Origin of the sequence: Streptomyces sp. NPDC005820 (assembly GCF_040630255.1) — a bacterium.
Lineage (GTDB): Bacteria > Actinomycetota > Actinomycetes > Streptomycetales > Streptomycetaceae > Streptomyces.
Window position 1 is genome coordinate 33,277 of record NZ_JBEXXE010000014.1, and the last position, 57,671, is coordinate 90,947.

General features: G+C 72.1%; 45 protein-coding genes and 1 pseudogene (1 of these 46 running past the window's edge). 12 read left to right on the forward strand and 34 right to left on the reverse strand.

What is annotated here, in order from left to right:
* On the forward strand, positions 1 to 1,959 hold a 1,959-nt coding region (locus ABZ464_RS18690; protein ID WP_359278072.1), incomplete at its 5' end, for an AAA family ATPase.
* A 73-nt stretch (positions 1,960 to 2,032) separates the two neighbouring features.
* On the opposite strand, the gene ABZ464_RS18695 is transcribed toward ABZ464_RS18690, so the two are convergent.
* The 9 genes from ABZ464_RS18695 to rimP all read right to left on the reverse strand — a co-directional run bounded on the left by ABZ464_RS18695 (position 2,033) and on the right by rimP (position 14,061).
* Positions 2,033 to 2,977, reverse strand: coding sequence for a bifunctional riboflavin kinase/FAD synthetase (locus ABZ464_RS18695; RefSeq protein WP_359278075.1), 945 nt, complete (start codon positions 2,975 to 2,977; stop codon positions 2,033 to 2,035).
* Between the two features lie 131 nt (positions 2,978 to 3,108).
* A complete protein-coding gene (locus ABZ464_RS18700) occupies positions 3,109 to 6,663 on the reverse strand; it encodes a serine protease (RefSeq protein WP_359278078.1) in 3,555 nt (1,184 codons plus the stop codon).
* A gap of 261 nt (positions 6,664 to 6,924) precedes the next feature.
* The gene (truB, locus tag ABZ464_RS18705; protein WP_359278081.1) at positions 6,925 to 7,830 is read right to left on the reverse strand and encodes a tRNA pseudouridine(55) synthase TruB; all 906 of its coding nucleotides are present in this window, start codon (positions 7,828 to 7,830) and stop codon (positions 6,925 to 6,927) included.
* Positions 7,827 to 8,276, reverse strand: coding sequence for a 30S ribosome-binding factor RbfA (rbfA, locus tag ABZ464_RS18710; RefSeq protein ID WP_359278084.1), 450 nt, complete (start codon positions 8,274 to 8,276; stop codon positions 7,827 to 7,829). Before rbfA ends, truB begins: the two co-directional genes overlap by 4 nt.
* A gap of 52 nt (positions 8,277 to 8,328) precedes the next feature.
* Positions 8,329 to 8,625: a DUF503 domain-containing protein gene (locus ABZ464_RS18715; protein ID WP_059203129.1), complete on the reverse strand. Its 297-nt coding sequence runs from the start codon at positions 8,623 to 8,625 to the stop codon at positions 8,329 to 8,331.
* Positions 8,626 to 8,893: 268 nt separating this feature from the next.
* The gene (gene infB, locus ABZ464_RS18720) at positions 8,894 to 11,977 is read right to left on the reverse strand and encodes a translation initiation factor IF-2 (RefSeq protein ID WP_359278087.1); all 3,084 of its coding nucleotides are present in this window, start codon (positions 11,975 to 11,977) and stop codon (positions 8,894 to 8,896) included.
* A gap of 148 nt (positions 11,978 to 12,125) precedes the next feature.
* Positions 12,126 to 12,422 carry a YlxR family protein gene (locus ABZ464_RS18725; RefSeq protein ID WP_359278089.1) on the reverse strand — a complete coding sequence of 99 codons (297 nt, stop codon included), beginning with the start codon at positions 12,420 to 12,422 and terminating at the stop codon, positions 12,126 to 12,128.
* A 137-nt stretch (positions 12,423 to 12,559) separates the two neighbouring features.
* On the reverse strand, positions 12,560 to 13,546 hold the full coding sequence (gene nusA / locus ABZ464_RS18730) for a transcription termination factor NusA (RefSeq protein ID WP_359278092.1): 987 nt from the start codon (positions 13,544 to 13,546) through the stop codon (positions 12,560 to 12,562).
* A gap of 2 nt (positions 13,547 to 13,548) precedes the next feature.
* Positions 13,549 to 14,061, reverse strand: a complete 513-nt coding sequence (gene rimP, locus ABZ464_RS18735; RefSeq protein ID WP_359278095.1) for a ribosome maturation factor RimP — start codon at positions 14,059 to 14,061, stop codon at positions 13,549 to 13,551.
* Positions 14,062 to 14,264: 203 nt separating this feature from the next.
* Here rimP and ABZ464_RS18740 point away from each other — a divergent pair, with 203 nt between their 5' ends.
* Genes ABZ464_RS18740 through ABZ464_RS18750 form a run of 3 tightly spaced genes read left to right on the forward strand, consistent with a single transcriptional unit; the run spans position 14,265 to position 16,332 of the window.
* Positions 14,265 to 14,918: a hypothetical protein gene (locus ABZ464_RS18740; protein WP_359278099.1), complete on the forward strand. Its 654-nt coding sequence runs from the start codon at positions 14,265 to 14,267 to the stop codon at positions 14,916 to 14,918.
* Entirely contained in the window at positions 14,915 to 15,397 is a 483-nt protein-coding gene (locus ABZ464_RS18745; RefSeq protein WP_359278101.1) for a ferritin-like domain-containing protein, read from the forward strand. Before ABZ464_RS18740 ends, ABZ464_RS18745 begins: the two co-directional genes overlap by 4 nt.
* A gap of 29 nt (positions 15,398 to 15,426) precedes the next feature.
* Positions 15,427 to 16,332, forward strand: a complete 906-nt coding sequence (locus ABZ464_RS18750; RefSeq protein ID WP_359278104.1) for an aminoglycoside phosphotransferase family protein — start codon at positions 15,427 to 15,429, stop codon at positions 16,330 to 16,332.
* A gap of 235 nt (positions 16,333 to 16,567) precedes the next feature.
* On the opposite strand, the gene ABZ464_RS18755 is transcribed toward ABZ464_RS18750, so the two are convergent.
* From ABZ464_RS18755 to ABZ464_RS18765, 3 genes are read right to left on the reverse strand one after another with little or no spacing between them, the layout of a single operon-like run.
* Entirely contained in the window at positions 16,568 to 17,050 is a 483-nt protein-coding gene (locus tag ABZ464_RS18755) for a hypothetical protein (protein WP_359278105.1), read from the reverse strand.
* A complete protein-coding gene (locus ABZ464_RS18760) occupies positions 17,051 to 18,184 on the reverse strand; it encodes a BN159_2729 family protein (RefSeq protein WP_359278108.1) in 1,134 nt (377 codons plus the stop codon).
* Positions 18,181 to 18,771, reverse strand: a complete 591-nt coding sequence (locus ABZ464_RS18765) for a sigma-70 family RNA polymerase sigma factor (protein ID WP_359278111.1) — start codon at positions 18,769 to 18,771, stop codon at positions 18,181 to 18,183. Before ABZ464_RS18765 ends, ABZ464_RS18760 begins: the two co-directional genes overlap by 4 nt.
* 289 nt (positions 18,772 to 19,060) lie before the next feature.
* Between ABZ464_RS18765 and ABZ464_RS18770 the strand changes: the two genes are divergently transcribed.
* A complete protein-coding gene (locus ABZ464_RS18770; RefSeq protein ID WP_359278113.1) occupies positions 19,061 to 19,483 on the forward strand; it encodes a helix-turn-helix domain-containing protein in 423 nt (140 codons plus the stop codon).
* Positions 19,484 to 19,632: 149 nt separating this feature from the next.
* The gene (locus ABZ464_RS18775) at positions 19,633 to 19,863 is read left to right on the forward strand and encodes a hypothetical protein (protein WP_359278116.1); all 231 of its coding nucleotides are present in this window, start codon (positions 19,633 to 19,635) and stop codon (positions 19,861 to 19,863) included.
* Positions 19,864 to 19,870: 7 nt separating this feature from the next.
* Here ABZ464_RS18775 and ABZ464_RS18780 read toward each other — a convergent pair whose 3' ends face one another.
* Genes ABZ464_RS18780 through ABZ464_RS18795 form a run of 4 tightly spaced genes read right to left on the reverse strand, consistent with a single transcriptional unit; the run spans position 19,871 to position 22,947 of the window.
* Positions 19,871 to 20,131 carry a ferredoxin gene (locus tag ABZ464_RS18780; protein WP_359278119.1) on the reverse strand — a complete coding sequence of 87 codons (261 nt, stop codon included), beginning with the start codon at positions 20,129 to 20,131 and terminating at the stop codon, positions 19,871 to 19,873.
* A 1-nt stretch (position 20,132) separates the two neighbouring features.
* Positions 20,133 to 21,350: an NADH-ubiquinone oxidoreductase-F iron-sulfur binding region domain-containing protein gene (locus ABZ464_RS18785; RefSeq protein WP_359278122.1), complete on the reverse strand. Its 1,218-nt coding sequence runs from the start codon at positions 21,348 to 21,350 to the stop codon at positions 20,133 to 20,135.
* Entirely contained in the window at positions 21,347 to 21,928 is a 582-nt protein-coding gene (locus ABZ464_RS18790; protein WP_359278124.1) for a ferric reductase-like transmembrane domain-containing protein, read from the reverse strand. The genes ABZ464_RS18785 and ABZ464_RS18790 overlap by 4 nt, the downstream gene beginning before the upstream one ends.
* A complete protein-coding gene (locus ABZ464_RS18795; protein ID WP_359278127.1) occupies positions 21,925 to 22,947 on the reverse strand; it encodes an FAD:protein FMN transferase in 1,023 nt (340 codons plus the stop codon). The genes ABZ464_RS18790 and ABZ464_RS18795 overlap by 4 nt, the downstream gene beginning before the upstream one ends.
* Positions 22,948 to 22,992: 45 nt before the next feature.
* Here ABZ464_RS18795 and ABZ464_RS18800 point away from each other — a divergent pair, with 45 nt between their 5' ends.
* Complete coding sequence (locus ABZ464_RS18800) at positions 22,993 to 23,448, forward strand: hypothetical protein (protein ID WP_359278130.1); 456 nt, start codon at positions 22,993 to 22,995, stop codon at positions 23,446 to 23,448.
* 40 nt (positions 23,449 to 23,488) lie between these two features.
* Here the strand turns inward: ABZ464_RS18800 and ABZ464_RS18805 are convergent, their stop codons facing one another.
* The 8 genes from ABZ464_RS18805 to ABZ464_RS18840 all read right to left on the reverse strand — a co-directional run bounded on the left by ABZ464_RS18805 (position 23,489) and on the right by ABZ464_RS18840 (position 34,029).
* The gene (locus ABZ464_RS18805; RefSeq protein WP_359278133.1) at positions 23,489 to 25,192 is read right to left on the reverse strand and encodes a proline--tRNA ligase; all 1,704 of its coding nucleotides are present in this window, start codon (positions 25,190 to 25,192) and stop codon (positions 23,489 to 23,491) included.
* A gap of 73 nt (positions 25,193 to 25,265) precedes the next feature.
* Positions 25,266 to 25,799: a GNAT family N-acetyltransferase gene (locus tag ABZ464_RS18810; RefSeq protein ID WP_359278135.1), complete on the reverse strand. Its 534-nt coding sequence runs from the start codon at positions 25,797 to 25,799 to the stop codon at positions 25,266 to 25,268.
* 21 nt (positions 25,800 to 25,820) lie between these two features.
* Entirely contained in the window at positions 25,821 to 26,669 is an 849-nt protein-coding gene (locus ABZ464_RS18815; protein ID WP_359278138.1) for a GNAT family N-acetyltransferase, read from the reverse strand.
* 224 nt (positions 26,670 to 26,893) lie between these two features.
* Entirely contained in the window at positions 26,894 to 28,051 is a 1,158-nt protein-coding gene (gene ispG, locus ABZ464_RS18820) for a flavodoxin-dependent (E)-4-hydroxy-3-methylbut-2-enyl-diphosphate synthase (protein WP_359005541.1), read from the reverse strand.
* Positions 28,052 to 28,221: 170 nt separating this feature from the next.
* Positions 28,222 to 29,526 (reverse strand): site-2 protease family protein, encoded by a 1,305-nt coding sequence (locus ABZ464_RS18825; protein WP_359005538.1) that lies wholly within the window; start codon positions 29,524 to 29,526, stop codon positions 28,222 to 28,224.
* Positions 29,523 to 30,776 (reverse strand): 1-deoxy-D-xylulose-5-phosphate reductoisomerase, encoded by a 1,254-nt coding sequence (gene dxr / locus ABZ464_RS18830; RefSeq protein ID WP_359278141.1) that lies wholly within the window; start codon positions 30,774 to 30,776, stop codon positions 29,523 to 29,525. The genes ABZ464_RS18825 and dxr overlap by 4 nt, the downstream gene beginning before the upstream one ends.
* A 383-nt stretch (positions 30,777 to 31,159) precedes the next feature.
* The gene (locus tag ABZ464_RS18835) at positions 31,160 to 33,097 is read right to left on the reverse strand and encodes an acyl-CoA dehydrogenase family protein (RefSeq protein ID WP_359278144.1); all 1,938 of its coding nucleotides are present in this window, start codon (positions 33,095 to 33,097) and stop codon (positions 31,160 to 31,162) included.
* 122 nt (positions 33,098 to 33,219) lie between these two features.
* Positions 33,220 to 34,029 (reverse strand): endo-1,4-beta-glucanase, encoded by an 810-nt coding sequence (locus ABZ464_RS18840; protein ID WP_359278147.1) that lies wholly within the window; start codon positions 34,027 to 34,029, stop codon positions 33,220 to 33,222.
* A 223-nt stretch (positions 34,030 to 34,252) separates the two neighbouring features.
* Between ABZ464_RS18840 and ABZ464_RS18845 the strand changes: the two genes are divergently transcribed.
* The 3 genes from ABZ464_RS18845 (at position 34,253) to ABZ464_RS18855 (ending at position 38,677) form a co-directional block, all read left to right on the forward strand.
* A complete protein-coding gene (locus ABZ464_RS18845) occupies positions 34,253 to 35,260 on the forward strand; it encodes a LacI family DNA-binding transcriptional regulator (RefSeq protein ID WP_359278150.1) in 1,008 nt (335 codons plus the stop codon).
* An 87-nt stretch (positions 35,261 to 35,347) separates the two neighbouring features.
* Positions 35,348 to 37,405: a TIM-barrel domain-containing protein gene (locus ABZ464_RS18850; RefSeq protein WP_359278152.1), complete on the forward strand. Its 2,058-nt coding sequence runs from the start codon at positions 35,348 to 35,350 to the stop codon at positions 37,403 to 37,405.
* A gap of 90 nt (positions 37,406 to 37,495) precedes the next feature.
* Positions 37,496 to 38,677, forward strand: a complete 1,182-nt coding sequence (locus tag ABZ464_RS18855; protein ID WP_359278155.1) for a sulfotransferase — start codon at positions 37,496 to 37,498, stop codon at positions 38,675 to 38,677.
* A gap of 33 nt (positions 38,678 to 38,710) precedes the next feature.
* On the opposite strand, the gene ABZ464_RS18860 is transcribed toward ABZ464_RS18855, so the two are convergent.
* The 7 genes from ABZ464_RS18860 to ABZ464_RS18890 form a co-directional block, all read right to left on the reverse strand.
* Entirely contained in the window at positions 38,711 to 39,424 is a 714-nt protein-coding gene (locus tag ABZ464_RS18860) for a hypothetical protein (RefSeq protein ID WP_359278158.1), read from the reverse strand.
* A 36-nt stretch (positions 39,425 to 39,460) separates the two neighbouring features.
* A complete protein-coding gene (locus ABZ464_RS18865; protein ID WP_359278160.1) occupies positions 39,461 to 41,641 on the reverse strand; it encodes a glycoside hydrolase N-terminal domain-containing protein in 2,181 nt (726 codons plus the stop codon).
* A complete protein-coding gene (locus ABZ464_RS18870) occupies positions 41,638 to 43,671 on the reverse strand; it encodes a beta-galactosidase (RefSeq protein ID WP_359278163.1) in 2,034 nt (677 codons plus the stop codon). The genes ABZ464_RS18865 and ABZ464_RS18870 overlap by 4 nt, the downstream gene beginning before the upstream one ends.
* Complete coding sequence (locus ABZ464_RS18875) at positions 43,668 to 45,863, reverse strand: 1,4-beta-glucanase (RefSeq protein WP_359278166.1); 2,196 nt, start codon at positions 45,861 to 45,863, stop codon at positions 43,668 to 43,670. The genes ABZ464_RS18870 and ABZ464_RS18875 overlap by 4 nt, the downstream gene beginning before the upstream one ends.
* Positions 45,864 to 46,036: 173 nt before the next feature.
* The gene (locus ABZ464_RS18880) at positions 46,037 to 46,960 is read right to left on the reverse strand and encodes a carbohydrate ABC transporter permease (protein ID WP_359278169.1); all 924 of its coding nucleotides are present in this window, start codon (positions 46,958 to 46,960) and stop codon (positions 46,037 to 46,039) included.
* Positions 46,957 to 48,003 carry an ABC transporter permease subunit gene (locus ABZ464_RS18885; protein WP_359278172.1) on the reverse strand — a complete coding sequence of 349 codons (1,047 nt, stop codon included), beginning with the start codon at positions 48,001 to 48,003 and terminating at the stop codon, positions 46,957 to 46,959. Before ABZ464_RS18885 ends, ABZ464_RS18880 begins: the two co-directional genes overlap by 4 nt.
* Before the next feature lie 27 nt (positions 48,004 to 48,030).
* Positions 48,031 to 49,734, reverse strand: a complete 1,704-nt coding sequence (locus ABZ464_RS18890) for an extracellular solute-binding protein (RefSeq protein WP_359278175.1) — start codon at positions 49,732 to 49,734, stop codon at positions 48,031 to 48,033.
* A gap of 327 nt (positions 49,735 to 50,061) precedes the next feature.
* Here ABZ464_RS18890 and ABZ464_RS18895 point away from each other — a divergent pair, with 327 nt between their 5' ends.
* The gene (locus ABZ464_RS18895; protein WP_359278177.1) at positions 50,062 to 52,905 is read left to right on the forward strand and encodes a glycoside hydrolase family 3 C-terminal domain-containing protein; all 2,844 of its coding nucleotides are present in this window, start codon (positions 50,062 to 50,064) and stop codon (positions 52,903 to 52,905) included.
* A gap of 132 nt (positions 52,906 to 53,037) precedes the next feature.
* Here the strand turns inward: ABZ464_RS18895 and ABZ464_RS18900 are convergent, their stop codons facing one another.
* The 3 genes from ABZ464_RS18900 to ABZ464_RS18910 all read right to left on the reverse strand — a co-directional run bounded on the left by ABZ464_RS18900 (position 53,038) and on the right by ABZ464_RS18910 (position 56,364).
* A complete protein-coding gene (locus ABZ464_RS18900; RefSeq protein WP_359278178.1) occupies positions 53,038 to 54,483 on the reverse strand; it encodes an aldehyde dehydrogenase family protein in 1,446 nt (481 codons plus the stop codon).
* A gap of 121 nt (positions 54,484 to 54,604) precedes the next feature.
* Complete coding sequence (locus ABZ464_RS18905; protein WP_359278181.1) at positions 54,605 to 55,330, reverse strand: phosphatase PAP2 family protein; 726 nt, start codon at positions 55,328 to 55,330, stop codon at positions 54,605 to 54,607.
* A gap of 155 nt (positions 55,331 to 55,485) precedes the next feature.
* Positions 55,486 to 56,364, reverse strand: coding sequence for an alpha/beta hydrolase (locus ABZ464_RS18910; RefSeq protein WP_359278184.1), 879 nt, complete (start codon positions 56,362 to 56,364; stop codon positions 55,486 to 55,488).
* A gap of 610 nt (positions 56,365 to 56,974) precedes the next feature.
* Between ABZ464_RS18910 and ABZ464_RS18915 the strand changes: the two are divergent.
* A pseudogene (locus ABZ464_RS18915) lies at positions 56,975 to 57,671 on the forward strand (transposase); it runs 463 nt beyond the window's last position.

Below are 57,671 nucleotides of genomic sequence, written 5' to 3' on the forward strand. Positions count from 1 at the left end.
GCCTACGGCTTCCCACAACCCCCCGCCACACCAGCACCCCCACACCAGCAGGCGGGCGAAGGCCTCCCCCAAGCCCCCACCGCCCCCGCACCCCAACAGCCGCCGGGCTACGGCTTCCCGCAGCCCCCCGCCCCCAACGGGCCGGACGGGTACGGTTTTCCGCAGCCGCCCGCGCCCGAGTCCGCTGGTGGCTATGGCTTCCCGCAGGCCCCCGCGGCCCACAACCCCGCCGCTTACGGTTTCCCCCAGGCGCCGCCCGGACAGCCGCAGCCGATGCATCCCGGTGTCCCCCACCAAGGTGACGGTCGGCCCCCGGCCGCCCCCGTCGCTCAGGGGAACCCGGCGTCGGGAGGCCCCGGCGCCGCCCCGCAGGGCTTTCCCGGGCAGCCGGCGCACGGGCCGCAGATTCCCGACGCCGGTCAGGCACCGCACGCGCCGCAGATTCCGCAGCAGCCGCCCGTCGACCCCCGGATCGGGGCCGCCTGGCCGCAGGCCGTCCAGCACGATCAGCGGCAGCCGGTCAACCCCGGTGTCGCGCCGCTGGGTTACACCGCGGCCGTGGAGCTCTCCTCGGACCGGCTGCTCAACAACAAGAAGCAGAAGGCGAAGAGCGGTCGTCCGACCGCGTCCACCTCCCGTTTCAAGCTCGGTGGGAAGAAGGAAGAGGCCGAGCGGCAGCGCAAGCTGGAGCTGATCCGGACGCCGGTGCTGTCCTGCTACCGCATCGCCGTCATCAGCCTCAAAGGCGGTGTCGGCAAGACGACCACGACCACCGCGCTCGGCTCCACCCTCGCCATCGAGCGCCAGGACAAGATCCTCGCGATCGACGCGAACCCGGACGCCGGTACGCTCGGCCGACGGGTGCGGCGGGAGACCGGGGCCACGATCCGTGACCTCGTTCAGGCGATCCCATACCTCAACTCGTACATGGACATCCGGCGGTTCACCTCCCAGGCCCCCTCGGGTCTGGAGATCATCGCCAATGACGTCGACCCGGCCGTCTCCACGACGTTCAACGACGAGGACTACCGGCGCGCGATCGACGTGCTCGGCAAGCAGTACCCGGTCATCCTGACCGACTCCGGCACCGGTCTGCTCTACAGCGCGATGCGCGGGGTGCTCGACCTCGCCGATCAGCTGATCATCATCTCCACGCCGTCGGTCGACGGGGCCAGCAGCGCCAGTACGACGCTGGACTGGCTGTCCGCGCACGGATACGCCGAGCTGGTCTCACGGTCCATCACCGTCATCTCGGGCGTGCGCGAGACCGGCAAGATGATCAAGGTCGAGGACATCGTCCAGCACTTCGAGACGCGCTGCCGCGGTGTGGTCGTGGTCCCGTTCGACGAGCATCTCTCGGCCGGTGCCGAGGTCGACCTCGACATGATGCGGCCGAAGGTGCGGGACGCGTACTTCAACCTCGCGGCGATGGTCGCGGAGGACTTCGTACGGCATCAGCAGATGCACGGCCTGTGGACGAACGACGGCAATCCGCCGCCGGTCGCCGCCCCGCCGATGCCGGGTCAGCAATACCCGGGTCAGCAGCAGCCATATCCGGGCCAGCCAGGACAGCCCGGCCAGCCCGGCCAGCCGGGAGGGTTCCCCGGCCAGGCCGGACCGGGGCAGCCCTACCCCGGTCAGCCGGCACCGGGCCAGCCCGGCTCCGGTCAGCCGTACCCGGCCCAGCCCTTCCCCGGCCAGCCGTACCCGCCCCAGGCGGCCCAGCCGCCGTACACGGCCCAGCCGCCGCACCCCGGGCATCCCTTCCCCCCGCAGGGTCCGCCCGGGCAGCCCCCTTACCCGCCCCAGCCCGGTCAGCCGCAGCCCCCGGCCGGTTACGGCTATCCCCAGCCGCCCCAGCCCCCGGCGGGCTACGGCTACCCGCCGCCGCCCCAGCCGGACGGCAACAGCGGGGGCAACGACGGGCAGACCCCTCCCCCGCCGCCCCCGCAGCAGTGACGTATGCGGCATGAAGAAGGGCGGCCGGTGTCCGAGGACACCGGCCGCCCTTCGGCCGTGCGGAAGCGGACGGTTACTCCGCCGCCACCAGTTCCCGGCAGCGCTTCACGTCCTCGGCCATCTGCTCCAGCAGGCCCTCCAGCGAGTCGAACTTCGCCTGGCCGCGCACGAAGGCGAGGAAGTCGACGGCGACATGCAGCCCGTACAGGTCGAGGCCGACGCGGTCGATGGCGTACGCCTCCACCGTGCGCTCGGTGCCGTCGAACTGCGGGTTGGTGCCGACGGAGATCGCGGCCGGCATCGCCTCGCCGCCCGCGTGCAGCCAGCCCGCGTAGACGCCGTCGGCCGGGATCGCGGTGTGCGGGAGGGTCTCGACGTTGGCGGTGGGGAAGCCGAGCTCACGGCCGCGCTGGGCGCCGCGTACGACGACGCCCTCGACGCGGTGCGGGCGGCCGAGGATCTCCGCGGCGCCCGCGACATCGCCCGCGCCGACCAGGCGGCGGGTCAGGGTCGAGGAGAACGGCTCGCCGCCGCCCGCCTCGCCGCACAGCACCAGGTCGACGACCTCGACCTCGAAGTCGTACACCTTGCCCTGTTCGGCGAGGAACTCGACGTTGCCCGCGGCCTTGTGGCCGAAGCGGAAGTTCGGGCCCTCGACCACGGCCTTGGCGTGCAGCTTGTCGACGAGGACCTTCACGACGAACTCGGCCGACGACAGCTTCGAGAACTCGGTCGTGAAGGGCAGGATCAGCAGCGCGTCGACGCCCAGCTCCGCCATCAGCTCGGCGCGGCGGTGGTGCGGGGCGAGCAGCGGCGGGTGGCTGCCGGGGCGGACGACCTCGCTGGGGTGCGGGTCGAAGGTGACGACGACGGAGGGGACGCCCAGCTCACGGGCGCGGTCCACGGCGTGCCGGATGATCAGCTGGTGTCCTCGGTGGACCCCGTCGTAGGAGCCGATGGTGACGACGCTGCGTCCCCAGTCCTCGGGGATGTCCTCCAAGCCACGCCAGCGCTGCACTGTGACCGCTCCTCGAACCCGTGTCCGTATCAACCGTTGCTCTTACGCAGGTCTAAGGGTGCCATGCCGGGTGCTTCCTGCCCGCATCGGCATGGGGGTGTGACTCGATCCACGCGCGCCCGGGGCTCCGGTCAGGCGGGTACCCGCACCCCCGCCAGGTCCTCCAGGGTGCGGCGCGCGCCCGGACCGACCAGGACCGCCCAGTCCCCCGGGGCGTCGGCGAACCAGCCCGTAGCCCGGGCGGCGAAGCCGGGGATGTGGCGGGCCAGCTCGACCAGGCCCCGGTCGAAGCGGGTCGCGCCGTCCGGGGTGCGGGCCAGGAGCAGGCCGGTGCGGTGGACGAGTGTGCGCAGCTCCTCGCCGCCGCGCTGCGGGGCGGCGTGCAGGACGGCGTCCAGGACGGCCGGCGTGTGCTCGTGGGCGAGCAGGAACTCCAGCAGCTCCCGCCGCAGCGGACGGGAGCCGGGTGCGCCGGGGGCGAGCAGGACCCCGGCCAGCGCGGCCCGCACCTGCTCCGGGCCGCCGCTCTCCAGCAGGCCGGTGACCAGCGGGAAGAGTACGGCTCGGGCGGCCGGGCCCTGGTCCAGGCGGTGGTCGACGTACGCGGCGACGTCCCCGGCGGTGTCCGGCCGCCGCCGTACCGCCTCCCGTACGACGGCGGCGACCCGGCGGGCGAGCGCGGGCGGGGTGGCATCGGCGAGGGCGCGCAGGGTGCCGCTCGCGCCGGGGCTGTCCAGACGCGCCCGGACGGCGTCCAGGACCGGCTCGGGATGGCTGCCGAGCGCGGTGAGCAGGGCGCTCGCCGGGAGCTGTGGATCGCCCGCCGCGAACCGCTCCAGCGCCCGGGGCAGATGGCGGTCGCGGGTCTCGGGGTCCCGGACCAGGAGGGCGAGCGCGCCGCTGTGCAGGGTGCTGTCGTCGGGGCGGGCGAGCAGGGCGAGCGCCGCGTGACGCAGCAGGCCCCGGTCGGCCTCGGCGGTCGTGTGCGGGGCGGTGCGCCGGGCGTACGCCAGCGCCGCGACCCGCCGGGCCGGCCGCTCGTCGTGCGCCCAGCGGTCCACGGCCCGGCAGAGGGCGGACGGCTCGTCCTCCGCGAGCACGGCGAGCAGTTCGTCGGCCCGCCGGTGCCCGCAGCCGACGAGGATCTCGGTGAGGTCGTCCGGCGACCGGTGCCGGTGCGTGTGCAGCAGCGCCTGCGCGGCCGTCGCCACGGTGGCGTGCGGGGTCGCGGGCAGCGGCCGCTCGTCGTCGAACCAGCGGGTGAGACACGGCTGTACGGCGGTGGGGTCGTCGGCGAGGAGCCGGGCGACGGCGTCGAGGTACCGGGGGACGCCGACGCCCTCCGGGGCGGCGTCGGCGAGGACGAGCCGGCGCAGCAGGTCCAGGCAGAGCTCGGGCGGAAGGGCGAGCCGCGTCCAGAACCCGGGACCGAACTCAGGAGGCGGGCCCGTCGGCTCGCCCCCCGCCACGATCCGGTCGGCGAGCAGACGGAGGAGTCCGGTGTACGCGGTGGCGTCCGGGAGGCGCAGCAGGGTCCCGGCGAGCAGCCGGGCGGCCCACCAGGTCTCGCCCTCGGCGTCCAGTGCGCGCAGCAACTCCTCGAGGCGGGCGCGCAGTTGCCGGGTGCCCTGTTGGCGGCCGAGGAGAAGCAGGGCCTGCACGACGGGGCCGATGCGGTGGTGCGGGACGGGGAGCGGATGGCCGCCCTCGGGGGTGCGGCGGCGGTGGACGAGGGCGCGCAGGGCCTCGTCGAGGTCGAGGTGGAAGCCCTGGATCCAGTCGGCGAGTTCCTCGTGGGCGAAGCGGTAGCCGCCGCCGGCGGGCACCAGCAGGCCCTCGGTGAGGACGGCGGAGGCCCAGCCGGTGCCGCCGCCGAGCCGGGCGGGCGCCGGTCCCCACGGGAACACCGCCTCGAAGGACGCCCGGTCCAGCTCGCCCTGGCCCGGGCCGAGGCTGCGGCGGGCCGCCTCGTGGACCTGGCCGGAGACCTTCGCCGCGAGCCGGCGTACAGCAGTGCCGCGCAGGCCGTTCTCGGCGGCGAGCCGGACGGCGACGCGCAGGCACATCAGGTCGAGGTGGGCGGCGAGGACGTCGTGGCGGTCGACGGGGTGGGCGGGCGGGGGGTCGGGCAGGGCGGCGCGGATCTCGGAGAGGAGCCTGATCGTGAGCGGGTGCCGGGCGTCGGGGCCGGTGAGCGCGGTGCCGGGGACGGCGTACCGGGCGTGGGCGACGCGGGCCTCGTCCGGGGTGAGGTCGCCGAGCGGGACGCAGGGCGGGAGCGCCCCGGCCGTCTCCTCCCGGGGCTGCGTGCCGTCGTACAGCAGGTCGGGCGGGAACAGGGTCCCGGCGCGCTCCCAGTACTCGGCCCGGCAGGCCACCATCAGCCGGGCGCCCGTGCGGCGCAGCCACTGCGCGGTGCCCTCGGTCCAGTCGGCCAGCCGGTGGGCGAGGACGGGCGGCATCTCCTCGGGGCCGTCGAGCAGGAGGAGCAGGGGGCGTCCGGCGGAGTGCGCGAGGCGGGCCAGGCGTTCGGGGCGGAGGTCGCCGAGGTCGGCGGGGCCGGTCCCGGCGGACGCCCCCGCCGGGTCCGGTGCCGGGCCCGTCGGCCGTCCGGCGCGGGAGGCGGCCACGATTCGGGCGGCGCGGGTCAGTGCCCTGCGGGCCGCGTCGGCGAGCGAGTCGTCGTCCGCCTTGAGGTCGGCGCCGCGCAGCCACAGGGTGGGGGCGGGTTCCGGGCCTCGGACGCGGCGCGCGGCGAGGGCCGCGAGTTCCGTCGTACGGCCACTGCCCGGTGGTCCGACGAGGCCGAGGACGGCCTTCGGGCCGGTGCCGAAGGCGGCGAACTCCCGTGCCGTCGCGGCGCGTTCGACCGTGGCCACGGTGGTGCCGCCGGGGCCACCCGGGTGGCCGGAGAAGGCGCCGGGCGGGCCGTCCGAGGCCACCGAGGTGGTGGTGAGCTCCAGGACGCCCGCGAGATTGAGGTCGGCTCCGTACGCGGGCACGGTGGCCGCGTTGCGGGCGAGCAGGTCGGCCAGCGGGCCGGGGGCGGCGGGGCGCAGGGGCACGGCGAAGCCGGCCTCGCGGTCGCCGGAGCGCAGGGCGGTGCCCAGGACCGCGACGACCGCGCCCGTCTCCGCGTCCAGCACCGGTCCCCCGGCCGCGCCCGAGCCGGGCCGCAGCGCGTCCCGGCCCGCCGTGCCGATCGCCAGCTCCAGGGCGCCGTCGAGTGGGTGGACACGGTCCACGGCCCGGTACGTCGCCCGCGTCGCGCCCAGCACGCGTGCCTCGCGCCAGCAGCCCGCGGCCAGCCGGACGTACGTCCCGGTGTCGACGGGTTCGCGGACGGTCACCGGGAGCGGGTCCGTGCCGAGGCCCTCGGTGCGGACGAGGGCGAGGTTCAGCTCGGGGAGCGGGGTGACCGCCTGGGCGGTCACGGCGCAGACGCGGTCGCCGGCGCCGTGCAGCACGAGGCCGGGCAGGCCGTGCACGGCCTCGTGGCTGGTGACGACCGTGCCGAGGTGGTCGCCGACGAATCCGGTGCCGCGCGGGCGGCCCGCGAGGTCGTGGACGAGGACGAGGGAGGCGGTGGCGGGGTGGGCGTCACCGGGGGATTCGTCCCGGGGGGTGCCTGCGGAGGCGGTGTGCATGTCGTGGTCGTCGTCCGTCCACGGGCCCCGTCCCGCCATCGCCCTACCTCCCCGCAGCGCCCTTGTGCCCTCGGTTCGACGGTAGGCATGCGGTGATCAAGAAAACAGATCCCGCGACGAACGCGCCCCCCTGCGCTCCGTCGGTTCACTCCGAGCGCCTGCCCAGACGGGTGAATGAAGGCGGGCGGTTGGATACACCCTAGGGGTGGGGGAACCGAGGGGGGACCGTGGAGCGGCGGGGCAGTGGAACACCCCGTGTCCGCCGCTCCACGGGCAACGCGGCGCGTGAGCCGGACGGGTTCAGCTCAGGACGGCGAGGCTCTTGGCCTTGCCCTTCTGCTCCTCCACCAGGGCGAGGAAGCGGCCCTCGGGGTCGAAGACGGCGACGGGGCCGGCCCCCGTGTACTCCTCGGGCATCTCCAGACGGACACCGTTGATGAGCAGCCGGGCCCGATTGGCGTCCACGTCCCAGCGGGGGAACGCGGCCGCGGCGGCCTCGGCGATCGGCATCACGTTCAGCTCCTGCTGGAGCTGGTCGAGCGTCTTCGCCGAGTCCAGCTTGTACGGGCCGACCCGGGTGCGGCGCAGCGCGGTGAGGTGTCCGCCGACGCCGAGGTCGGCGCCCAGGTCGCGGGCGAGGGCGCGGATGTAGGTGCCGGAGGAGCAGACGACCGAGACGACCAGGTCCAGCACGGGGGTGCCGTTCTCGGCGACGGCGTCCCGGACGTCGTACACGGCGAAGGAGGAGATGGTCACCGGACGGGCCGGGATCTCGAACTCCTCGCCCTCGCGGGCCCTCTTGTACGACCGTACGCCGTCGATCTTGATGGCGCTGACCTTGGACGGCACCTGCATGATGGCGCCGCTGAGCTTGGCGATGCCGGCGTCGATCGCGTCCCGGGTGACCTGGGAGGCGTCGGCGGAGGCGGTGATCTCGCCCTCGGCGTCGTCGGTCAGGGTCGTCTGGCCGAGGCGGATCGTGCCGAGGTACTCCTTCTCGGTGAGGGCGAGGTGACCGAGGAGCTTGGTCGCCTTCTCCACACCGAGGACGAGGACGCCGGTCGCCATGGGGTCGAGCGTGCCGGCGTGGCCGACGCGGCGGGTCTTCGCGATGCCGCGCATCTTGGCCACGACGTCGTGGGAGGTGAAGCCCGACGGCTTGTCGACGATGACGAGGCCGTCGGGTGCGGTGGACTTGCGGTTCATTCGGCGGTGTCGTCCGTCTCGTCGTCACCGGGCTTGCGGTACGGGTCGGCCTCGCCCGCGTACCCGGCGCCCGCGGACGCCTCGCGGACCTTCTCGTCGGCGGCGCGCGCCTTGTCGAGGAGGTCGTCGATGGTGCGGGCGTTGTCCGGGAGGGCGTCGGCGACGAAGGCCAGCGTCGGCGTGAACTTCACGCCGGCCGCGCGGCCGACCTCGGAGCGCAGGATGCCCTTGGCGCTCTCCAGGCCGGCTGCGGCGGCCTGGCGGTCCTCGTCGTCGCCGTACACGGTGTAGAAGACGGTCGCCTCCCGGAGGTCGCCGGTGACCCTGGTGTCCGTGATGGTGACGTGGGAACCGAGCCGCGGGTCCTTGATCCCGCGCTGCAGCTTCTGCGCCACCACCTCTCGGATGAGGTCCGCCAGCCTCTTGGCGCGCGCGTTGTCGGCCACTGGTCCGTCTCCCGTTCTTTCTTGCGTGTCGTGTCTGTGTGCTGTTCTGTGGTCAGTCGTCGTCTTCGCCGTGGAAACGGCGTCTGACCGACAGCAGTTCCACCTCCGGGCGGGCGGCGACGAGCCGTTCGCACCGGTCCAGTACGTCGGTCAGGTGCTCCGCGTCACCGGAGACCACGGCGAGGCCTATACGGGCCCTGCGGTGGAGGTCCTGGTGGTCGACCTCGGCCGCGCTCACCGCGTATTTGCGCTGGAGCTCGGCGACGATGGGGCGGACGACGGAGCGTTTCTCCTTCAGCGAGTGGACGTCGCCGAGGAGCAGGTCGAAGGACAGAGTCCCCACGTACATGTGCAGCCGGTTCACCCGCCGGTACGGGATCGATGGCCCTGTCGGCCGTGTGGGACAGGGGCATCATGAACGGTACCCCGATCCTGCCGTCGGCTCGACGGGGTTTCCCACCCACCCACCCGACTCGCTCGGACAAGGCGTGACCCGACCCCGCCGGGGGCGCAGCCCCCGGACGGACCGGTGCCGGTCCTCCGGGAGGTGTCCCAACGGACCGGTGCCGGTCCTCCGGGACGGTGTCCCAGTGGACCGGCACCATGAACCGTGGGGGTTACACCCGCGGCTTCTCGCGCATCTCGTACGTCGCGATGACGTCGTCGATCTTGATGTCGTTGAAGTTGCCGAGGTTGATACCGCCCTCGTACCCTTCGCGGATCTCGGTGACGTCGTCCTTGAAGCGACGCAGGCCCTCGATGTTGAGGTTCTCCGCGACCACCTTGCCGTCGCGGATGAGGCGCGCCTTGGTGTTGCGCTTGACCTCGCCCGAGCGGATGAGGACACCGGCGATGTTGCCCAGCTTGGACGACTTGAAGACCTCGCGGATCTCCGCCGTACCGAGCTCGAACTCCTCGTACTCCGGCTTGAGGAGACCCTTCAGGGCCGCCTCGATCTCCTCGATCGCCTGGTAGATGACCGAGTAGTAGCGCACGTCGACGCCTTCGCGCTCCGCCATCTGCTGCGCACGGCCGGCTGCCCGGACGTTGAAGCCGATGACGATCGCGTCGGAGCCCATGGCCAGGTCGATGTCCGACTCCGTGACCGCACCGACGCCGCGGTGCAGGACCCGGATGTCGACCTCTTCGCCGACGTCCAGCTGGAGGAGGGAGGACTCCAGAGCCTCGACGGAGCCAGAAGCGTCACCCTTGATGATCAGGTTCAGCTGCTGGACCTCGCCGGCCTTCAGCGCCGCGTCCAGGTTCTCCAGGGAGAACCTGCGCGTGCGCTTGGCGAAGGCCGCGTTGCGCTCGCGGGCCGCACGCTTCTCGGCGATCTGGCGGGCCGTACGGTCCTCCTCGACCACGAGGAAGTTGTCGCCGGCGCCCGGGACGTTGGTCAGACCCAGGACCTGGACCGGCGTCGACGGGCCGGCCTCGGCCACGTTGTTGCCGTTGTCGTCGAGCATGGCGCGCACACGGCCGTAGGCGTCGCCCACCACCATCGTGTCGCCGACCCGCAGGGTGCCTCGCTGGACGAGGACCGTCGCCACGGCACCGCGGCCGCGGTCGAGACGGGACTCGATCGAGATGCCCTGCGCGTCCTGGTTCGGGTTGGCCCGCAGGTCGAGCGAGGCGTCGGCCGTGAGGATCACGGCCTCCAGCAGGGAGTCGATGTGCAGACCCTGCTTGGCGGAGATGTCGACGAACATGGTGTCGCCGCCGTACTCCTCGGCCACCAGGCCGTACTCGGTCAGCTGACCGCGCACCTTGGTCGGGTCGGCGCCCTCGACGTCGATCTTGTTGACCGCGACGACGATCGGGACGTCGGCCGCCTTGGCGTGGTTGAGCGCCTCGACCGTCTGCGGCATGACGCCGTCGTTGGCCGCGACGACCAGGATCGCGATGTCCGTCGACCGGGCACCACGGGCACGCATGGCGGTGAACGCCTCGTGACCCGGGGTGTCGATGAAGGTGATCGCGCGGTCCTCGTCGTTGACCTGGGTCGAGACCTGGTAGGCACCGATGTGCTGGGTGATGCCGCCGGCCTCGCCCGCGATGACGTTCGTCTTGCGGATGGCGTCGAGCAGTCGGGTCTTACCGTGGTCGACGTGACCCATGACGGTGACGACCGGGGGACGGACCACCAGGTCGTCCTCGTCGCCCTCGTCCTCGCCGAACTCGATGTCGAAGGACTCGAGCAGCTCGCGGTCCTCCTCCTCCGGGCTGACGACCTGAACCTCGTAGTTCATCTCGCCGGCGAGGAGGTGGAGCGTCTCGTCGGAGACGGACTGGGTCGCGGTGACCATCTCGCCGAGGTTCATCATGACCGCGACGAGCGACGCCGGGTTGGCGTTGATCTTCTCCGCGAAGTCGGTGAGCGACGCGCCGCGGGAGAGACGGATCGTCTCGCCGTTGCCGCGCGGCAGCATCACACCGCCGACGGACGGGGCCTGCATGGCCTCGTACTCCTGGCGACGCTGACGCTTCGACTTGCGGCCACGACGGGCCGGACCGCCGGGACGGCCGAAGGCGCCCTGCGTGCCACCACGGCCACCGGGGCCGCCGGGACGACCGCCGAAGCCGGGACGGCCACCGCCGCCACCGAAGCCGCCGCCACCGCCGCCGGGGCCGCCGCCACCGGGACGACCGGCGAAACCGCCGCCGCCACCCGGACGGGCGCCGCCGCCACCGGGACCGGCCGGACGACCGGCGAAACCGCCGCCGCCACCGGGACGACCGCCGCCGCCACCGGGACGACCCGCACCGCCGGGACCGCGGCCGCCGGGGCCACCGCCGGGACGCGGGCCGGCAGCGGGACGCTGCGGCATCATGCCGGGGTTGGGACGCGGACCGCCGGGACGCGGACCGCCGGGGCCCGCACCCTGCGGACGCGGCATGCCCGCGGGCGACGGACGGGAACCGCCCGGAGCCTGCGGACGGGGACCGCCGCCCTGGGCGCCGGGCGCCTGGGGACGGGGGCCGCCGCCACCGGGGGCACCACCCGGGCCGCCGGGGCGCGGGGCGCCCTGCGGACGGGGGGCCTGCGGACGGGCCATACCGGCGTTGCCGCCGGACGTGAAGGGGTTGTTGCCCGGACGCGGACCGGACGGGCGGGCACCGCCCGGACGGGGGGCACCGGCACCACCGGGGCGCGAGCCCTGGCCGGCGGCCGGACGCTGGCCGCGGTCCTGCTGACCCTGACCGGGACCGCCCGGACGGGCGCCGGGCCGGGGCGCGCCGGGGCGCGGACCCTGGGCGGCGGCCGGACGGGGGGCCTGCGGGGCGGCCGGGGCCGACGGCGGAGCGGTGAACTCCGGGGCGGCGGGGGCCGGACGCGGCGCGGGCTTGGGACCGGGCACGGGACGCGGGCCCGGGGTCGTCGGCGCGGGGGCCGACGAGGCCGCGGGGGCGGCCGGAGTCGTGGGCGCCTGAGGCGCGGCGGGCCTGGGGGCGGCCGGCCGCGGGGCGGCCGGACGGGCCGACTGCGCCGGGGAGGGCGCACCAGGCTTGGGGGCGGCCTTGCGCGGGGCGGACTTGCCGCCGCCCTGGAAGGCGTCAGTCAGTTTGCGGACTACGGGCGCTTCGATGGTCGAAGACGCCGAACGGACGAATTCACCGAGTTCTTGGAGCTTGGCCATGACGACCTTGCTCTCAACCCCGAACTCCTTGGCGAGTTCGTATACCCGGACCTTAGCCACTTCGCTCCTTTTAGGTCCGGGTTGCCGCCGGACCGTCGCTACTTCATGGGCGTACTCATCGCGTGCTCATCGAGTGCTCATCGCAATCTCGACCTACTTCCAACTCGCGGGGTACCTGGCCGCACGGACGTTCCGCGCGACGCGCTTCTTACGGTGTTGCCCGATCGGCAACTGTCGTCTGCTCGACGTACTGGCGCAACGCCTTTGTGTCGAGCGCTCCCGGGGCGCGCAACGCCCGCGTGAACGCCCGGCGGCGCACCGCCTGGTCGAGACAGACCAGTGCGGGGTGTACGTACGCACCCCGGCCGGGCAGCGTACCGCGAGGATCGGGGACACAGGCGTCCTCGATCGCCACGATGCGCAGCAGCTCCGTCTTGGCCGCTCGCTCCCGGCACCCCACACAGGTGCGCTCAGGGCATGCTCCGGCGTGCGTCCGGCCAGACACAGTTAAGTCTACCTCCCCGCGGCCACCTCACCCCTTCGGGGCAGGAGTCGAACGGTTGCCGCGTTACATCTGACGTGATCTGAGCGGGCCTCGGCTTGGATCTATTCCCCCGAACGGCCCAACCGATGGTGGGACCTCTAGTCGGACGGCTGCTCGGTGTCCGGCCGGATGTCGATCCGCCAGCCGGTGAGGCGGGCGGCGAGGCGGGCGTTCTGGCCCTCCTTGCCGATCGCCAGGGACAGCTGGTAGTCCGGCACGGTCACGCGCGCGGAGCGGGCCGCGAGGTCCACCACGTCGACCTTGGAGACCCGGGCCGGGGACAGCGCGTTCGCCACCATCTCGGCCGGGTCGTCCGACCAGTCGACGATGTCGATCTTCTCGCCGTTCAGCTCGCCCATCACATTGCGCACCCGGCCGCCCATCGGGCCGATGCAGGCGCCCTTGGCGTTCAGGCCCGAACGGGTGGACCGTACGGCGATCTTGGTGCGGTGGCCCGCCTCACGGGCGATGGCGGCGATCTCGACGGACCCGTCGGCGATCTCCGGCACCTCCAGTGCGAAGAGCTTCTTCACCAGATTGGGGTGGGTACGCGAAAGCGTGACCGAGGGACCGCGCACCCCCTTCGCCACCCGAACGACGTACGAGCGCAGGCGCATGCCGTGCGGGTACGTCTCTCCGGGGACCTGCTCCTGGACCGGGAGGATGGCCTCCAGCTTGCCGATGTCCACGAGCACGTTCTTGGGGTCGCGGCCCTGCTGGACCACTCCGGTGACGATGTCGCCCTCGCGGCCGGCGTACTCGCCGAGCGTCGCGTCGTCCTCGGCGTCGCGCAGCCGCTGCAGGATCACCTGCTTGGCGGTGGTGGCGGCGATACGGCCGAAGCCGGACGGGGTGTCGTCGAACTCGCGGGGCTCCTGGCCCTCTTCGAGGTCCTCGGGGTCCTCCTTCGCCCACACGGTCACATGCCCGGTCTCCCGGTTGAGCTCCACGCGCGCGTGTCGGCGGCTTCCCTCGGTGCGGTGGTAGGCGATGAGGAGGGCCGACTCGATCGCCTCGACCAGCAGGTCGAAGGAGATCTCCTTCTCCCGTACCAAGCCCCGCAGGGCACTCATGTCGATGTCCACGGCTACGCCTCCTCTTCCTTCTCGTCCTTGACGTCCTGGTCCTTGCGGTTGAACTCGACCTGCACGCGCGCCTTCGCGATGTCCGGGAAGCCGACTCTGCGGGCGGTGGCCTTGCGGCCCTTCACGCCGGGCACTTCGAGGTCGAGGCCGTCCTCGTCGGCCTTCAGGATCCGGGCGACCAGTTCACCGCCCTCGGTCAGCTGGAATCTCACCAGTCGGCCGGTGGCGCGCACGTAGTGGCGGTGCTCGGTCAGGGAGCGCTCCGCGCCCGGGGTGCCGACCTCGAGGGTGTACTCGCCCGCGCCCATCGCGTCCGTCTCGTCGAGCTTCGCCGAGAGCGCGCGGCTCACATCAGCGATCTGGTCCAGGTCCGCCCCGGTGTCGGAGTCGACGACGACACTCAGCACGCGCTTGCGACCGACGGAGTCCACGGCGATCTCTTCGAGATCCAGGCCCTGGGAGGTGACGAGCGGTTCCAGGAGCTCTCGCAGCCTCTCGCTCTGGGTGGTGCTCATCCGGGTGACTCCTCGGCCGCGTGTGCTGTTGTGGGATGGGTCGCGTGTCTGGTCAAAGGGTATCCGGTCGCGGGGAGTGTTGCCGTCCACCCGTGCACGGAGGGTGGCGGAGCCCTCGCTCCGGCGTGCGCGCAGGTACGGTGATCACGGACCTGTTCCCTTCCCGGTCCTTCGTTCGCACGTATTCCCCGAGGACGTCTGCCGTGCCGTTCCCGCTCGTTCCGCGCGCCCGCTCCGGGCCGCGCAGAAGAACCCTGCTCGCGTCGGCCGCCGGGGCGGCGCTGCTCGTGGGCTGCTCGTCCGGTTCCGAGAGCTCCGAGGAGGTCGCGAGCGGCAGCCCGTCGGTCACCGAGCGGGCACGCGCGCGTGCGGCCGAGGAGAGCGGCGGGCTGCTGGCGCGGTACGACGCCGTCCTCGCCGCCCATCCCGCGCTGGCGAAGCGGCTCGGGCCGCTGCGGGCGGAGGTGGTCCGGCATGTGGAGGCGTTCGGGGGCGCCGGTCGGACGCCGGCCGCGTCCCCTTCGGCTCCCATCCCCTCGGTTTCGGCTCCCATCCCCTCGGTTTCGGCTCCCACGTCCTCGGTTTCGGCCCTCACGCCCTCGGTTTCGGCCCTCACGCCCTCGGTTTCGGCCCTCACGCCCTCGGCGACGAGTCCGTCGGGCGCTCCGACGGCCTCCGCGGCCGCCGCGACGACGGAGAAGGACGCGCTCGCCGGTCTGGCCGCCGCCGAGCGGGAGCTGGCGGACCGCAGGACGAGCGCGCTGGTGGACGTCCCGGGCGAGTTGGCCCGGCTGCTGGCCTCGGTGGCGGCGGCCGGCGCGGCCCACGCGTATCTGCTGACGGAGGGGACCCGATGACAGGGAAGCCCGACAAGAGCGGGGAGCTCACGGCGCTCCAGGCGGCGCTGGCCGCCGAGCACGCGGCCGTGTACGGGTACGGCGTGGTCGGCGGACGGATCGGCGCCGACCGGCGCACGGAGGCGCGGGCCGCCTACGACGCGCACCGGGCGCGGCGGGACGCGCTGGTGCGTGAGGTCCGCGACCTGGGCGCCGAGCCGGTCGCCGCGAGCGCCGCGTACGCGCTGCCGTTCCCGGTGACGGACGCGGCGACGGCGGTCCGGCTGGCCGCGGAGCTGGAGGAGCGGGTGGCCGGGGTGTATTCGGATGTGGTGCGGGCAACCGGGGACCAGCGGCGCCGGGAGGCGGCCGGGGCGCTGCGGGAGGCGGCGGTGCGGGCCGTGCGCTGGCGCGGCGGGAGCGTAGCCTTCCCTGGGCTCGCCGAGCGGGCGGGTACGGATGCGGCGACCTCCGGAGTTTCGGCCACGCCGACGGCGTGACCCCGGAGAGGGAAGGGAACGACTCGCGCATGGCTTTCGAACCGCCGCAGCGTCTGGTGCGGGCGCTCGGTGAGACGGCACCGAGCGGTGACGACTGGTTGGAGAAGCTGCCGGAGGCGGCCCAACAGGCCGTTGTTCTACGCGAGTTGACCGTCGACCGGGTGCAGGTGCCGGGCGGCCGGAGCAGCCTGGTGGTGCTGGTGCGCCGGGCGGACGGGACGCCTGCCGTGCTCAAGCTGGCCCCGCCCCGGTTCCGGCCGGAGGCGGAGCGGGCGGCGCTGGCGCACTGGGGCGGGCTGGGCGCCGTACAGCTGCTGGACGGACCGGTGACGCAGGGGGTGCTGCTGCTCGAACGGCTGCATCCGGATGTCTCGGTACGGTCGCTGCCGGAGGCGAAGGCGCAGCTGGAGGCGGCGGGGACGCTGCGGCGGCTGTGGGTGGAGCCGCCCGACGACGGCGGCGGGCACCTGTTCGAGACGGTCGCCGAGCGGACCGGGCGGCAGGCGGAGGCGATGCGGGGGACCGCCGTCGACTCCGAGGTGCGGGTGCTGGTGGACGCGGCTCTCGCGGCCCGGGCGGAGCTGGTGGCTGCGCCGCCCGAACACCGGCTGTTGCACGGGACGTTCCGGCAGAGCAAGGTGCTGGCGGCCGAGCGGACGCCGTGGCTGGCGGTGGGGCCGGATCCGGTGGTCGGTGAGTGCGCGTTCGATCTGGCGCGGCTGGTGCGGGACCGGGTGGAGGATCTGATCGCCTCACCGTCGGGGGCGGCGACCACGCGGCGGCGGGTGCGGAAGCTGGCGGAGTCGCTTGAGCTGGATCAGGAGCGGGTGCGGGGGTGGACGCTGTTTCGGGCTGTCGAGTCGGGGGTGCGGGCGCTCCGCGTGGGGCGGCGGGGTGATGCTGAGTTGTTGCTTGAATTCGCTGGGTGGCTTTAGGGCGGTAGGGGGGTGGGGGTGCGGGTGGTGTCGGGGTGCGGGTGCGTTGGGGCTGGTCGCGCCCACGCGGCGGAGCCGCATGTAGATACAGCCCCGCGCCCCTTTCGGGGCCGGACCAGGCATCCAACGCTTTGCTGGTGCCGACGGGCAGCGCCCCGCTGCTGGGTGAGGGGGCAGGGGGCGCTGCGGTCCGGTCGGCTTGCCTCCCGAGCCTGCCGGCCGGAGTCTTCCGGTGTCAGGGGTCGGGGGGTGGGGTGAACAGGGCCTCCTCCAGGGCCAGCAGGCGGGTGTGGTGGCGGATGTGGGTGGCCTGGTCGGGGATGCGGGGGCCCTCGCGTCGTGGGGGTACGACGGTGGGTTCGGCGTACCGGACGTGGGCGAACAGGGGGAGGTCGGCGGACGGCAGGCGCCAGGACAGCAGGCGTTCGCCGGCCATGAGGCGCAGCAGGTGCGTACCGCCGGGCCCCGCGTCGGCGGCCGGGGTGACGACCGCGCTCGACGGGTGCAGCGCCGCCAGCCAGGCGAGGAGGTGCGCCCGTTCGCGGGAGACCCGGGTCAGTTCCCGTTCGTAGAAGTCGGCGTGCCGCTGCCAGCGGGCCAGTTCCCGCCGGCAGTCGTCCAGGTCGAGGGCGAGGCGGTGGTGTGGTCCGGTGCCGCGTGCGGCCGTGCGGCCGTGCGGTCGCAGCAGGGCCAGCAGGCGCAGCGGAGACGGGGGCACTCAGGTACGCCCCGAGGGGCGCGCCGGTGACAGCGGGCCCAGTTGGGCCTCCACCTGGGCGAGCGTGCAGCGCTCGGGGCGGCCGTCGAGGGACAGCAGGGGCATGCCGTCGGGGGCCCGGCAGCCCTGGAAGTACCAGAGGTCCCCGTTCGTGTCGCGCTGCGGCAGGGCCAGGTCGAAGCTGGTCCCGTCGAGCCGGAAGGGGCGCCGTTCGGGGGCGCCGGCCCTGCTGGGCGGTGCCGTGCCGCTGCCGCGCGCCACGACCGTCACCGGGACGCCGTCGCGTTCTCCCTCGGCGGTCACCGTGTGGGGGCGGGACCGCTCACCGGCGTCGGTGAGGCCCAGGTACGCGCGCCAGCGGGCCCACTGGGCGGGGTCGTCGACGCGGAGCAGGACCCGCACCCGGTCGCCGTCCACGCGGATGCCGTGCGGACCGGGGTGTCCGTGCAGCTGCCGCTCGACGGCACGGGCGACCTGCCGGGCCCGGGCGCAGGAGTCGTCCCAGGCCAGCGCCTGCCGCTCCAATTCGGTGACCGAGCGCTCCGACTCCGCACCGGGCCACTCCGGCATCGGCTCCGACGCGGGGGCCGGGCGTTCCGACTCCGCACCGGGCCACTCCGGCATCGGCTCCGGCGCGGGGGCCGGGCGTTCCGACTCCGCGCCAGGCCCGTCCACCATCGGCGTCGACGCGGTGACCGGCCGCTCCGGCTCCGGCGCGGGGGCCGGGCACTCCTGCTCCGGCTCGGGGGCCGGGCACTCCTGCTCCGGCGCGGGCAGGGTGGCCGGCTGCTCCGGCTCCGGCGCGGGGGCCGGGTGTTCCTGCTCTGGCCCGGGGGCCGGGTGTTCCGGTTCTCTGGTCGGGTGCGCCCGCTTCGGTACCGGTCTGCGATCGGTGGGTGGGCTTTCCGGCTCCAGCTCGCCGACCGGGCGTTCCGGTTCGGTGGGTGGGTGGCCGGTTCGGGGTGTCCAGGCGCCGTTCGGCTCCCGGTGCAGCAGGAGGCCGTAGGAACGTGCGGGATCGGTGAGGAGGTGGGCCGAGTCCAGGGCGCGGGCGGCGGCCGTGGCCTGGTCGGGGGGTACGGAGCGCAGTGCCGCGTGGATCACCCGGGCGGCCCGGGGAAGGTTGCCGTTCACACGGACACCGCCCCGGTCGTCCAGCGCAGTTTCCGCAGCGCGCGGTACGTCAGCGTCTTGACGGCGCCGACGCTGCGGCCCATCTCCCGGGCCGTCTCCTCCGGGGTCAGCTCGTCGAGGAACCGCAGTTCCACGCAGTGCCGTTGGTGCGCGTTGAGCGAGTGGAGTGCCGTACGGACCGTCTCGTGGGCCTCGACGGCCTCCAGTTCGCGCAGGGCGAGCGACTCCGTGCACCGGCCCGGCGCCTGGGGGTCGTGGAACTCGGCGACCGGGGTCTCCAACCGGGTGCGGCCGCGGGCGAGTTCGTCGAAGTAGAGGTTCTTGGCGATGGTGGTGAGCCAGGCGGCGAAGGCCCTGCCCTGCCAGGTGTACGAGTCGATGCGGCGCAGGGCGCGGGTGAACACCTCCTGGGTGAGGTCCTCCGCGAGGTGTCTGTTGCGCGTGCGGATGAGAAGGAAGCCGTACACGAGGCGGTAGTGCTCGTCGTACAGGGCGGCGAACGCCTCCCGGTCGCCCGTGCGGGCCCGGGCGATCAGCTCGGGCTCCGGGGCGCACGGAGCGGTCGTGGCGTTGTCGGTTGCGGACACGAAGACCTCCACATCTTCAGCATCTCCAACATCTGCAATCTTCATGTAGATGAAGATTCTCTGAAAGGACGTCACCCGGAGGGGTGCACATCGGGGATGTCGGCAGTCTTCACGTAGATGCATATAGTGTCAAGCCGCTCACACAGTGTGAGGGAAATGGCGGTCCGGGGGCACGGGGGCGCACAGAGACACCTGCTCCGCCACAACGCTCCGGCGTGCATCCGAAGACCCGGCCGGCGGTCTGCGATCTACTTGCGCCTGTAGATATCGATGACCGATCCTCTGAGGCGTGACGAAGCAGCGGAGCCACTCAGGAGACCCGGAACCCGGCGACGATCCCGCGCACCGGGACGAGGATCTGGCGGCACTGCTCGAACGTCTGCTGACCCAGGCTCCCGGCCGCACCCAGAAGGATCTGGCGTCCGAGGCCGGCATCTCGTACCCGACACTGAACGCCTGGATGAACCGCACCCGCGGCACCTCCCGCATCGACCCGGAGAAGCTGCGCGCCATGGTCGAGGTGTTCCGGCGCTGGGGCGTCACCACGACCCCGCGGGAGTTCTTCGAGTCGGTCGGCCGTCCCGTGCCCGGGCCCAGCGGGGACGAGCGGGAGGCCCGACTCCTGATGCTGTACCGGCAATTGCCGGAGTCACGTCAGCGCGCGCTGCTCAAGGACGCCGAGGCGATGCTTCAGGTCAGCCGTATCACCTGAGGCGACACCCGAGTTGCGGATGAATATGACGAAAAGCCCCACGGTCCCGTCGGCCATCGGTACCATCAGTGCGCCGCTGGCCTCCCGGAGCGGATCACTGCGTGTCCTTGTGCAGCCCTGGGGAGACAGTTGTGTGCGTCCACATTTGCATGGCAGACGAACTGCCGAGAATCGCGGTCTGGGATCCTGACGAGGTCAGCATCCGTGTGGCCAGGGGCTTCCAGGTACGCGACGCGCTCCGGGAAGTCCGGGACATCCTGATGATCGATCTGGGTGCCCCCGCATCGCGCGGCGGTCTGCTCGTGTGTTTCTGCGGCATGCGCGTGGAGCTTCCACGCGAACTCACCCCCTGCGCCTCCTCCCCCTGCGTCGTCGGCTGATCTCCCGTCAGTGGCCAGGGCCGGCCCCTGCGGGGGCGAGCCTGAGGGCGAGCACGGGGCAGTCGGCGGCGGCCCGGCGGGCCCGCTTCACCGTCCGCGCGGGGACGGGGGCGCCGTCGACGAGCGGGTAGCCCCATTCGTCGAGCGTGATGTGCTCCGGGAGGAGTTCCGCGCACAGGCCGTGGCCCTGGCAGGACGTCCAGTCGATGTCCAGGTTCATCTGCCGGTCCCGGTTCGTCTGCACGTCCCGGATCGTCTGTCGGTCCATGTCAGGCCTCCTGGGGTACGGGCAGCAGGGGCGTGCGGTCGTTGGCCGTGCAGTGGCCGTGGGCGTGTGCGTCGGCCTCGGCGGCGAAGGTCGTCAACGCGCTGCGGACCAGCCGGACCGTGCCGTCCGGGTGGTGGCAGGCGCCCCGGCCCTCGACGAGACCGGACCAGCGGGCGAGATCGGTGCGCACGGTGCCCTGCGGGCCGGGTGCGGCGAGGGTGCGGAAGGCGGTGGCGATCCGGGGCAGGCCGTTGAGGCAGGGGCCGCACTGGCCGGCCGACTGGAGGGCGAGATAACGCAGCACCCGGGCGGTCTCGGCGAGACCACAGCGGTCGGCGGGCAGCACGGCCAGCACGCCCGCACCCAAGTAGCCCGCGTCCACGGTGAGTTCGGCGGCCTCGCGGGCCGGGATCCAGGTGCCGTGGTAGCCGCCGACGAGCACCGCCGAGGCGTCGTCGAGCGGCAGCAGCCGGGTCAGCGGCAGACCGTACGGCGCCTCGACCACCCGGGGTTCGTGTCCCACGACATGGACCGTGCACAGGGCGCTGCCCGGCTGGGCGGGGGTACCGGCGCTGCGGTACCAGTCGGCGCCGTAGCGGGCGACGAGCGCGAGATGGGCGAGGGTCTCCACGTTCTGGACCAGCGTCGGCGCCCGGTGCACGCCCCGCTCGCGGACCGGCGGGCTCGGGTGGACCGGCAGGGCTGCACCGCCGGAGACGAACCGGGCGAGCGCCGAGGCCTGTCCGGACAGGAAGGACTTCGGCAGCCGTACGACCGTGACGGGCAGCGGGTCGCCGGAGCGCTGCGCGAGCGCGGACTCCAGCCAGGTCGCGCCGTCCTCGACGCCCAGATACGCCTCCCCTGCGCCGACCGCGTGCGCCGCGATCTGCAGACCGTCCAGGACGAGGTGCGGGGAGAGACGCAGCAGCGTCTTGTCCTTGCGGCTGGCGGGCTCGCCCTCCGCACCGTTGGCGACGACCACCGGGGCCCGGCCCGTACGCCGGCCCGCCTCGGCGACCGAGACCAGTTTGCGGTACGTCGGGAAGGCGGCTCCGCCGCGCCCGGTGAGACCGGATTCGGCCACCGTGCGCAGGACGCCCTCGGGGTCGCCGTAGGAGAGGGGGCCGTAACGCTGCTGGTGGGTGGGCAGGTCGGCCGGGGCGGACCCGGGGGCGAGCAGGCGCGGGGACATGTACAGGTCGGGGAAGGTCGCGGTCACGGGCGGGCTCCATCGGCGGTGCGCAGCAGCGCGGCGGGGGTACGGCGGGCGGCGCGGGCCGCGTGGGCGAGGCGCATGCCTCCGGCGGTGAGGACCGTGGCCACGCAGGCGACGGTGAGCCAGGTCATCCAGTCGGCGCCGGTGTCCGTGCCGATGCCGACGCCGTGGATCAGGGCGACCGGCCAGGAGGCGTACGCCAGCCAGTGGACGGCCCGCCAGGTGCGGTGGCCCATCCGGGCGCGGAGCAGGCTGGTGATCAGGACCGCCAGCATCAGGTCGAAGGCGACCGTGCCCAGGCCGAGCCACAGGGGCTGGTAGTCGGAGACGAAGGGGATCAGGGCGTCGACGACCGTGATGTTCACATAGCTGTCGGCGATCGCGGTGGTGATGTGCAGGGCCAGGAAGGCGGTGGCGGAGAGGGAGAGCGTGCGGTGGAGGCTCATCGTGCCGAAGCGGGGCAGACCCGGGACGCGGGTCCTCAGGTGCACCGCGATGCCGAGGAGGACGACGACCGTGAAGAGGACCAGGCAGACGGCGCCCGTGGCTCTGTTGGCGTACCAGAGGGTTTCGGTGGTCATGCGGCTGTCCCCCGGTGGGTGGCTGAGCGCGCCCCGCGGCGGAGCCGCTGATCGACACAGTCCCGCGCCCCTGGGTGGGTCGGCCAGCCCGGCGTTGTGACGACCAGGCCGTTGTGCGTGACCAGGCGGGCCGGGAGGGCGAGAGCGGTCAGCCACTTCTCCGCGCCCGTCCCCTTGACCAGCGCCGCCGTGCTCGCCGCGTTCGCGTCGGCGCAGGTGGACGCGGCGACGGAGACCGTGCGCCAGGGGGAGCGGACCGGCAGGCCGGTGCGGGGGTCCACGATGTGGTGCAGGTCGTGGCCGCCGCGCTGCCAGCGCCGGGCGGTGGTGCCGGAGGTCGCCAGGCCGCCGCCGCGCAGGCCGACGGTGGCGTACGAGCCCTGCGCGGGCGTCTCGTCGACCGGACCGGTGATGTCCTGGACGCGGATCTGCCAGCCGCCCGCCGGGGCCTCGCCCGCGACGGCCGTGTCGCCGCCCAGGCTGACCAGGACCCCGCAGCCGGCTGTGTCGGCCAGCATCCGCGCGGCCCGGTCGGCGGCCCACGCCTTGGCGGTCGCGCCGAGGTCCAGACGGACGCCCCGGGGGACGGTGACCGTGCCGGTGGCGCGGTCGAGGGTGACGGTGCGCCAGCCGGGGGTGCGGCGGAGCGTGAGGCGGACCGGGCGGTCGTCCTCCCGGACGAGGGTGAAGTCACGGTCGTAGCCGATCGCGTCCATCGCGGAGCCGACGGTCGGGTCCACGGCCCCGTCGGTCGTCGCGGCGGCGCGCAGGGCCACGTCGAGGGCCTCGGCGAGCAGCGGGCTCACCCGGACCGGGCGGCCGGCGGTGGCGTCGAGGGCGGCCAGTTCGGAGTCGGGGCGGAAGCGGCTGCAGGCCGCGTCGACCTCGGCGAGGTGCCGGGCGAGGAGCAGGTTGCAGGACTCCAGCAGGGCCGGGTCGGTGACGACCAGGCGGACGGTGGTGCCGAGGGCACGCCACTCGGTGGCGGCCGTGGTGCGGGGCTTGAGCGGCGTGGTCATCACGACGCCCCCGAGGTGGAGTCGGCGGAACCGCCGGAGGATGAGGTGAGACCGCTGGAGCTGTCGGAGGAGGACGAGCTGGACGAGCTGTCCGAGGAGGAGGAGGAGGAGCTGGAGTCGTCGGAGCTGGACGAGTCGGTCGAGCTGGAGTCGTCCGAGCTGGACGAGTCGGTCGAGCTGGAGTCGTCCGAGCTGCTTGAGCTGCCCGAGGAGGAGCTGTCCGAGCTGCCGCTCGATGTGTCCGAGCTGCTGCTCGAACTGGAGCTCGTCCCGCTGCTCGCCGTCGTGGTGGCGTCCGCCTGCATCGTGCCGATCAGGGCGAACACCCCGGCCGCCCCCGCCAGCGTGATCGCGGCGGCCAATGCCGCGGTCCGCCGTGCGCCTCTGCGGACCGCTGCCGCGGCCCCGCGTTCTTCTTCCCTGGTCGCCATGACCGTTCCCCTCCGCAGTGACGTTCTGTCACGCCCTACGGTCGGGGAACGGCCTGAGAGAAGTCTGTGAGGATCCCATAGGCCTCGACAGAACTCTCTGAGAGCTTTCTTTAAGCGGTGAGCCTCGCGATCGCCTCGTCCACCGTGAGCTCCTCGCGCTCGCCGGTCCTGCGGTCCTTCAGCTCCACCACGCCCTCACCCGAGCGACGGCCCGCGACCAGGATCTTCGGCACGCCGATCAGCTCGGCGTCGGTGAACTTCACGCCCGGGGAGACCCCGGCCCGGTCGTCGACCAGGACGCGCAGCCCGGCCGCCCGCAGCTTCTCGGAGACCTCCAGCGCCAGCTCGGTCTGCAGGGCCTTGCCGGCGGCGACCACGTGGACGTCGGCCGGGGCGACCTCGGCCGGCCAGCACAGGCCCTTGTCGTCGGCGGACTGCTCGGCGAGGGCCGCGACCGCGCGGGAGACGCCGATGCCGTAGGAGCCCATGGTGACGCGGACGGGCTTGCCGTTCTGGCCGAGGACGTCGAGCTTGAGGGCGTCGGCGTACTTGCGGCCGAGCTGGAAGATGTGGCCGATCTCGATGGCGCGGTCCAGCTTGAGGCCGGTGCCGCAGTTCGGGCAGGGGTCGCCCTCCTGGACGACCACGACGTCGACGTACGTGTCGACCTCGAAGTCACGGCCCGCGACCACGTTCTTCGCGTGCATGCCGTCCTTGTTGGCGCCCGTGATCCAGGCCGTGCCGGGGGCCACGCGCGGGTCGGCGATGTAGGTGACCTTCTCGCCCAGGCCCTGCGGGCCGACGTAACCGCGTACCAGGTCGGGGCGGCCCACGAAGTCCTCGGCGGTGACCAGCTCGACGGTCGCCGGGGCGAAGTGCGCCTCGACCTTGCCCAGGTCGACCTCACGGTCGCCGGGCACGCCCACCGCCACGATCTCGCCGTCGACCTTCACCAGGAGGTTCTTCAGCGTGTCGGAGGCCTGGACGCCGAGGTGGGCGGCGAGGGTCTCGATGGTGGGGGTGTCCGGGGTCGGGATCTCCTCCAGCGCGGGCACGCCCTCGGCGTCCACGGCCTTCAGCTCGTACGAGATCGCCTCGGTGTTGGCCGCGAACTCGCAGTTCGGGCAGTCGGCGAAGGTGTCCTCGCCGGCGCCGGCCGGGGCGAGGAACTCCTCCGACTTGGAGCCGCCCATGGCGCCGGCGGTGGCGGCGCAGATGCGGTAGTCGAGACCGAGGCGCGCGAACACCCGCTGGTAGGCCTCGCGGTGCAGGGCGTAGGACTGGGCGAGGCCCTCGTCCTCCGTGTCGAAGGAGTAGGAGTCCTTCATCAGGAACTCCCGGCCGCGCAGGATGCCGGCCCGCGGACGGGCCTCGTCGCGGTACTTGTGCTGGATCTGGTACAGGATGACCGGGAGGTCCTTGTACGAGGACGCCTGGTCCTTGACCAGCAGGGTGAAGATCTCCTCGTGGGTCGGGCCGAGGAGGTAGTCGCCGCCCTTGCGGTCCTTCAGCCGGAACAGCTCGGCGCCGTACTCGTCCCAGCGGCCCGTGGCGTCGTACGGCTCACGGGGCAGGAGGGCCGGGAGCAGCACCTCCTGGGCGCCGATCGCGTCCATCTCCTCACGGACGATCCGCTCGACGTTGGCCAGGACCTTCTTGCCGAGCGGCAGCCAGGACCAGATGCCGGCGGCCGTGCGGCGGACGTAGCCGGCGCGGACGAGGAGCTTGTGGCTGAGGACCTCGGCGTCCGCCGGGTCGTCGCGCAAGGTCTTCGCCATCAACTGGGACATGCGCTGGACCGGTGCGTTCGCCATGGTTCTCGTACTCCTGCCGGGTAAGGGTGATGGCAAGGAGGTTAGCCGGGAGCGCGGTGTCGCCGGAAATCCGTTACTTGCGGAGCAGCGGGAGCCAGGCGCCCATGACGGCGTACGGGCGGGGGGCGCTGGGGAACAGGACGCGGCGGGCCAGGTCGTCGTAGCCGAGGGAGCGGTACAGGGCGCGGGCGGGGCTGTCGAAGTCGATCGCGGAGAGGATCGAACGGGGCTGGCTCGCGGTGTCGGTGATCGTGGTGATCAGGGCGCGGCCCGCGCCGCGGTTCTGGTAGGCGGGGTGGACGTGGAGTTCGGTGATGACGAAGGAGTCGTCGAGCCAGAAGTCGGTGCCCTGGGCGCGGAGGTAGGGCTCGACGACGGTGGACCACCAGTGGGTGCGGTCGTTGGGCATGCCGTAGACGAAGCCGACGAGGCGGCCCTCCGGGGTGGTGGCGCCGAGGGCCCGGGCACCCGGGTACGTCATGTGCCGCAGGACGATCTGGCGGCGGACCGCGACCTCGTCGGGACCGAGGCCGAAGGCGACGGCCTGCACCGCGAGGGCCTCGTCCACATGGGCGGGGAGGTCCAGGGGGCCGATGACGAGATCCATGGCGGGGAGCCTACAGGTGCGTCAGAACAGCACGCTCATGAATGCGCCGACCTCCTGGAAGCCGACCCTCCGGTACGTCCTTCTCGCAGGCGTGTTGAAGTCGTTGACGTAGAGGCTGACCACCGGGGCCACGTCCGCGAGGGCGTAGCGCAGGACCGCGGCCATGCCCGGGGCGGCGAGGCCCCTCCCCCGGTACTCCGGGGCCACCCAGACGCCCTGGATCTGGCAGGCCTGCGGGGTCGCGGCGCCGATCTCGGCCTTGAAGGCGACCCTGCCGTGTTCGTCGAGGCGGGCGAAGGAGCGGCCGGAGCCGACGAGTTCGGCGACGCGGGCCTGGTACAGCAGTCCTCCGTCGCCGGCCATCGGGGAGACGCCCACCTCCTCGGTGAACATCGCCACGCAGGCCGGCATGATCGTCTCCATCTCGTCCTTGCGGATGCGGCGGACGTAGGGGTCGGGGGCCAGGTCGGCGGGCATGCGGTCGGTGACCATGAGGGGCTGGTGGGCGCGGACCTCGCGGGCGGGGCCCCAGTGGGGTTCGAGGAGGCGCCAGAGCTGGGTGGTGGATTCGACGGGGCCGACGATGGAGGAGCAGCGGCGGCCGGCCCTGCGGGCACGGTCGGCGAAGGCGCGGACGGCGCGGGGGGTGGCGCAGATGGGGACGAGGTTGGCGCCCGCGTAGCACAGGGACGTCAGCATGCCGTCCTCGTACCAGCCCCACATCTCGCCGCCGAGCCGCCAGGGGTCGAGGCCCGCGACCTGGACGCGGGAGGTGACGAAGGCGTTGGTCACCGGCTCGCGGTCGAGGACGGCGAGCGCGGCGTCCAGGTCGCTCGGTTCGAGGACCCGGGAGGTGGTCTGGGTCAACAACTGCGGGGCCTCACACTCAGGGCTGCTGGTCCCCGCACTGTACCTGCGGAAGCTGAGCGGTGCCGCCCTGCGTGTGCCTTGCCGTTGCTTGCGGGTGGCCGTGGGTTGGCGTGCCGTCTGCTGGGGGCTGCCGCCCCCAGACCCCCGCATCGGCCCTGAACGGGCCTCGTCCTCAAACGCCGGACGGGCTGTGCTTCCCTGACCGGCGCTGAAGACCCACCCCCTCAGCCCGCGACCGCCACCGACGGCTCGCCCGACGCCACTCCCGCTGCCTCCATCTGCTCGGCCAGCTTCATGGCCTCCTCGATGAGGGTCTCGACGATCTTGGACTCGGGGACGGTCTTGATGACCTCGCCCTTGACGAAGATCTGGCCCTTGCCGTTGCCCGAGGCGACGCCGAGGTCGGCCTCCCGCGCCTCGCCGGGGCCGTTGACCACACAGCCCATGACGGCGACCCGCAACGGGACCTCCATGCCGGTGAGGCCTGCCGTGACCTCCTCCGCCAGCTTGTAGACGTCGACCTGGGCGCGGCCGCAGGACGGGCAGGAGACGATTTCCAGGCCGCGCTGCTTGAGGTTCAGGGACTCCAGGATCTGGTTGCCGACCTTGACCTCCTCGACCGGCGGGGCCGAGAGCGAGACGCGGATGGTGTCGCCGATGCCCTGGGAGAGGAGGGCGCCGAAGGCGACGGCCGACTTGATGGTGCCCTGGAAGGCGGGCCCCGCCTCGGTGACGCCGAGGTGGAGGGGGTAGTCGCACTGGGCGGCGAGCTGGCGGTACGCCTCGATCATCACGACCGGGTCGTTGTGCTTGACCGAGATCTTGATGTCGCGGAAGTCGTGCTCCTCGAAGAGCGAGGCTTCCCACAGGGCGGACTCGACCAGCGCCTCGGGGGTCGCCTTGCCGTACTTCTGGAGCAGGCGGCGGTCCAGCGAGCCCGCGTTCACCCCGATGCGGATCGGCGTGCCGTGGTCCTTCGCCGCCTTCGCGATCTCCCGGACCTTGTCGTCGAACTGCTTGATGTTGCCCGGGTTGACGCGGACCGCGGCACAGCCCGCCTCGATCGCCGCGAACACGTACTTCGGCTGGAAGTGGATGTCCGCGATCACCGGGATCTGCGACTTGCGCGCGATGGTCGCGAGGGCGTCCGCGTCGTCCTGGGTCGGGCAGGCGACGCGGACGATCTGGCAGCCGGACGCCGTCAGCTCGGCGATCTGCTGGAGCGTCGCGCCGATGTCCGACGTACGGGTCGTCGTCATGGACTGGACCGAGACCGGGGCGTCGCCGCCGACCGCCACACTGCCGACCTGGATCTGGCGGCTCTTCCGGCGCTCGGCAACCCTGGTCGGAACGGACGGCATGCCGAGAGAAATCGCAGTCATCTGCTGTGCAACCCCAAGTCGTGGATCAAGGTCCAGGTCCCGTCGATGGCGGGTTCCAGGCTTTGAGATTACGGCACGGGCGCGGGCGCGGGCACCTCACCGCCGCCAAACCCACCCAATGGAAGACGGCCCGGGAGCAAGTGTCCCGGGCCGTCGCGAACCACGGATGACTACGAGATGCGCACCGGGTTAACCACGTCCGCGATCAGTACCAGGATCGTGAAGCAGACGAAGATCCCGGCCACCACGTACGCCACCGGCATCAGCTTCGCCACGTCGAACGGGCCCGGGTCCGGGCGGCGCAGCACGCGCGCGAGGTTGCGGCGCAGCGACTCCCACAGGGCGCCCGCGATGTGCCCGCCGTCGAGCGGGAGCAGCGGGAGCATGTTGAACAGGAACAGGGAGAGGTTGAAGCCGGCGACCACGAACACGGCCATCGCCAGCTGCTGCGAGGCGGGGATGTCCAGGGTGGCGATCTCGCCGGTGACGCGGGCCGCGCCGACGATGCCCATCGGGGAGTCGGGTTCGCGGGGGGCGTCGCCGAAGGTCGCGTTCCACAGGGCGGGGATCTTGCCGGGCAGGGCGACGAGGGAGTCGACCGCGTCGCCGACGTGGTCGGTCATCCAGGTCACGGAGTCGCCGAAGTCCTGCTTGACGACGCCGGTGGCGGCGCTGAAGCCGAGGAAGCCGGCCTTGACGTACTCGCCCTGGACGTAGGCGCCGCTGGAGTCCTTCTTGGCGACCTGGTTGGTGGCGATGGTGGCGTGGAGGGTGACGTCCTTGCCGCCGCGTTCGACGACGATCGCCACGGTCTTGCCGGCGCTGTCGCGGATGAGGTCGGAGAGCGTGTCCCACTTGGCGGTGGAGACGCCGTCGAAGGAGACGATCCTGTCGCCCTTCTTCAGCCCCGCCGCCTCGGCCGGGGAGGGCTTGTCGGTGCTCTTGCAGGTGTCGCGGTTCTCGCTCTGCGCGATGACGCAGGGCGAGACGGAGGCGACGTCGGTGGTCTCCTGCTGGATGCCGAAGCCCATCAGCACGGTCAGGAACAGACCGACCGCGAGGATCAGGTTCATGAACGGGCCGGCGAACATGACGATGACGCGCTTCCACGGCTTGCGCGTGTAGAACATGCGCTTCTCGTCGCCGGGCTGGAGTTCCTCGAAGGCGGCCGAGCGGGCGTCCTCGATCATGCCGCGCCAGGGGGAGGTGGAGCGGGCGGTGACCCGGCCGTCCTCACCGGGCGGGAACATGCCGATCATGCGGATGTAGCCGCCGAGCGGGATGGCCTTGATGCCGTACTCGGTGTCGCCCTTCCGGCGTGACCAGATGGTGGGGCCGAAGCCGACCATGTACTGGGGCACGCGGATGCCGAACATCTTCGCCGTGGACAGGTGGCCCAGCTCGTGCCAGGCGATCGAGAAGAGCAGGCCCACGAAGAAGACCAGAATCCCGAGGATGAACATCAGGGTCGTCATGCACGGACCTCCGCCGTCTGCGCCGTCAGTTCCTGTGCCCGGGCGCGCGCCCAGGTCTCCGCTTCGAGGACGTCCGACACGGTGAGTGAAGTTCCCGTGGCCGGGGTGCCGTGTTCCTCGACGACCCGCGTCACGGTCTCCATGATCCCGTTGAACGGCAGTGCGCCGGTGCGGAAGGCCTCCACACACTCCTCGTTGGCGGCATTGAACACCGCCGGGGCCGTCCCGGCGAGCTCGCCCACGTGCCGGGCGAGGTTCACCGAGGGGAAGGCCTCGTTGTCGAGCGGGAAGAACTCCCAGGTCGACGCCGTGCTCCAGTCGAAGGCGGGCGCGGCGTCGGGGACGCGCTGCGGCCAGCCGAGGCCGATGGCGATGGGCCCGCGCATGTCGGGGGGCGTCGCCTGGGCCAGTGTCGATCCGTCCGTGAACTCAACCATCGAGTGGACATACGACTGCGGGTGCACGACCACCTCAATCCGCGAGAAGGGAATGTCGTAGAGGAGGTGTGCCTCGATGACTTCCAGCCCTTTGTTGACGAGGGTCGCGGAGTTGATCGTGATGACCGGGCCCATGGACCAGGTGGGGTGGGCGAGGGCGTCCTGGACGGTGACGTTCGCCAGCTCGGCCCTGGTGCGGCCGCGGAAGGGGCCGCCGGAGGCGGTGACGACCAGTTTGCGCACGTCGGCGCGGGTGCCGGCGGCGAGGGCCTGGAAGAGGGCGGCGTGCTCGGAGTCCACCGGGATGATCTGGCCGGGCTTGGCGAGCGCCTTGACCAGCGGGCCGCCGACGATGAGCGACTCCTTGTTGGCGAGCGCGAGGGTGCGGCCCGCCTCCAGGGCGGCGAGGGTGGGGGCGAGGCCGATGGAGCCGGTGATGCCGTTGAGGACCGTGTGGCAGTCGGAGGCGGCCAGCTCGGTGGCCGCGTCCGGGCCGGCGAGGATCTCGGGGAGCGGCTCCGAGGTGCCGTACGCGGCGGCGAGCGCCTCGCGCAGGGCCGGGACGACGTCCTCACGGGCGACCGCGACGGTCCGTACCCGCAGCCGGCGGGCCTGCTCGGCCAGGAGGGCGACCCGGCCGCCGTTGGCGGACAGGCCGGTCACCCGGAACCGGTCCGGGTTGCGCAGCACGAGGTCGACGGCCTGGGTGCCGATCGATCCGGTGGCGCCGAGGATCACCACGTCCTTGGGGCCGTCGCCCGCGACGGGGTCGTAGACGAGGTGCGGGTCGGCGAGGGGGGCTGGAACGCTCATCCCCCCATTGTTGCCTGGCCCGCGATCGGCCACGCCCATGGGTCGACGGGAGCGGCCGGTGTCCTCGGGGTGCCGGTGGGGAGCACGCGAGGCCTGTGAAAGGCCGGGGTCGGTCCCGCGAAGGCCGCGGATGGCCCTCTTCACCCTTCGGGCATCCGCCGTCTCCGTCCCCCGACCTGACCGCGCGGGAGCGGGACGTCGTACAGCTGGTGCTGCTGGGGCGGTCGACGGCGGAGACGGCGCGGCTGCCCCAGGTCTCGCCGCACACCGCGGGAGCTGTTCTTCCGGCACTGTCTGCCGCATCTGCGGGCGCCGGATCCGGCGCCGCTGAGCACGGACGGCCGGCCGCGTGAGCAGCCGGCCGTCCGTGTGCCCCGCGTCCGTCAGGTGAGGGGGCGGTGGACGTTCTCCCGTTCGCTGGGTCCCGGCGTGGTGTCGGCGATCCACGGGCCGTCGCCCGAGGGGTCGACGACGCCCTCTTCCAGCCAGGTGTGGGCGCCCGCGAGGACGTCCTTGACGACCTTGCGGTCCAGGTCGTCCGTGTTGTTCCACAGGCGGGTGAAGAGTTCGTCGACGCGCAGCCGGGACTGGCGGCAGAAGGCGTCGGCGAGCCGGTAGGCCTCGCGGCCGTGTTCGCCGCGGGTGCGCAGGAGTTCGGCCCGGACACAGGCCGCGCTCATCGCGAACAGTTCCGCGCCGATGTCGACGATCCGGCCGAGGAAGCCCTGCTTGGTCTCCATCCGGCCCTGCCAGCGGGACATGGCGTAGAAGGTGGAGCGGGCGAGCTTGCGGGCGTGCCGTTCGACGAACCGCAGATGCGCGGAGAGGTCGACGCCGCCGTACCTGAACCCGGTGTACGACGACGGCAACTGGCCCGGTCCCGCGACCAGCTTCGGGAGCCACTTGGCGTAGAAGACACCGGCGTTGGCGCCCGCCCTGGCCTTGTCCTGGAGGGACTTCTCGGGGTCGATGAGGTCGCCGGCGACGGAGAGGTGGGCGTCGACGGCCTCGCGGGCGATGAGGAGATGCATGATCTCCGTGGAGCCCTCGAAGATGCGGTTGATGCGCAGGTCGCGCAGGAGTTGTTCGGCGGGGACCGCGCGCTCCCCGCGGGCCTTGAGGGAGTCGGCCGTCTCGAAGCCGCGGCCGCCGCGGATCTGGACGAGTTCGTCGGCCATCCGCCAGCCCATCTCGGAGGCGAAGAGCTTGGCCAGCGCGCCCTCGATGCGGATGTCGTTGCGGTCCTCGTCGGCCATCTGGGAGGACAGGTCGAGCACGGCCTCCAGGGCGAAGGTGGTGGCGGCGATGAAGGAGATCTTCGCGCCGACCGCCTCGTGGCTCGCGATGGGCTTGCCCCACTGCTCGCGGGCCGTCGACCACTCTCGGGCGATCTTCAGCGACCACTTGCCGGCGGCGACGCAGGACGCGGGCAGGGAGAGCCGGCCGGTGTTGAGGGTGGTGAGGGCGATCTTCAGGCCGGCGCCCTCGGGGCCGATGCGGTTCGCGGCGGGGACCCGGACCTGGTGGAGGCGGGTGACGCCGTTCTCGATGCCGCGCAGGCCCATGAACGCGTTGCGGTTCTCCACGGTGATGCCGGGCGAGTCGCTCTCCACGACGAAGGCGGAGATGCCGCCGGGGTGGCCCTCGCTCTTCGGGACGCGGGCCATGACGACCAGCAGGTCGGCGACGACGCCGTTGGTGGTCCACAGCTTGACGCCGTCGAGGACGTAGTCGTCGCCGTCCGGGACCGCGCTGGTGGCGAGGCGGGCCGGGTCGGAGCCGACGTCCGGCTCGGTGAGCAGGAAGGCGCTGACGGCGGTGGTGGCGCAGCGCGGCAGGAAGGCCTGCTTCTGCTCGGGGGTGCCGAACATCTTCAGCGGCTGCGGTACGCCGATCGACTGGTGGGCCGACAGCAGGACGCCGACGGCGGGGCTGGCGGAGCCGACCAGGGCCAGCGCCTTGTTGTAGTACACCTGGGTGAGGCCGAGACCGCCGTACTTGGGGTCGATCTTCATGCCCAGGGCGCCGAGTTCCTTGAGGCCGTTGATCACCTCGTCGGGGATCCGGGCCTCGCGCTCGATCAGCGCTCCGTCGATCTTCGTCTCGCAGAACGCGCGGAGCTTGGTGAGGAACTGTTCGCCGCGCCGGACGGCCTCGTCGGTGGGGAGCGGATGAGGGTGGATCAGGTCGAGGCGGAACCGGCCCAGGAACAGTTCCTTGGCGAAGCTGGGCTTGCGCCAGTCCTGTTCCCGGGCGGCCTCGGCGACCTGGCGGGCCTCACGTTCGGTGACGGTGGGTTTTTTCAGGGGTGGTGCGGACATGAGGCTCACCTCGCCGCGAATCGGGATCATGGACCACATCGGTTACCGATGGGTGCTACTCGATCGTTGGTACCCGATCCGGGGCGACCCCGCCACCCTTCGCGGGCCGGTCCGGGCCCTTATCAGCCGATGGTGACCGCGTACGACTTGGTGTCCAGGCGGCCCGTTCCCTTGAAAACCTCGGTGCCGGACTCGATGCCGGAGACGTACTTGTCGTTGCTCAGCAGCTTGCGCCGAACGAGTGCCTGGGTGAAGGCGTCGAGGTCGAGGGTGGCCTTGGTGGTGTTGGCGCGGCGGACGAACGAGTAGACGTTCCAGCCGATGTTGCCCTGGTAGATGTCCCACATCGCGCCGTTCAGGCTGACGCTGCCGTACTTGGTGCCCAGCGGGCCCGCGCCGCCCTGGCGGTTGAGCCAGATCATGATTTCGTCGGTGGGCTGGTCCTGCCAGTCCGCGGTGTTCTTGGTGTGCAGCCACAGGTCGTAGGCGACGTTCATGGTGCCGGGGTTGGACGGCAGGGAGAACTCCCAGCTCGCCGTGACCTTCTTGCGGTCGCCCACCTTGATCGGCAGCCCGGTCTTCGCCTTGTCGACCTTCCAGCCCCAGTGCCAGCCGAGGACGGTGGAGGCGTACGACTTCACGTCCGAGTCGGTGCCCTTGCTGTTGTTGGCCCAGGTGTAGCTGGTGCCCCAGGAGATGGTGGAGCCGCTCGCGGAGTTGTCCCAGACGCACTGGCTGCCGGTGCCCTTGTCCTGGCCCCAGAGATTGTTGTTCACGTAGTACTTGCCGAGTGTGACCGTGTCGAAGGCCGTGCACTTCTTGCTCGACTCCCCCGCCTGGGCGACGGTGACGCCGGCGGCGGCCGCGAGGGCGACGGCGGCGGCGGTCAGGGCCTTCGCCCGCTTCGACAGACGGGGACGGCGGTGCTGCATGGGGGTCCTTCCGGGGCCGGTGGTGCTGACGTCACCCCAGTGGGCGCCGGGCGGGAAAAGGTTGCCGTACTCTCGCTTCACGTTTTCTTCGCAACTCGCTGTCGAAGCGCTTCGACAGACTATGGACACCCACCCGCGCTGAGGCTACTGTCGAACCACCCTCATACCCGCCCGTGTTCGTTCCGCGCACTGTCGAAGCGCTTCACAAAGCTTGGAGAGCTGGATGGTCACCCTCGCCGAGGTCGCCCAGCACGCCGGAGTCTCGGCGAGCACGGTGAGCTATGTCCTCAGTGGCAAGCGGTCCATCTCCACGACCACCCGGCAGCGGGTCGAGCAGAGCATCCGCGAGCTGGGCTACCACCCGAACGCGGGCGCCCGGGCGCTGGCCAGCAGCAGGTCGAACATCATCGCGCTGATGATCCCGCTGCGTACCGACATGTATGTGCCGGTGATGATGGAGATCGCCATCGCGGTGGCCACCACGGCCCGCACCCATGGCTACGACGTGCTGCTGCTCACCGGCGAGGAGGGCCCCGACGCGGTGCGCCGGGTCACCGGCAGCGGGCTCGCCGACGCCATGATCCTGATGGACGTCCAGCTCGACGACGAACGGCTGCCGCTGCTGCGGCAGACCGACCAGCCCTCGGTGCTGATCGGGCTGCCCGCCGACACCACCGGTCTGACCTGCGTCGATCTCGACTTCACGGCGACCGGCGCGCTGTGCGTGGAGCATCTCGCCGCGCTCGGCCACCGCGACATCGCTGTCATCGGCGAGGCGCCCGCGGTGTACGAGCGGCACACCGGTTTCGCCGAGCGCACGCTCGACGGTCTGCGCTCCCGTGCCCGGGAGAGCGGTGTACGGCTGCTGCACCGCCCCTGTGAGGGCGGGTACGACGCGATGGCCCTGACCCTCGCCCGCATCCTCGACGAACGCCCGGGCACGACCGGGTTCGTCGTGCAGAACGAGTCGGCGGTCGAACCCCTGCTCGCGCTGTTGCGCCAGCAGGGCCGGGCCGTCCCCGAGGACGTCTCCGTGGTCGCGATCTGCCCCGAGCAGGTCGCCGTCCAGGCCTCGGTGCGGCTGACCTCGGTCGCCATCCCCGCCCAGGAGATGGGCCGGCATGCCGTGGAGCGTCTCGTGGCCAAGCTCGACGGCCGGAGGACGGACGAAGTCGTGCTGATCGAACCCGAGTTGACGGTCCGGGCGAGCACGGGCCCGGCCGCCTCCTGAGTCACCCCCGCTCTTTCCTTCTCGCTGTTGTGCCACGCCAGGGCACCCCCATGTCCGCACTCCTCCAGGAGCACAGGAGCACGCTTCGTGAATCAGCCTGCCGAAAACCAGACCAGTCAGGGCACGGTCAGCCTCGCGCAGTCCTCCCCCACCGTCGGCACCTTCCGTGAGCGGGACGGCGCGCTGGAGTGGAGCGGCCGTCAGGAGACCCTCCGGATCGAGCCGTGGGGGCCGGACGCGGTCCGGGTCCGCGCCCGGCTCGGCGGTCCCGTGCTCGACGGACTGCCGGGCGCCCTGCTGGACACGGCGCCGCCGACGCCGTACACGATCAAGACAGAGGACGGGCGGGGGCTGCTGACCGTCGGGGCGCTGACCGTCGAGGTCGACGCCGAGGGCCTGATCCGCTTTCTGCGCACGGACGACGGCGGTGAGGTGCTGGCCGAGGAGCGCGCCCACTTCTGGTGGCCGGGCTCGCGGCTCTACACGGCCGTCGGCAACGGCCACCACCGGCTGGAGCAGCGGTTCGCCGCCTACGAGGACGAGAAGCTGTACGGGCTCGGCCAGCACCAGCACGGGCGGTTCGACCAGAAGGGGCTGGTCCTGGACCTGGTCCAGCGCAACGCCGAGGTCGGCATCCCGGTGCTGTCGTCCAGCCGCGGCTACACCCTGCTGTGGAACAACCCGGCGATCGGGCGGGTGGAGCTGGCCGGGAACGGCACCCGCTGGGTGGCCGACTCCGCCCGGCAGATCGACTACTGGATCACGGCGGGCACCCCGGCCGACGGGCAGCGCCGCTACAGCGCGGTGACGGGCCGCACCCCGATGCTGCCGGAGTGGGCGGCGGGCTTCTGGCAGTGCAAGCTGCGCTACCGCACCCAGGACGAACTCCTCGCCGTGGCCCGCGAGTACAAGCGCCGGGGCCTGCCGATCTCGGCGATCGTCTGCGACTTCTTCCACTGGACGCATCTCGGGGACTGGAAGTTCGACCTGAAGGAGTGGCCCGACCCGGCCGCGCTGGTACGGGAGTTGGCCGAGCTCGGCATCAAGCTGGTGGTCAGTGTGTGGCCCTCGGTGTCGCCGCTGAGCGAGAACCACGCGCTCATGGAGCAGCGCGGCCACTTCATCGGTACCCAGTACGGGCCGCCGGCGCACGCCGACTGGCCGGACAAGGAGGTCGCCTCCCCGGTCCAGGTGGCCTTCTACGACGCGACGAACCCCGAGGCTCGCGAGTTCGTGTGGTCGCGCGTCCGGGACAACTACCTCGCCCCGTACGGGATCACGGCCTTCTGGCTGGACGCCTGCGAGCCGGAGCTGAAGCCGGGCTTCCAGGAGAACCTGCGCTACTGGGCGGGCCCCGGCCTGGAGGTCGGCAACCTGTACCCGGCGGAGAACGCCCGTACCTTCTACGAGGGCCTGCGCGCCGAGGGCGAGGAGGTCGTCACCCTCAACCGCTCGGCGTGGGCGGGCAGTCAGCGTTACGGCGCCGCCCTGTGGTCGGGTGACATCGGCACCGACTTCCCGACCCTGCGCCGCCAGATCGCGGCCGGCCTGAACACCGCGCTGTCCGGGATCCCTTGGTGGAACACGGACATCGGCGGCTTCCACGGCGGCGACCCGGACGATCCGGCGTACCGCGAGGTGATGGTCCGCTGGTTCCAGTTCGGCACGCTGTCCCCGCTGATGCGGCTGCACGGCTTCCGCGACCCGGGCATGCCGCTCGGCCCGGACATGACCGGTGGCCCCAACGAGGTGTGGTCGTACGGCGAGGAGGCGGGCGCGATCCTGGAGAAGTACCTGCGGCTGCGCGAGCGCCTCAAGCCGTACGTCCTCGACGTGATGCGGGAGGCACACGAGGAGGGGCTGCCGCCGATGCGGCCGCTGTTCCTGGAGTTCCCCGACGACCCGAAGGCCTGGTCGGTCGACGACTCCTACCTCTTCGGCCGGGAGCTGCTGGTCGTACCGGTGCTGGAGGCGGGGGCGCGGGAGCGTACGGCGTACCTTCCGGCGGGGGCGCGCTGGACGGACGCGTGGACGGGTGAGACGTACGAGGGCGGCAGGTCCGTGACGGTCGACGCGCCGCTGGACCGGATCCCGCTGTTCCTGCGGGACGGGGCCCGGCTGCCGGTGGCCGAATCAACGCCGTAACGTCTGAACACCCTTGTGGCAAACGGGAGTTGGTGGGGTAGTGGGCTGGCATCCAACTGCCCCACCCGCCCCACGGAAGGGTGTTCCCCCATGTCCGCACCTCCCCTCGCGCTCTCCCTCGCCAATCTGCTGCTGCGGCCGGGGTTCGCCTCCCGCCGCAGCCCCGACCGGGTCTTCGACCGGCTGGCCGCCTCGGCCGGGCCGGTGGAGGCGGTGTTCTCCGCCGAGTTCCGTTTCCTGCTGCGCAACTGGGCCCGGGACGAGCACCTCACCCCGGTCGGCTGGTGGTCGGCACAGGGCCATGTGCGCCGGCACCTCGTCAACCGCGCCCGGATCCGGCGGCTGCTCGCCGAGCACCCGGGGATCGCCCGGGAGCCGGTCGAGCGGCCGGTGTTCGTGGTGGGCCTGCCGCGCACCGCGACCACCCTCACCCATGGCGTGCTGTCCCTCTCCGAGCAGCACCGATGTCCCCGTCTCTGGGAACTGCTCACCCCGGATCTGGAGGGGACCGAGCGGCAGCGGAAGCAGGCGGTGGCGGCGGCACGGGGGCTGGTCGGCGCGATCAACCTGTTCTCGCCGCGCTACCGGGACATCCACCCGATGGCCGCCGAGGGCCCCGACGAGTGCACCTTCGCCCTCCCGCACACGATCATGCCGCTGTCCCAGGCCCGGATCCCCGCGTACCGGGAACGCCACTACGAGCGGGACTTCCGGCCCGACTACGCGTACCTCAAGCAGATCTACCAGGTCCTGCAGTACGGCCGGCCGCGCCGCCGCTGGGTGCTGAAGTCGCCGCTGCACACCGAGAACCTCGACGCGCTGCTGTCGGTGTTCCCCGACGCGACGATCGTGTGGACCCACCGTGATCCGGCCGCCGTGGTGCCGTCGTTCTGCAGTCTGATCGAGCACGGCATGGCGATCACCCTGCGCCCGCTGGACCTGCACGCCCTCGGCGCCACCTGGCTGGAGCTGCTGAGCCGCTCCATGACCCGCGGTCTCGCCGCCCGCTCCGCGATCCCCCGCGAGGCGCTGATCGACGTGCCCTACTCCTGGCTGGGCTCCGACCCGGCGGCGGGCGCCCCCAAGCTCTACGACGCGATCGGCGCCCGCTGGACCGACGCCGACGCGGCGCGGCTGCCCCACGTCGCGGCCCGCCCGAAGGGCACCCGGCCGCACCGCTACGACCTGGCCCGCTACGGACTGACCCGCGCGGACGTCGACACCGCGTTCGCGGACTACAACGTGCTGCGGGCCGAGGTCGACCGGGCGTGAGAGCCCCGGCGCCGGCCCCGGCCCGCCGGTCCGTCAGCTGCTGCTGACGGTCAGGTTGTTGGTGACGAAGTCGAGGCCGCCGGAGGACGAGGTGATCTCGTATCCGAACTGCACGTCACCGATGGTCTCGTTGCCGAACCAGCCCTTGGTGTCCTTGATCCACTTCAGGATCGGCAGGATGCTCACGGTGCCCGACGAGGAGTCGGACGTACGCAGGAACGAGAACACCTCGTTCGAGCCGTTGTTGCCCTTGTAGACGGTCCAGGTGTGGCCGCCGAGGGTGACGTTGCCCTGGGAGGTGCCGAGCGGGCCGACGGCGCCGTTGTAGTTGACCCAGAGCATGATCTCGTAGTCGTAGTCCGTGTCCCAGATGTCGTACGACGTGTTGTACGCGCCGGACGAGGGAACCGTGACGTTGTAGCTGCTGGACAGCGAGCCGAGGGAGGTGATCGTCTTGTTGATCACCTTCTTGGCGTTGGGGTAGGACTTGATGCCGCCGGTGTTGGGGTGGTTGGCCCAGACTCCCCAGTTGGTGCCGGAGTTGGCCCAGACGCACTGGCTGCCGGCGCCGGAGCCCCAGATGTTGTTGTAGAGGGTGTAGCCGTTGAGGCTGGTGTTGCCCCACTGGTCGCAGGAGCTCCAGACGGCGGCCGAGGCGGGGGCGGAGGCGAGGCCGACGGTCGCGCCGAGGGCCAGGGTGGGGGCGATCAGGGCCTTGACGACCCTGCCGAGCACACGTGTTGCCATGGTGTCCCTTCCATGGGTGGGGGGAGGTGCGGGGAGTTACCACGTCCCCGTGGTGAGGACGTGTTCTTCGCCGGCGACGAGGTCGAGCGGCTTGGCGTCGCCCGCGGAAGTCCGGACTTCGATGCGGTGGCTGCGGGTGGGCCTGAGGACCGCCGTGGCGCCCTCGGGACCCCAGACGAGGTCGAGACCCGCCCCGAACCGGGTGCGCAGGCCCCGCAGTTCACCCGCGGCGAGCGCGGGCGGGCGCGCGGGGAACAGCACCAGCCGGTCGGGGGTGGAGTGCACGAGGGCTTCGATGAGCACGGCGGGCAGGGTGTGCGCGGCGTCCGCGTTGTAGACGTCGCGGTGGGGGTAGTGGGCGCTCATCAGGGAGGCGTGGAAGAAGTCGCCGTCCAGGACCCGGTCGAGGGCGTGGGCGACCCGGTGGCCGTCGCGCAGCCGGGCCGCGATCAGCGCGTGGTGGAGATGGCCGTGCGCGGAGTCGTTCTCGGCGCCGCGCAGTTCGAGCGCGCGGTGGGCGGCCGCCGCGAGTTCCGGGGTGTCGTAGGGGGTGATCTCGTCGAGCGGCCAGACGCCGTAGAGGTGGCTGAGGTGGCGGTGGTCGTAGCTGTCGTCGAGGCCGGGGCTCGCCCATTCGGCGAGGGCGCCGTCGGCGTTGATCCGGTGCGGCGGCAGACGGTCGGCGAGGGCGCGCCGGCGCTCGGCATCGGCCGGATGGCAGGCGGCGGCGGTGAGCAGCGCGTGCCGGGCGGCCGAGAGGTCCATGGCCGCGTTCAGCGCGCCCCAACTGGCGCCCGCGGGGCGGTTCTCGGGTGAGTAGGAGGGGACGACCACGAGGCGCCCGTCCTCGTCCTCGCGGGTGAGGAACTCCTCGTAGAAGAGCGCGGCCTCGGCGAGGGCGGCGACGGTGCGCGGGTCGCGGACGCCCCGGGTCTCGTCGTGGTCGACGAGGGGTTTGAGCAGCCAGTCGGCTCCGGCCGTCCACAGGTGCAGCGGGTATTCCCGGCTGAAGTGGTACGTCAGCCCGGACTCGCCGTCGGTGTGGGCGGGCGCGACCGCGCCGCGGGTGCCGAACACCGCGCGGGCGTTCTCCCGCCAGTCGTCTAGCTGGCGGTGGATCAGGGAGGCGAGGGCTTCGGTGACTTCGGGGAGGGCGGCGGCCGCGGCGGAGGCGGTCTGGAGGTTGAGGTTGGCGTCGTTGGTGAACGCCCCGGCCCAGGCGGTGTCCCAGTCGCCGGTCCACAGGCCGGTCAGCCGGGGCGGGTTGAGGCCGGAGGAGGACAGCAGGTGGTAGCGGCCGGCGGCGAAGAGGCGCTCCAGGAGGGCGGTGCTGTCGGGGCGCTTCAGCAGCTCGGAGCCGGGGAGGGCGCGTTCGTCGCGGTCGGCGCGCAGATCGAGGGCGACCCGTTCGTAGGCCGTGCGGTGCAGGGCGAGGTGCCGGTCGAGGAGGTCCTCGTAGGAGGAGGGCAGGGCGGCGAGGGCGCGCTGCTCGGCGGTGACGTCGAGTTCGCCGGTGTGGCGGCGCACCCGGGTGAGGAGGAGGACGGAGGCGGCGCCGGTGATGCGCACCCCGGGGAGGGTGAGGGAGGCGCTGCCGCCGGTGACGGCGACGCGGGTGACGCCGGTGTACGCGCGGTCGCTGCCGGGGTAGCGGGCGCGCAGGGTGAGCTGGGCGCCGTCCGGGGTGAGGGCGGAGCCGTGGCCGACGGCGAGGTCGGCGGGGGCGCCGGGGAGGCGGTGGTCGAGGGAGATGTCCAGGTCACTGGTGGTGATGTGCTGGACGATCACGTCGTCGGCGCGGGAGACGAAGACCTTGCTGGTCCAGTCGCCGCAGGTGGCGGTGGTCTCGCCGGTGGTGAAGTCGACGGTGCGGCGGTAGCGGTGCGGCTCGGCCGGGGCGGCTCGGCGCAGTCGGAGCTGGAAGGCGGGGTGGAAGGGCTGGACCCACTGCAGGGGGCGGTGATCGGTGAAGTCCTCGGCGGCCGTGAGGTCACCGACCAGCAACCGGTCCTGGAGGGCGGGGAGTTCGGCGGCCAGCTCGGGCGGGCGGGCGTGTTCGGCGCCGTTGGGGCGGACCAGGGTGTGATGGGTGACGATGACACGATCATCGTTCGGGTCGCCGAACATGAGGGTGCCGTGGTGGCCGTTGCCGCTGAGGAAGGCGTCCTCCCAGCGGGCGGCGGGGGTGGGTTCCCAGGTGCCGTGCGTGATCGTCATGGTCGCAACACCACCACGCCGAACCGCTCGAGGGTGACGTGATCGGTGATCTTGTCGCCGGTGAGCAGGTCGGTGTGGCTGCCCGGGACGTCGAGGGTGACCGGCTCACGGCTGTGGTTGAGGAGGAACAGCAGCTCACCGCGCCGTACCGCTTCGACCCGGTCCGGAAGCCCGTCGAGAACGGGCCGGACCCCCGCCCCGGCGGCGACCCGGGCCAGCAGCTCCCGCAGGGCGTCGGGCTCGGGGAGGGTGGAGACGTACCAGGCGCGGTCGCGGCGCAGGACCGCGGGGAGGCCGTCGAGCTCGCCGCCCTTGTAGACGCTGTCCACGGCCTCGTCCTCGGCCTCCAGCTCCTCCGACCAGAGCGTGCCCCGGAAGCCGTCGCACCCGACGGTCTCCCCCGGCTCCAGCGGCCACCACTCGTGCAGGACGCGGATGCCGAACAGCTCGCGCAGCCGCGGGTCCATGCCGCCGGGGCGGATCCGGTCGTCCTCGTCGGCGACTCCGGTGAGGAAGCCGGAGACCAGGGTGCCGCCGGCGCGGACGAAGCCGAGGAGGTTGTCGACCGCCGCGTCCGTCAGCGCGTACAGCTGGGGCACGACCACGAGCCGGTAGCGGGTGAGGTCGTGCGCGGGGTGGGCGAAGTCGGTGGCGAACCCGGCCTCCCACAGGGCGCGGTGCCAGGCGTGCAGGACGGCCGGATGGTCGACGTGGGTGGAGGGCCGGCCGTCCTGGGCGGAGGCCCACCAGGCGTGCCAGTCGTGGAGGATCGCGATGTCGGCGTGGAGCGGGCTGCCGGTCACCGCGGGACCGATCGCCGCGAGTTCCGCGCCGAGCCGCTTGACCTCCTGGTAGGTGCGGCCCCGCTCCCCCGCGTGCCCGACCATGCCGGAGTGGAACTTCTCGGCGCCCTGGCGGGACTGGCGCCACTGGAAGTAGCAGACGGCGTCCGCGCCGCGGGCGACGGCCTGAAAGGACCAGAGCCGGTTGAGGCCGCGCGGCTTGGGGTGGTTCACCCCGCGCCAGTTGACGGGGCCGGCCGCCTGCTCCATCAGCATCCAGGGGCCGCGCGCCTGTGAGCGGGTGAGGTCCTGGACGAGGGCGCCGTGCTGCGGACCGAGCGGGTCCCTCGGGTCGGGGTAGAGGTCGACGGAGACGACGTCCTCCTCCTCGGCCCAGCGCCAGGCGTCCTGGCCGAAGAACAGCGGCATGAAGTTGGTGGTGACCGGGAGGTGCGGGGTGTGCCGGGCGACGATGTCCCGCTCGGCGGTGTAGCACTCCAGGAGCATGTCGGAGGTGAAGCGGCGGAAGTCCAGCACCTGGGCGGGGTTCTTCAGATAGTGCGGGGTGCGCGGCGGCAGGACGCCGTCCCAGCTGTCGTAGCCCTGGCTCCAGAAGGCGGTGCCCCAGGCGGTGTTGAGCGCGTCGAGGGTGCCGTACCGGGCGCGCAGCCAGCGGCGGAAGCGGGCGGCGGCCTCGTCGCCGAAGTCGGCCGTGCAGTACTCGTTGTTGATGTGCCACATGGTCAGGGCGGGGTGGCCGGCATAGCGGGCGGCCAGGGCCTCGGTGATCACGGCGGCATGGCTGCGGTAGGCGGCGCTGGAGTGGGAGAAGTGCTGCCGGCCGCCCCACCACTCGGTCCGGCCGTCCTCGGTGACGGGCAGGGAGTCCGGGTGGAGCCGGCCGAGCCAGGGGGGCGGGGAGGACGTGGGGGTGGCGAGGACGACGCCGATGCCGTGGTCGTGCATCAGGTCCATGAGCCGGTCCAGCCAGCCGAACTCCCTCGCGCCCGGCCGGGGTTCGAGTTTCGCCCAGGAGAAGACACCGAGGGTGACGGAGTTGACGCCGGCCTCGCGCATCAGCCGGACGTCGTCCTGCCAGGTCTCCTCGGGCCACTGCTCGGGGTTGTAGTCGCCGCCGAAGAGGATGCGGCCCCGGGTGGCGTCGGCGAGGGTCGGTCGGTGGGCGCGAGGCGGTTTGTGGCCCGGGGTCGGTTTGTCGGTGGAGGTCGGCTCATGGGCGGCGGTCATCGGACGGGCTCCCCGTACTGGATGCCGCGCCCGTTGGTCGCGAGGTAGACCCGGCCGTACACCCGGGGGTCGCCGGTGATGGTCTCGCCGGTCCAGCCCCACTGGTGCCGGTCGTCGTTGATCCGCACCCAGCTCTTCGCGCCGTCGTCGGAGCGGTGAACGGCGGTGATCGCCTCCGTCGAGCCGACCTGGTAGATCGCCGGGTAGTCGGCGCCGTCGGCGGCCCTGCCGAAGCCGAGGGTGTACGAGGCCCAGCAGCTGGTGATCTTCGTGAAGGTGGCGCCGCCGTCGGTGGACCGGTGGAGCCCGTTCCACTTGGCCGAGAGCCAGAGGTCACCGGACCGGCCCGGGGCCGCGACCAGCTTGAACTGACTGTCCCCGGCCGGCAGCCCGGACGCACGCACCGTGAACGAGAGGCCACTGTCAGTGCTGGCGAGTACGTTTCCAGTGTCGGAGTCGTAAGCGTAGAAGAGCGTCGGGTCGGCCGGGTCGGCGACCGGCGTGGCGCCCTTCGGGAAGGAGGAGATCCCGGTCCAGGTGCGGCCGTTGTCCGCGGACCGGTGTGCCGGGTACTTGGTGCCGTCCCAGTGCACGAAGGACCAGAGCAGCACACTGCCGTCGGCGTTGGCGGCGATCGGCCCCGGAGCGTCCTTGGCGATGGCGGGCTGTCCCTCGAAGGGCGCCCAGGTCCGCCCACCGTCGTTCGAGTACGCGCCGTTGCCGTGGTCGCCCCACCCGCTGCGGACCACGTACGACGGCCTGGCCGCGGCCTGCGCGAGTCCCGTCGCCGACCCGGACACGGGGTTCGTCGCCATGCCGCGCGACGGAGACGCGGTGAGCCGCTCGTGGTACATCACGCCGATGTCCCGCGAACCGCTCAGCAGGTGTGCCTCCCCGACCGGGGGCGACACCAGCTGGACCACGGACGTCTCCTCCAGGCCGCGGATCTGCGGGGCCCAGTGCCGCAGATCGCGGGTGCCGTAGAGGGTGGCGCCGGTGCCGTACACGATGTGCTTCGAGTCGTACGGGTCGACGGCCACGGCCTGGATCCACCAGCCGAACTTCGGCTGGTCCTCGCCCCACTTCAGGAAGGGAGTCTCCGATACGTCGAACACGGCCGCGTCCTTGAGGGACGTCCAGGTGCGACCGCCGTCGGTGGTCCGGTACAGGGTGTCGACGGCCGCCCAGCGGTTGTTGGTGGAGACGACGAGGGTGCCGGGGCGGCGGGCGTCCACGGCGACGCCTCCGTAGCCGAAGGTGTCGCCGCCGGCCGGCCGGACCGGCGTGACGTCGGTCCAGGCGCCGCTCGCCGTCGCCAGCCGGTGCACGCTGCCGTCGGACTGGCCGTTGGGTCCGGGCGCGTCGGCGTAGGTCACGTACAGCGCGCGGGTGCGGCAGTCGTACGCGGCCCGGACCGGGACCTTGGCGGAGGTCCCGGCCGGCTGCCCCGGTACGGCTTCCCAGGTGCTCCCGTCGCCGGTCCGGTAGAGATTGACGGACCCGGCGGTGCCGTCGGAGTCGCCCCAGCCGGCGTAGAGGGTACGGCCTGCGGAGACGAGGAGGGTGACGCCCTGGCCGCCGGCGGAGGGGGTGGCCGGGAAGCCGCTGACGGCTGCCCAAGTGGCCCCCCGGTCGGTCGACTTGAGCAGCCCGTCGTGCCGCGTGCCCAGCCACAGGGTGTCGCTGTCCCTCGGGTCCACCAGCAGCCGCTCCCCCGCGCCCCGGCCGTCCTCGTTGGCGCCGAGCTTCACGGTGAGGTCGGTACGGGTCCAGGTGGCGCCGCGGTCCTCGGAGCGCAGGATCGCGCCGTTGCCGGCCCAGGACTGGGCGTAGGTGCCGAGGGCGAGGTAGAGGCGGTCCGGGTGGCCGGGGTCGACGGCGATCGCCTCCACACCGAGGAGGTTCCAGTCGTCCCAGCCGAGGTGGTCGGTGAGGGGGGTCCAGCGGGCGGTTCTGTCGTCCCAGCGGTAGGCGCCGCCGATGTCGGTGCGGGCGTAGGCGAGACCGCGGACGGAGGGGTGGAAGAGGACGCCGGTGACGAAACCGGTGCCGCCGATGACGGCGTTGCGCCAGCGGTAGGCGGGGGTGCCGTTGCTCGTGGCCGCGGTTGCCTGCCCGGCGGGGAGACCTGCGAGGGCTGCGGCGGCTGCGGCTGCCGTGCCGGCGAGGACGGTGCGGCGGGTGACGTGCATGGGGGTACCTCGAGGGGGAGTCGGAGGGGAGGGGTGGGGTGGGTTGCTGTGGGGGCGCGAGTTTTTTCGGACAACGCAGCTGCAACCCCTCAGGGGCGCGGGGAACTGCGCGATCGGCCACGACGCGCCCGCAGCCGCCGTCCCCCGCACGCCCCCGGGACAGTGGGCGTCGGCTACCCCTTGACCGCCCCCGTCAGCATCCCCTTCTTGAAGTGCTTCTGGACGAACGGGGACAGGACAGCCACCGGCAGCAACGCCATCACCATCACCGCCATCTGCACGGCCAGCCCCGACAGTTCACCCGTCTTGATCGCCTGCCCCAGCCCCACCGGCGCCTCCTGCTTCTGCACCAGCTGGATCATGACGTTCTGCAGCGGCATCATGTCCTGGTCGTTCAGGTACAGCGACGCGTTGAACCACGCGCTCCAGTACCCGACGGCGTAGAACAGCGTGATGACCGCCAGCACCGCCCGCGACAGCGGCATGACGATCTGCCAGAGGATCCGGAAGTCCCCGGCCCCGTCGATCCGCGCGCTGTCGATCAGTTCCTGCGAGATGCCCATGAAGAAGCCCCGCAGGACGAGGATGTTGAAGACGCTGACCGCGCTGGGGAGGATCAGCGCCAGGTAGGTGTCGGTCAGGCCGAGGGACTGCACCAGCAGGTACGTCGGGATCAGACCGGCGCTGAAGAACATCGTGGCCAGCAGGACCAGCAGCAGCCAGCGGTGGCCCAGTGAGCCCGTGCGGGAAAGGCCGTACGCGCACAGCACGGACACCGTCATCGAGAACAGCGTGCCCACCAGCGTGATGAGGACGCTGATCACCGCGGCCCGCGTCACCTGCCCGCCGCTCAGCAGCTCCCGGTAGGCGACGAAGGTGATGCCCTTGGGGATCATCACCAGCCCGCCCGCCTCGTCGATGGTGCGGCGGGAGGAGAGGCTGGTGACGACGACGATCCAGATCGGGAAGAGGATCCCGAGGCAGGCCAGCGCGAGGACCAGCCCCTTGCCGGCCAGGCCGGCCCTGCTGGGCTCCTCCTCCCAGGCCGGCCGGGGCGGCGCGGACCACGGACGGGACTTTTCGAGCACCGTGCTCATTTCTTGTACACCCCCTGCTCGCCCATGAGATGGGCCACCTTGTTCGCGGCGAGGACCAGCCCGAGGCTGACGACGCCCTTGACGAGTCCGGCGGCGGCCGCGTAGCCGAAGTCCTGGTTGCGGACGCCGTTCCACCAGACGAAGGTGTCCAGGACCTCCGAGGCGCCCGGTCCCACGGAGTCGCGTTGGAGCAGGATCTGTTCGAAGCCCACGGTGAGCGCGTCGCCGACGCGCAGGACCAGCAGCAGGGCGATCACCGGGCGCAGGGCCGGGAGCGTCACATGCCACATGCGGCGCCAGCGTCCGGCGCCGTCCATCGCGGCGGCCTCGTACAGGTCCGTCGGGACGGAGGAGAGCGCGGCGAGGAAGACGATGATCCCCCAGCCGGCGTCCTTCCACACGCTCTGCGCGGTGATCAGGTATTTGAAGGTCTCGGGGTCGGTCATGATGTCGAGGCCGTCGTAGCCGTGCTGGCGCAGGAGCTGGGAGAGGATGCCCGCCCCGCCGAACAACTGCTGGAAGACCGCGATGACCAGCACCCATGAGAAGAAGTGCGGCAGGTAGAGGATGGCCTGGGAGACCGCCCGCACCCGCGGCCTGACGACGCTGTTGATGAGCAGCGCGAGCAGGATGGGGATCGGGAAGTACAGCACCAGTTGCAGGAAGAACAGCACGAGGGTGTTGGTGACCGCGTCCCAGAACGCCGCGTCCTCGAAGATGCGCTGGAAGTTCTCCAGGCCCACCCAGGGGCTGTGCAGCATGGAGACGATGCCGTTGTCGCTGATGTACGGGTCGTAGTCCTGGAAGGCGACGATGTTGCCCAGGATCGGCACGTAACTGAACAGCAGGACCAGCGCGACGGCCGGCAGGGTCATCAGGAGCAGGACGCGGTCGCGTCTGAGTCTCAGGCGCAGGCTCAGCTTCCCCGAGGGTTTCTTCGTCTCACCCCCGGCGGGGCCGGTGGCGCCGCCGGACGCCACCGGGGGCTTGTCCGTCTCGTCTGCTGCCTCGGCCCCGCTGCGAGGCACCGTGCTGTGGGACACGGCCGTTCTCCTTGCCTCGATGCCGGGTCAGCTCGCCGCCGAGCCGTTCTCGTCGAGAATCTTCTGGTACCAGTCGCGGAGCTGGTCGCCGCCCTTGCTCTTCCAGTCGGAGACGGCCTGCTGCATGTCGCTGATCTTCTTGCGGCCGCGGATGATGTCGTCCTCGAGCTGCTCGAAGTCGCTGGAGAGGTTGGCCCAGCGGGAGGGCTCGGTGATCTGCATGCCGTAGAAGGAGGTCTTCTTGGTGTGGGCGCCGACCTTCTGCTGCCACTCGACCTGCCCGCGGGCGACCTCGGGGAAGTCGGGGTGGGCGAGGGTGGAGGCGGGGCTGGCGATCATCACATAGGCGTTGAGGACGTCGAGGTTGCCCTGGTCGGTCTTGACCGGGACGCCGTCCTTGAGGGTGTAGTGGGTGCCCTCCACGCCGTAGTTGGTCATCATGTACTCCTTGGTGCCGTACGGCGCCGCGGTGGCGTTGGCGACGGCGAGCACGTCCTGGATGACCGACTTGGACGCCTTCTTGTTGACGAAGGCGAAGATGCCCGCCGGGTTCTTGGCCCAGAAGGTGGGGGTGCCGCCGTCGTGGGCGAAGAGGTCCATGCCCCAGACCTTGAAGTCGGGGTTCTGGGCGGCCTGTTCGGCGGTGCGGCTGTACCACTGGGAGATGTCGTTGTTGTAGATCAGGAACTCGCCGGCCGCGAACTTGGGGCCCGGGTCGGTGGCGCTGCTCTTGCCGAGCTTGGCGTCGGGGTGCACGAGTTCGTCGGCGAACAGCTTGCGCGTCCACTCGATCGCTTCCAGGTACTCCTGGGTCTCCATGCGGTTGATCAGCTTGCCGTCGACGAGGTTCCACATGAGGCCCTTCTCGTCGCCGGGCAGCACGCCGAAGATGTTCCAGGCCGTCCACTTCATGTCCAGACAGGCCCACCGCTTGGCCTTGGCGTTGGTGATCTCCTTGGCCAGGGCGTGGAACTCGTCGGCGGTGGTGGGGACTTCGTACCCCTCCTTGTCGAAGATGTCCTTGCGGTAGAGGGGCACGATGTTGGAGACGTACGCCGCCGGCATCGGCAGTCCGCGCAGCTTGCCGCCGAAGATGGAGCGCTGCCAGGCGTCCGTGGGGATCGCGGCGAGGTTCGGGTAGTCCTTGACGGCGTCGCCGGAGAGGTAGGGCCCGAGGTCGGCGAACTTGCTGATGATCGCGCTGGGTATGCGGCCGTTCATGTTCCAGCCGGGGACCACGACCACGTCCGGTACGTCGCTGGAGGCGAGGACCGCGCCGAGCTTCTGCTCGTAGGTGTTGCCGTCCTGGTTCTGCCAGACGACGTCGACGCCGATGAGGTCGTTCATGCCCGTGTAGTAGGCGTTGTCGGCCTTCGGCGGGGAGCCCCAGAACGGCGACATGATCGTGACCTTGCCGCCCTTGCCGAGCTTCTTCGGCACCGAGGTCTTCAGGCCGGCCATGTCGAGCTTGCTCGTGAAGCCGATCGAGGAGCCGTTCTTGGCCGGGATGTCCGGCGTCACCACGTTGCTGGCGACATACGTCGGCAGGATCTTCTTGGCGTCCTTGCCCGAGGTGGTGCCGTCGCGCGAGCCGCTTTCCGAGCCGCCGCAGGCGGACAGCAGCGGCATCCCTCCCGCCACCGCTGCGGTGGCGACCGCCGTGGAGGCGAGGAAGCTTCTCCGGCTCGGTCCGGAGGAGCCGGAAGAAGCAGAAGCGGCGTTCGGCGTCATTGCGTCAACCCTTCATGGCGCACCAGGACACCCGGCGGTGGCCGTCGGCTGCGGTGTCTCGAGTGGAACTGGCTGAGCTGAAGCGGATCCTCCGACCACTGTCACGTAGATTTCCAGTCGAAGCGCTTCGATGTTGCTGCGAGGTTAAGTGAACACCCGGGGGTGCACAAGGGTCGCTCCCAACATTCCTCCGAGGTATCGGAGGTGACCTGTTCTTATGCCCTGCTTGAAATAAGCGGGAGGTCCCCTTGACACCCAGTGGTGCGTCCAATGAGCATCGAAGCGCTTCGAAAGCGTCTCCCCGCTCCATCGCAAAGGGATCCCCACGTGACCGCACCCACGCCGCACACGCCGCCTTTCCGCGATCCGCATCTGCCGTTCGCGAAGCGCATCGACGATCTGCTGGCGCGCCTCACCCTGGACGAGAAGGTCGCCTCCCTGCACCAGTTCGCCCCGGCCGTCGAGCGGCTCGGCGTGGCCGCGTTCCGTACCGGCCAGGAGGCCCTGCACGGTGTGGCGTGGATGGGGCCGGCGACGGTGTTCCCCCAGGCCGTGGGGCTGGGCGCGACCTGGAACACGGATCTCGTACGACGGGTCGGCGAGGCGGTGTCCCAGGAGGTCCGGGCGATGCACGCCCGCGACGACCGCGTGGGCCTGAACGTCTGGTCGCCCACGGTCAACCTGCTGCGCCACCCGCTGTGGGGCCGTAACGAGGAGGGCTACTCCGAGGACCCGAAGCTGACCTCGGCTATCGCCACCGCGTACACGCGCGGTCTGCGCGGCGAGCATCCGACGTACTGGCGCACGGCCCCGGTCCTCAAGCACTGGCTGGCCCACAACAACGAGACGGGCCGGGACGTCACCTCCTCCTCGGTCCGCCCGCGCGTGCTGCACGAGTACGATCTGCGCGCCTTCAAGGAGACGGTCGAGGCGGGCGCGGTGGCCGGGGTGATGCCGGCGTACAACCTGGTCAACGGCCGCCCCAACCATGTCTCCCCGTATCTGCGCGAGCAGTTGCGCACCTGGACGGACGAGGAGCTGCTGGTCTGCTCGGACGCGGGCGCGCCCTCCAACCTGGTCGACTCCGAGCACTACTTCGACACCCACGAGGAGGCGACGGCGGCCGCGCTCCAGGCCGGGGTGGACAGCTTCACCGACCACGGCACCGACGGCTCGAAGATCGTCGCCCGGGTCGAGGGGGCCCTGGAGCGGGGTCTGCTGACGGAGGCGGACATCGACGCGGCGGTCCGCCGGCAGCTCTCGGTCCGTTTCCGGCTGGGCGAGTTCGACCCGCGGCACGACCCGCACGCGGGCACCGGGGAGTTCGACACCCCGGCCCATCGCGAGCTCGCCCGGGAGGCCGCCGAGCAGGCGATCGTCCTGCTGCGCAACGACGGGGTGCTGCCGCTGGCGGCCGACACCCGGATCGCGGTCGTGGGCCTGCTCGCCGACGAGTGCAAGCTCGACTGGTACAGCGGCACCCTGATCCACCGCTCGACTCCCCTGGAGGGGCTGTACGAGCGGTTCGGCGCGGAGCGGGTGGAGTTCGCGGAGGGCGTGGACCGGGTCCTGCTGAAGACCTCCGCGGACACGTTCCTGACGGTGCCCGCCGCCCCCGAGGCCGCCGACGAGGTGCGCGGCGCCGAGGGCGCCCTGGACCCGGCGCTGCTCGCGGGCCGTACCGACCTCCCGCCGCTGACCGCGGACGGCACCGGCACGGAACTCGCGCTCGTCGACTGGGGCGAGGGGGTGCTGACCCTGCGCGCTCCCGACGGCCGGTATCTGTCGGTCGCCGAGGACGGCTTCCTGCGCGCCTCCGCCGACCAGCCGGGCGGCTGGATCGTGCAGGAGACGTTCCGCCTGGAGCCTCATGCGCACGGCCACCTCCTGCGGCATCTGGGAACGGGTCGCCCCGTGTGTGTCGCCGCCGACGGCGTCCGGGTTGCCGGGGAGGACACCGACGGCGAGGTCTTCGAGGTGGTCGTCGTCGAGCGCGGCGAGGACGCGGTGGCCCGGGTGGCGGACCGGGCGGACGTCGTCGTGGTCGTGGCGGGCAACGACCCGCACATCAACGGGCGCGAGACCGAGGACCGTACGACCCTGGCCCTCCCCGCCCACCAGGAGCGGATCCTGGCGGCGGCCCGGGCCTCGGGCGTGCGTACGGTGCTGGCGCTGGTGTCGGCGTACCCGTACGCCGTGGAGCCCGGGCGGCTGGGCGCGGTGCTGTGGACGGCCCACGGCGGACAGGCCGGCGGGACCGCCCTCGCCCGGGTGCTCGCCGGTGACGTCTCCCCGGCCGGTCGGCTCCCCCAGACCTGGTACGCCGACGACGCCGATCTGCCCGATCTGCTCGACTACGACGTGATCGGCGCCCGCCAGACGTACCTGTACTTCGAGGGCAGGCCGCTCTTCCCCTTCGGGCACGGGCTGTCGTACGCCTCCTTCGCCTACGCCGACCTGACGGTGGCGGTCGGGGAGGACCGGGCGCGGATCTCCTGCACGGTCACCAACACCGGGGGCATGGCCGCCGACGAGGTCGCCCAGCTCTACACCCGTGCCGTGGACCCGTCGGTCACCCGGCCGCGCCGCGAGCTGCTCGGCCACCACCGGATCACGCTCGCGCCCGGGGCTGCGGCGGCCGTGTCCTTCGACGTCCCGTTGTCCGCGTTCAGGTTCTGGGACGTGGCGCGGGACGGATGGCGGGTGGAGCCGGGGCCGTACGACCTGCTGATCGGGGGATCGAGCGAGGACGTCCGGCTGCGCGGGACGATCGTGCTCGACGGCGAGCCGGCCGTCGCCCGCCCGGTCCTCCGGCGCGGTGTCCGCGCCGCCGACTTCGACGAGCAGAGCGGTACCGAGATCGTCGACCTGACGAAGACGGCGGGCGACGCGGTGACGCCCGTGGGCGGGGGCTCGGGTGAACTGGTCTACCGGGCCTGTGACTTCGGGACCGGCACGACCGGTGCGACGGTGACGGTGGCCGGGCACGGCACGGTCGAGCTGTCCCTGGGCGGCGCCCCGGCCACGGCCGTGCTGACCGTCGGTACACCTACGCCGGGCCCGTACGACTACCTCTCCGTCGAGGCGCCCTTCAGCGCCGACGGCGTGCACGACCTGCACCTCAGGCTGCGCGGCCCGCTGCGGCTCGCGCATGTCGGCTTCTCCGGTTGAGGGTCCGGACCAGGCCGACAGCAGGAAGGGGTCCGGCACCGGAAGGCATCGGTGCCGGACCCCTTCGGGGAGCCTATATGAAAATGGTTCCCATTAGATAGGGGCGCCCCTTGGACAGGGCGAGGGGCGGCGCTACAGCGCGAGGCCCGTCAGGACCAGGACGCGCTCGTAGGTGTAGTCGTCCATCGCGAACTTCACGCCCTCGCGGCCGACGCCGGACTGCTTGGCGCCGCCGTACGGCATCTGGTCGGCGCGGTAGGAGGGGACGTCGCCGATGACGACGCCGCCGACCTCGAGCGCGCGGTGGGAGCGGAAGGCGGCCTGGAGGTCGTGGGTGAAGACGCCCGCCTGGAGGCCGTACTTGGAGGAGTTGACCGCCGCGAACGCCTCGTCCTCGCCGTCCACCTTCTGCACGGTGAGGACCGGCCCGAAGACCTCCTCGCAGGCGATCCTGGTGTCGGCCGGTACGTCGGTGAGGACGGTCGGCGCGTAGGAGGCGCCGTCGCGCTTGCCGCCGGCGAGGAGGGAGGCGCCCGCGGCGACCGCCTCGTCCACCCAGGTCTCGACACGCTTGGCCGCGTCCTCGCTCACCAGCGGGCCGACGTCGGTCGCCGCGTCGGAGGGGTCGCCGGTGACCTGGGCCTCCACGGCCGCGACGATCCGCGGGAGGAGACGGTCGTACACCGACGCGTCGACGATGACCCGCTGCACCGAGATGCAGGACTGGCCGCCCTGGTAGTTGGAGAAGGTCGCGATCCGGGTCGCGGCCCAGTCCAGGTCGGCGTCGGACGCCCAGTCGCCGAGGACGACCGCGGCGCCGTTGCCGCCCAGCTCCAGGGTGCAGTGCTTGCGCGGCACCGAGTCCATGATCGCGTAACCGACCTTCTCGGAGCCGGTGAAGGAGATGACCGGCAGCCGCTCGTCCTGGACGAGGGCGGGCATACGGTCGTTGGACACCGGCAGGACCGACCAGGAGCCGGCCGGCAGGTCCGTCTCGGCCAGCAGATCGCCGATGATCAGGCCGGACAGCGGGGTCGCGGGGGCCGGCTTGAGGATGATCGGCGCGCCGGCCGCGATCGCGGGGGCGACCTTGTGGGCGCACAGGTTCAGCGGGAAGTTGAACGGCGCGATGCCCAGCACGACGCCCTTCGGGAAGCGGCGGGTGAGCGCGAGCCGGCCCTGGCCGCCGGGGTCGGTGTCGAGGCGCTGGGCCTCGCCGCTGTTGAAGCGCCGGGCCTCCTCGGCCGCGAACCGGAACACGGAGACGGCCCGGCCGACCTCGCCCCGGGCCCACTTGATCGGCTTGCCGTTCTCGGCGGAGATCAGCTGCGCGATCTCCTCGGTGCGCTCGACGAGCCGCTTGCTGACGTGGTCGAGGGCGGCGGCGCGGACGTGGGCGGGGGTGGCGGCGTACTCCTCGCGCACGGCGTACGCGGCGGCCACGGCCTCCTCGATCTGGGCGTCCGTCGGCACGCTGACCGTGCCGACGAGCCGTCCGTCCCACGGGGAGGTGACGTCGAAGCTGTCCTCGCCGGTGGCCTGGCGGCCGGCGAGCCAGAAGGCGTGGATGGAAGTCATAGTGGCGTTCCCGGCCCTTCCGCATGGGGGTGTGCTGTGTGCTGTGGCGTGCGTGGTCCACGGTAGGCGCGCCGGGGCGCGGGAGCGCTTGTCCGAGTCGTACGGGTGGACGGTCGGCGTACTACGGTTTGGCGGGGTCGGGGCGGGTGTCGGGGCGGGTCGTCGCGCGCAGGAAGAGCCAGAGCGCGCCGAGCAGCACCGTGCACAGGCACCAGCTGGCCGCCACGTCCAGCGGCCAGTGGTAGCCGCGCCGGACCAGTCCGCAGGAGACGGCGAGGACGAGCAGGCCGGCCGTGGCGACCGCCAGCCGCCGGGCCAGGGCCGTCAGCAGCCACGGCAGCAGGATCATCGCCGCGGAACCGTAGGCGACGGCCGCCGTGGCCGTGTGCCCGGAGGGGTAGTAGCCGGTGGCGGGCGGCACGGCGGGCGTACCGGGGCGCGCGGTCCACTCCTTCAGGGGGACGACGATCAGCGGGACCAGGGTCAGCAGGACGAGGGCGGCGACGGGCGGCAGCCACCAGCGCCGCCGGCCGTCCCACTGCCCGTGCAGGGCCACGTACACCGTCACCAGGACGAGTACGGGCACTGCGATCTGCACGTTTCCCAGGTCGGAGAGCAGCTCGGAGAGGTGGTCCGGGTGGATCAGGGTGTGGCTGAGACGGGCGTCGAGGGTGAGGAGGGGGCCGTCCGCCTTCACCTGCCAGGTGATCAGGGCGAAGAGGAGGGCGGGGAGGGCGAGGAGGGTGAGGGTGAGGGGGGTGGTGGGGGTGCGGCGCCGTTGCGGGGTGGGGGCGGGCGTCGGGCTGGTGGGGCGGGCCTCGGTCTGGTGGTCGGGGCGGGGCGGCATGGGGGACAGCTTGTCAGTTGGAGGTGGGGGGTGGGGGGCGCAGCACCGGGGGGTGGGGGCGTGCGGTGTGCGGGTGCGTGGTGGCTGGTCGCGCCCGCGCGGCGGAGCCGCATGGTGACACCGCCCCGCGCCCCTGAAGATCGCCTGCGGCGGTCTCAGTTGCTCTGGGGGGTATGGGCGAGAATCGCTTGCGCCAGCGGGATGTGCACCTCGGGCGGCAGTGCGTGTGCCATGCCCTTGATCTCCACCAGGCGGGCGCCGCGGATCGCCTGGGCCAGGTGCTCGGCGTGCGGCGGCGGGTACACCGGGTCGGCCGGGGCCGAGACGATCAGGGTGGGTACCTCGTTGCGGGCCAGTGGGCCCGTGCGGTCCAGGCCGGACTGGTCGGCTCGGGCGTGGGCGGTGCCGGGGTCGTGGTGGCCGGTGTGGGTGATGACGCGGTGTTCCAGGGCGCGGAAGTAGGCGGGGTCGAAGGGGAGGGCGTCGCCGGCGAGCAGGCGCCAGTGCTCGACGCGGTGGTCCAGTTCCTCCTCCGGGCTCGGACCGTCCGGCTCGGGGCGTGACCAGAATTCCAGCAGCGCGGGGGCGGGGCCCGGCAGGTCCGCCGCGGGGACGGTCGTACCGTCCGGCCTGGTGAAGGGGGCCGAGCTCACCGCTCCCGTGCCGACGAGGGTCGCGGTGCGCAGCCGGTCCGGGTGGTCGGCGAGGAGGAGCTGGGCGAGCGTCCCGCCCAGCGACATGCCGACGACATGGGCGCGCTCGATCCCCAGGGCGTCCAGGACCGTGACCGCGTCCTCGGCGAGTGCGGCGAGGGGGTATGGCCGTTCGTCGTACGCCCAGGTGGAGCGGCCGGTGTCGCGGTGGTCGTAGCGGATGACGCGGTGGCGGGCGGCGAGGAGGTCCGTGAACCCGTCCGGCCAGCCGAGCCCGGAGGCCTGCGCGCCCATGATCAGCAGGAGCGGGGGCGCGTCGGCGGGGCCGCGTTCCTCCGCCCAGAGACGGATGCCGGGGGCGGCTTCGACGAGGTGTTCCATGATCCTCCTTCGGTGAGGAGGAAGAGACCGGGAGAAGGAGGTCGGCCACCCCGGAACAAGGGGGGGATGGTTCCGGGGTGGCCGTCCGGATCGGAACGCCGGCCGCCCCGGGGGGTTTGGGGCGGGCGACCGTCCGATCGGTGAGGAGATCCGGAGCCGGAAGCTCCGGTTGTGTGTGCGCGAGGGCACGACCAGGTCGAAGCTGGGGAGGCCCCGGCCTGGGGTTTCCGTCCGCAGTCACCTGCGGACGGGTGTATCTCTCATCTGGGTAGAACGTACGGCAGTGACGGGCGGTGCGACAGACAGATACGCAACCCACCATGCACCCCGCACACCTTCTTCACCCGGTTCACGCGAGAAGGCCTCGCCATTCACGGTGGGGAGATATCACATCCGGCTGTTGAGACGCCGAGCGAAGTCGCATCTTGTTCAGGCCGTGTGTCGCCATGTCGCTGTCAGGCACGGCTGAGGTGATGCGAACACGCGTGCTTGCGGTCACTGGTTGGGGTGGTGACTGCGGGATGAGGGGACGGGTGTGCGGCGCTCGTACGGATGGTCCTTTTGAGGGTTCGGGATGCCATGGTGTCCCGGCTGACCGTGAGGGGGCGAGATGGCACGCGTGGGGGCGGCTATGGAGGGCTCGCATGCCCGGTACACGTACCGGCTGCGCGTGCCGCCCACCGCTCGCACGGCTCTGGCGGCGGAGTGGGGTCGGTGCCGCTGGGTGTGGAACGAGTGTGTCGCCAAGTCCCGGGCCGTACAACTGCACAACAGGGCGACCGGAGAGAAGGCCACGTGCGGCCCGGCTCAGCTCGATAGGATGCTGACCGAGGCCCGCGCCCGTACGCCGTGGCTGCGTGAGGGCTCCTCCGTTCCGCAGCAGCAGATCGTCCGCGACTTCGGCCGCTCCCGCGCCAAGGCACACAAGGACATCACAGAGCGCCTGCCCATGGCACGCCGGGCCGGGATGCCGGGGTGGAAGACCAAGCGCGAGGCGCTGTTGACCCTCAACTACACCCGGCGCGGGTTCCGGCTGAAGGACGGCCGGCTGTACCTGGCCGGGGGCATCGCGGTGACGGTGGTGTGGTCGCGGGAACTCCCGGCGGAGCCGTCGTCGGTGCGCGTGTACCAGGACAGCCTCGGACACTGGTACTGCTCGTTCGTCGTGCCCGCCCAGGTCCAGCCGCTGCCGGCGACCGGCCGCGTGATCGGTGTCGACTGGGGCGTGAAGGAGACCGCGAAAAGAAAGTCGCGAGGCAGCGAAAGGACACGGCCCGTAAATGGGCCAAGAAGGTCGTCCGAGATCA

Excerpts from the sequence above, each read along its gene's own strand:
- ABZ464_RS18700 (WP_359278078.1), bottom strand. The coding sequence starts at position 6,663 with ATGGCGGGACGGGGCCCGTGGACGGACGACGACCACGACATGCACACC.
- truB (WP_359278081.1), bottom strand. The coding sequence starts at position 7,830 with ATGAACCGCAAGTCCACCGCACCCGACGGCCTCGTCATCGTCGACAAG.
- ABZ464_RS18715 (WP_059203129.1), bottom strand. The coding sequence starts at position 8,625 with ATGTACGTGGGGACTCTGTCCTTCGACCTGCTCCTCGGCGACGTCCAC.
- rimP (WP_359278095.1), bottom strand. The coding sequence starts at position 14,061 with ATGAGCACCACCCAGAGCGAGAGGCTGCGAGAGCTCCTGGAACCGCTC.
- ABZ464_RS18745 (WP_359278101.1), top strand. The coding sequence starts at position 14,915 with ATGACAGGGAAGCCCGACAAGAGCGGGGAGCTCACGGCGCTCCAGGCG.
- ABZ464_RS18750 (WP_359278104.1), top strand. The coding sequence starts at position 15,427 with ATGGCTTTCGAACCGCCGCAGCGTCTGGTGCGGGCGCTCGGTGAGACG.
- ABZ464_RS18775 (WP_359278116.1), top strand. The coding sequence starts at position 19,633 with ATGGCAGACGAACTGCCGAGAATCGCGGTCTGGGATCCTGACGAGGTC.
- ABZ464_RS18780 (WP_359278119.1), bottom strand. The coding sequence starts at position 20,131 with ATGGACCGACAGACGATCCGGGACGTGCAGACGAACCGGGACCGGCAG.
- ABZ464_RS18790 (WP_359278124.1), bottom strand. The coding sequence starts at position 21,928 with ATGACCACCGAAACCCTCTGGTACGCCAACAGAGCCACGGGCGCCGTC.
- ABZ464_RS18795 (WP_359278127.1), bottom strand. The coding sequence starts at position 22,947 with ATGACCACGCCGCTCAAGCCCCGCACCACGGCCGCCACCGAGTGGCGT.
- ABZ464_RS18805 (WP_359278133.1), bottom strand. The coding sequence starts at position 25,192 with ATGGCGAACGCACCGGTCCAGCGCATGTCCCAGTTGATGGCGAAGACC.
- ABZ464_RS18810 (WP_359278135.1), bottom strand. The coding sequence starts at position 25,799 with ATGGATCTCGTCATCGGCCCCCTGGACCTCCCCGCCCATGTGGACGAG.
- ispG (WP_359005541.1), bottom strand. The coding sequence starts at position 28,051 with ATGACTGCGATTTCTCTCGGCATGCCGTCCGTTCCGACCAGGGTTGCC.
- ABZ464_RS18825 (WP_359005538.1), bottom strand. The coding sequence starts at position 29,526 with ATGACGACCCTGATGTTCATCCTCGGGATTCTGGTCTTCTTCGTGGGC.
- dxr (WP_359278141.1), bottom strand. The coding sequence starts at position 30,776 with ATGAGCGTTCCAGCCCCCCTCGCCGACCCGCACCTCGTCTACGACCCC.
- ABZ464_RS18835 (WP_359278144.1), bottom strand. The coding sequence starts at position 33,097 with ATGTCCGCACCACCCCTGAAAAAACCCACCGTCACCGAACGTGAGGCC.
- ABZ464_RS18840 (WP_359278147.1), bottom strand. The coding sequence starts at position 34,029 with ATGCAGCACCGCCGTCCCCGTCTGTCGAAGCGGGCGAAGGCCCTGACC.
- ABZ464_RS18845 (WP_359278150.1), top strand. The coding sequence starts at position 34,253 with ATGGTCACCCTCGCCGAGGTCGCCCAGCACGCCGGAGTCTCGGCGAGC.
- ABZ464_RS18855 (WP_359278155.1), top strand. The coding sequence starts at position 37,496 with ATGTCCGCACCTCCCCTCGCGCTCTCCCTCGCCAATCTGCTGCTGCGG.
- ABZ464_RS18860 (WP_359278158.1), bottom strand. The coding sequence starts at position 39,424 with ATGGCAACACGTGTGCTCGGCAGGGTCGTCAAGGCCCTGATCGCCCCC.
- ABZ464_RS18865 (WP_359278160.1), bottom strand. The coding sequence starts at position 41,641 with ATGACGATCACGCACGGCACCTGGGAACCCACCCCCGCCGCCCGCTGG.
- ABZ464_RS18870 (WP_359278163.1), bottom strand. The coding sequence starts at position 43,671 with ATGACCGCCGCCCATGAGCCGACCTCCACCGACAAACCGACCCCGGGC.
- ABZ464_RS18875 (WP_359278166.1), bottom strand. The coding sequence starts at position 45,863 with ATGCACGTCACCCGCCGCACCGTCCTCGCCGGCACGGCAGCCGCAGCC.
- ABZ464_RS18880 (WP_359278169.1), bottom strand. The coding sequence starts at position 46,960 with ATGAGCACGGTGCTCGAAAAGTCCCGTCCGTGGTCCGCGCCGCCCCGG.
- ABZ464_RS18890 (WP_359278175.1), bottom strand. The coding sequence starts at position 49,734 with ATGACGCCGAACGCCGCTTCTGCTTCTTCCGGCTCCTCCGGACCGAGC.
- ABZ464_RS18900 (WP_359278178.1), bottom strand. The coding sequence starts at position 54,483 with ATGACTTCCATCCACGCCTTCTGGCTCGCCGGCCGCCAGGCCACCGGC.
- ABZ464_RS18905 (WP_359278181.1), bottom strand. The coding sequence starts at position 55,330 with ATGCCGCCCCGCCCCGACCACCAGACCGAGGCCCGCCCCACCAGCCCG.
- ABZ464_RS18910 (WP_359278184.1), bottom strand. The coding sequence starts at position 56,364 with ATGGAACACCTCGTCGAAGCCGCCCCCGGCATCCGTCTCTGGGCGGAG.